This window comes from Bradyrhizobium guangdongense (genome assembly GCF_004114975.1).
GTDB lineage: Bacteria > Pseudomonadota > Alphaproteobacteria > Rhizobiales > Xanthobacteraceae > Bradyrhizobium > Bradyrhizobium guangdongense.
Window position 1 is genome coordinate 6700665 of the sequence record NZ_CP030051.1, and the last position, 55191, is coordinate 6755855.

Annotated in this window: 59 protein-coding genes and 1 tRNA gene (2 of these 60 running past the window's edge); 28 read left to right on the forward strand and 32 right to left on the reverse strand. The window is 64.1% G+C overall.

Annotated features, from left to right (window positions below; genetic code table 11):
- The 3 genes in view from X265_RS32065 to X265_RS32075 are tightly spaced (at most 19 nt apart) and all read left to right on the forward strand, a layout consistent with a single transcriptional unit that may run on beyond the window.
- A protein-coding gene (locus X265_RS32065; RefSeq protein ID WP_128968450.1) for an Ldh family oxidoreductase crosses the window boundary here: on the forward strand, positions 1-133 show its end. Its footprint begins 920 nt before the window's first position; the window shows 133 of its 1053 coding nt (coding positions 921-1053); the start codon falls outside the window, past its left edge; the stop codon is at positions 131-133.
- 19 nt (positions 134-152) lie between these two features.
- Positions 153-1520: an LLM class flavin-dependent oxidoreductase gene (locus tag X265_RS32070; protein WP_128968451.1), complete on the forward strand. Its 1368-nt coding sequence runs from the start codon at positions 153-155 to the stop codon at positions 1518-1520.
- Positions 1521-1535: 15 nt separating this feature from the next.
- Positions 1536-2321 carry a fumarylacetoacetate hydrolase family protein gene (locus tag X265_RS32075; RefSeq protein WP_128968452.1) on the forward strand — a complete coding sequence of 262 codons (786 nt, stop codon included), beginning with the start codon at positions 1536-1538 and terminating at the stop codon, positions 2319-2321.
- 1 nt (position 2322) lies between these two features.
- On the opposite strand, the gene X265_RS32080 is transcribed toward X265_RS32075, so the two are convergent.
- Positions 2323-3243: a LysR substrate-binding domain-containing protein gene (locus tag X265_RS32080; RefSeq protein WP_128968453.1), complete on the reverse strand. Its 921-nt coding sequence runs from the start codon at positions 3241-3243 to the stop codon at positions 2323-2325.
- Between the two features lie 88 nt (positions 3244-3331).
- On the opposite strand from X265_RS32080, the gene X265_RS32085 reads away from it, so the two are divergent.
- Together X265_RS32085 and X265_RS32090 are read left to right on the forward strand one after the other, a co-directional pair.
- On the forward strand, positions 3332-3733 hold the full coding sequence (locus X265_RS32085) for a hypothetical protein (protein WP_128968454.1): 402 nt from the start codon (positions 3332-3334) through the stop codon (positions 3731-3733).
- Positions 3734-3831: 98 nt separating this feature from the next.
- On the forward strand, positions 3832-4287 hold the full coding sequence (locus tag X265_RS32090) for a hypothetical protein (RefSeq protein ID WP_244659343.1): 456 nt from the start codon (positions 3832-3834) through the stop codon (positions 4285-4287).
- A 34-nt stretch (positions 4288-4321) separates the two neighbouring features.
- On the opposite strand, the gene X265_RS32095 is transcribed toward X265_RS32090, so the two are convergent.
- On the reverse strand, positions 4322-4777 hold the full coding sequence (locus tag X265_RS32095; RefSeq protein ID WP_128968456.1) for an Lrp/AsnC family transcriptional regulator: 456 nt from the start codon (positions 4775-4777) through the stop codon (positions 4322-4324).
- A 152-nt stretch (positions 4778-4929) separates the two neighbouring features.
- Here X265_RS32095 and X265_RS32100 point away from each other — a divergent pair, with 152 nt between their 5' ends.
- Entirely contained in the window at positions 4930-8379 is a 3450-nt protein-coding gene (locus tag X265_RS32100; RefSeq protein ID WP_128968457.1) for an indolepyruvate ferredoxin oxidoreductase family protein, read from the forward strand.
- 137 nt (positions 8380-8516) lie between these two features.
- Here the strand turns inward: X265_RS32100 and X265_RS32105 are convergent, their stop codons facing one another.
- A complete protein-coding gene (locus X265_RS32105; protein ID WP_128968458.1) occupies positions 8517-9428 on the reverse strand; it encodes a LysR family transcriptional regulator in 912 nt (303 codons plus the stop codon).
- 142 nt (positions 9429-9570) lie between these two features.
- Between X265_RS32105 and X265_RS32110 the strand changes: the two genes are divergently transcribed.
- From X265_RS32110 to X265_RS32120, 3 genes are all read left to right on the forward strand, one after another.
- Positions 9571-10722, forward strand: coding sequence for an HlyD family secretion protein (locus X265_RS32110; RefSeq protein ID WP_128968459.1), 1152 nt, complete (start codon positions 9571-9573; stop codon positions 10720-10722).
- Between the two features lie 117 nt (positions 10723-10839).
- Positions 10840-12459 (forward strand): MDR family MFS transporter, encoded by a 1620-nt coding sequence (locus X265_RS32115; protein WP_128968460.1) that lies wholly within the window; start codon positions 10840-10842, stop codon positions 12457-12459.
- A gap of 26 nt (positions 12460-12485) precedes the next feature.
- On the forward strand, positions 12486-12947 hold the full coding sequence (locus tag X265_RS32120; protein WP_128968461.1) for a carboxymuconolactone decarboxylase family protein: 462 nt from the start codon (positions 12486-12488) through the stop codon (positions 12945-12947).
- A gap of 148 nt (positions 12948-13095) precedes the next feature.
- Here X265_RS32120 and X265_RS32125 read toward each other — a convergent pair whose 3' ends face one another.
- From X265_RS32125 to X265_RS32150, 6 genes are all read right to left on the reverse strand, one after another.
- Entirely contained in the window at positions 13096-13956 is an 861-nt protein-coding gene (locus X265_RS32125; RefSeq protein ID WP_128968462.1) for a D-amino-acid transaminase, read from the reverse strand.
- A gap of 205 nt (positions 13957-14161) precedes the next feature.
- Positions 14162-14893 (reverse strand): amino acid ABC transporter ATP-binding protein, encoded by a 732-nt coding sequence (locus X265_RS32130; RefSeq protein ID WP_128968463.1) that lies wholly within the window; start codon positions 14891-14893, stop codon positions 14162-14164.
- 12 nt (positions 14894-14905) lie between these two features.
- Positions 14906-15598 (reverse strand): amino acid ABC transporter permease, encoded by a 693-nt coding sequence (locus X265_RS32135; protein ID WP_128968464.1) that lies wholly within the window; start codon positions 15596-15598, stop codon positions 14906-14908.
- A 4-nt stretch (positions 15599-15602) separates the two neighbouring features.
- The gene (locus X265_RS32140) at positions 15603-16334 is read right to left on the reverse strand and encodes an amino acid ABC transporter permease (RefSeq protein ID WP_092288760.1); all 732 of its coding nucleotides are present in this window, start codon (positions 16332-16334) and stop codon (positions 15603-15605) included.
- A 116-nt stretch (positions 16335-16450) separates the two neighbouring features.
- Positions 16451-17362, reverse strand: coding sequence for an amino acid ABC transporter substrate-binding protein (locus tag X265_RS32145; protein WP_128968465.1), 912 nt, complete (start codon positions 17360-17362; stop codon positions 16451-16453).
- A gap of 89 nt (positions 17363-17451) precedes the next feature.
- Complete coding sequence (locus X265_RS32150) at positions 17452-18846, reverse strand: M20 family metallopeptidase (protein ID WP_128968466.1); 1395 nt, start codon at positions 18844-18846, stop codon at positions 17452-17454.
- Between the two features lie 271 nt (positions 18847-19117).
- On the opposite strand from X265_RS32150, the gene X265_RS32155 reads away from it, so the two are divergent.
- A complete protein-coding gene (locus X265_RS32155; RefSeq protein WP_128968467.1) occupies positions 19118-20497 on the forward strand; it encodes an LLM class flavin-dependent oxidoreductase in 1380 nt (459 codons plus the stop codon).
- 118 nt (positions 20498-20615) lie between these two features.
- Here the strand turns inward: X265_RS32155 and X265_RS32160 are convergent, their stop codons facing one another.
- The 4 genes from X265_RS32160 to X265_RS32175 all read right to left on the reverse strand — a co-directional run bounded on the left by X265_RS32160 (position 20616) and on the right by X265_RS32175 (position 25802).
- Entirely contained in the window at positions 20616-22277 is a 1662-nt protein-coding gene (locus X265_RS32160; protein ID WP_128968468.1) for a thiamine pyrophosphate-binding protein, read from the reverse strand.
- A complete protein-coding gene (locus X265_RS32165; RefSeq protein WP_128968469.1) occupies positions 22274-22879 on the reverse strand; it encodes a GFA family protein in 606 nt (201 codons plus the stop codon). The genes X265_RS32160 and X265_RS32165 overlap by 4 nt, the downstream gene beginning before the upstream one ends.
- A 179-nt stretch (positions 22880-23058) precedes the next feature.
- Positions 23059-24186, reverse strand: coding sequence for an alkene reductase (locus tag X265_RS32170; RefSeq protein ID WP_128968470.1), 1128 nt, complete (start codon positions 24184-24186; stop codon positions 23059-23061).
- Between the two features lie 119 nt (positions 24187-24305).
- Positions 24306-25802 carry an aldehyde dehydrogenase family protein gene (locus X265_RS32175; protein WP_128968471.1) on the reverse strand — a complete coding sequence of 499 codons (1497 nt, stop codon included), beginning with the start codon at positions 25800-25802 and terminating at the stop codon, positions 24306-24308.
- 185 nt (positions 25803-25987) lie between these two features.
- Between X265_RS32175 and X265_RS32180 the strand changes: the two genes are divergently transcribed.
- Positions 25988-26833 carry an SDR family NAD(P)-dependent oxidoreductase gene (locus X265_RS32180; RefSeq protein ID WP_128968472.1) on the forward strand — a complete coding sequence of 282 codons (846 nt, stop codon included), beginning with the start codon at positions 25988-25990 and terminating at the stop codon, positions 26831-26833.
- Between the two features lie 8 nt (positions 26834-26841).
- Here the strand turns inward: X265_RS32180 and X265_RS32185 are convergent, their stop codons facing one another.
- From X265_RS32185 to X265_RS32200, 4 genes are all read right to left on the reverse strand, one after another.
- Positions 26842-27048: a hypothetical protein gene (locus X265_RS32185; protein ID WP_092288769.1), complete on the reverse strand. Its 207-nt coding sequence runs from the start codon at positions 27046-27048 to the stop codon at positions 26842-26844.
- Positions 27049-27121: 73 nt separating this feature from the next.
- Positions 27122-27535, reverse strand: coding sequence for a Rieske (2Fe-2S) protein (locus X265_RS32190; protein ID WP_128968473.1), 414 nt, complete (start codon positions 27533-27535; stop codon positions 27122-27124).
- A gap of 5 nt (positions 27536-27540) precedes the next feature.
- A complete protein-coding gene (locus tag X265_RS32195) occupies positions 27541-28653 on the reverse strand; it encodes an amidohydrolase family protein (protein ID WP_164938897.1) in 1113 nt (370 codons plus the stop codon).
- Between the two features lie 14 nt (positions 28654-28667).
- Positions 28668-29732 carry an amidohydrolase family protein gene (locus X265_RS32200; protein ID WP_128968475.1) on the reverse strand — a complete coding sequence of 355 codons (1065 nt, stop codon included), beginning with the start codon at positions 29730-29732 and terminating at the stop codon, positions 28668-28670.
- A 313-nt stretch (positions 29733-30045) separates the two neighbouring features.
- Here X265_RS32200 and hydA point away from each other — a divergent pair, with 313 nt between their 5' ends.
- The 3 genes from hydA to X265_RS40855 all read left to right on the forward strand — a co-directional run bounded on the left by hydA (position 30046) and on the right by X265_RS40855 (position 33238).
- Positions 30046-31500 (forward strand): dihydropyrimidinase, encoded by a 1455-nt coding sequence (gene hydA, locus X265_RS32205; protein ID WP_128968476.1) that lies wholly within the window; start codon positions 30046-30048, stop codon positions 31498-31500.
- 105 nt (positions 31501-31605) lie between these two features.
- Entirely contained in the window at positions 31606-32877 is a 1272-nt protein-coding gene (locus X265_RS32210; RefSeq protein WP_128968477.1) for a DUF892 family protein, read from the forward strand.
- A 103-nt stretch (positions 32878-32980) separates the two neighbouring features.
- Complete coding sequence (locus X265_RS40855) at positions 32981-33238, forward strand: hypothetical protein (RefSeq protein ID WP_164938898.1); 258 nt, start codon at positions 32981-32983, stop codon at positions 33236-33238.
- Here the strand turns inward: X265_RS40855 and X265_RS40860 are convergent.
- Positions 33235-33375 carry a hypothetical protein gene (locus tag X265_RS40860; RefSeq protein WP_164938899.1) on the reverse strand — a complete coding sequence of 47 codons (141 nt, stop codon included), beginning with the start codon at positions 33373-33375 and terminating at the stop codon, positions 33235-33237. The genes X265_RS40855 and X265_RS40860 overlap by 4 nt on opposite strands.
- A gap of 79 nt (positions 33376-33454) precedes the next feature.
- Here X265_RS40860 and X265_RS32220 point away from each other — a divergent pair, with 79 nt between their 5' ends.
- Positions 33455-34024 (forward strand): alpha-ketoglutarate-dependent dioxygenase AlkB, encoded by a 570-nt coding sequence (locus tag X265_RS32220; protein WP_128969488.1) that lies wholly within the window; start codon positions 33455-33457, stop codon positions 34022-34024.
- Between the two features lie 201 nt (positions 34025-34225).
- A complete protein-coding gene (locus tag X265_RS32225; protein WP_128969489.1) occupies positions 34226-35158 on the forward strand; it encodes an alpha/beta hydrolase in 933 nt (310 codons plus the stop codon).
- 234 nt (positions 35159-35392) lie between these two features.
- On the opposite strand, the gene X265_RS32230 is transcribed toward X265_RS32225, so the two are convergent.
- Positions 35393-36955 carry an adenylate/guanylate cyclase domain-containing protein gene (locus X265_RS32230; protein ID WP_128968479.1) on the reverse strand — a complete coding sequence of 521 codons (1563 nt, stop codon included), beginning with the start codon at positions 36953-36955 and terminating at the stop codon, positions 35393-35395.
- Positions 36956-37146: 191 nt separating this feature from the next.
- Between X265_RS32230 and X265_RS32235 the strand changes: the two genes are divergently transcribed.
- Entirely contained in the window at positions 37147-38238 is a 1092-nt protein-coding gene (locus X265_RS32235) for an enolase C-terminal domain-like protein (protein WP_128968480.1), read from the forward strand.
- A 6-nt stretch (positions 38239-38244) separates the two neighbouring features.
- On the opposite strand, the gene ubiV is transcribed toward X265_RS32235, so the two are convergent.
- Genes ubiV through ubiT form a run of 3 tightly spaced genes read right to left on the reverse strand, consistent with a single transcriptional unit; the run spans position 38245 to position 40646 of the window.
- Positions 38245-39135, reverse strand: a complete 891-nt coding sequence (ubiV, locus tag X265_RS32240) for a ubiquinone anaerobic biosynthesis protein UbiV (RefSeq protein ID WP_164938900.1) — start codon at positions 39133-39135, stop codon at positions 38245-38247.
- 30 nt (positions 39136-39165) lie between these two features.
- Positions 39166-40143 (reverse strand): ubiquinone anaerobic biosynthesis protein UbiU, encoded by a 978-nt coding sequence (ubiU, locus tag X265_RS32245; protein ID WP_164939069.1) that lies wholly within the window; start codon positions 40141-40143, stop codon positions 39166-39168.
- On the reverse strand, positions 40143-40646 hold the full coding sequence (gene ubiT, locus X265_RS32250) for a ubiquinone anaerobic biosynthesis accessory factor UbiT (RefSeq protein ID WP_244659341.1): 504 nt from the start codon (positions 40644-40646) through the stop codon (positions 40143-40145). The genes ubiU and ubiT overlap by 1 nt, the downstream gene beginning before the upstream one ends.
- A gap of 141 nt (positions 40647-40787) precedes the next feature.
- On the opposite strand from ubiT, the gene X265_RS32255 reads away from it, so the two are divergent.
- Genes X265_RS32255 through X265_RS32265 form a run of 3 tightly spaced genes read left to right on the forward strand, consistent with a single transcriptional unit; the run spans position 40788 to position 43390 of the window.
- Complete coding sequence (locus X265_RS32255) at positions 40788-42305, forward strand: UbiD family decarboxylase (protein WP_128968484.1); 1518 nt, start codon at positions 40788-40790, stop codon at positions 42303-42305.
- Positions 42302-42886 (forward strand): UbiX family flavin prenyltransferase, encoded by a 585-nt coding sequence (locus X265_RS32260; RefSeq protein WP_128968485.1) that lies wholly within the window; start codon positions 42302-42304, stop codon positions 42884-42886. Before X265_RS32255 ends, X265_RS32260 begins: the two co-directional genes overlap by 4 nt.
- 48 nt (positions 42887-42934) lie before the next feature.
- Positions 42935-43390 (forward strand): NUDIX hydrolase, encoded by a 456-nt coding sequence (locus tag X265_RS32265; RefSeq protein ID WP_128968486.1) that lies wholly within the window; start codon positions 42935-42937, stop codon positions 43388-43390.
- A gap of 8 nt (positions 43391-43398) precedes the next feature.
- On the opposite strand, the gene X265_RS32270 is transcribed toward X265_RS32265, so the two are convergent.
- Entirely contained in the window at positions 43399-43644 is a 246-nt protein-coding gene (locus tag X265_RS32270) for a hypothetical protein (RefSeq protein WP_128968487.1), read from the reverse strand.
- The gene (locus X265_RS32275) at positions 43641-44129 is read right to left on the reverse strand and encodes an L-2-amino-thiazoline-4-carboxylic acid hydrolase (RefSeq protein WP_128968488.1); all 489 of its coding nucleotides are present in this window, start codon (positions 44127-44129) and stop codon (positions 43641-43643) included. The genes X265_RS32270 and X265_RS32275 overlap by 4 nt, the downstream gene beginning before the upstream one ends.
- Before the next feature lie 275 nt (positions 44130-44404).
- Between X265_RS32275 and X265_RS32280 the strand changes: the two genes are divergently transcribed.
- A complete protein-coding gene (locus X265_RS32280; protein WP_128968489.1) occupies positions 44405-45688 on the forward strand; it encodes a heme-binding protein in 1284 nt (427 codons plus the stop codon).
- Between the two features lie 38 nt (positions 45689-45726).
- Here X265_RS32280 and X265_RS32285 read toward each other — a convergent pair whose 3' ends face one another.
- The 3 genes from X265_RS32285 to X265_RS32295 all read right to left on the reverse strand — a co-directional run bounded on the left by X265_RS32285 (position 45727) and on the right by X265_RS32295 (position 47387).
- Positions 45727-46284, reverse strand: coding sequence for a DUF488 domain-containing protein (locus X265_RS32285; RefSeq protein ID WP_128968490.1), 558 nt, complete (start codon positions 46282-46284; stop codon positions 45727-45729).
- Positions 46285-46313: 29 nt separating this feature from the next.
- Positions 46314-46529 (reverse strand): hypervirulence associated TUDOR domain-containing protein, encoded by a 216-nt coding sequence (locus tag X265_RS32290; RefSeq protein WP_128968491.1) that lies wholly within the window; start codon positions 46527-46529, stop codon positions 46314-46316.
- Positions 46530-46649: 120 nt separating this feature from the next.
- A complete protein-coding gene (locus tag X265_RS32295; RefSeq protein ID WP_128968492.1) occupies positions 46650-47387 on the reverse strand; it encodes an SDR family oxidoreductase in 738 nt (245 codons plus the stop codon).
- A gap of 250 nt (positions 47388-47637) precedes the next feature.
- Here X265_RS32295 and X265_RS32300 point away from each other — a divergent pair, with 250 nt between their 5' ends.
- A complete protein-coding gene (locus X265_RS32300) occupies positions 47638-48141 on the forward strand; it encodes a winged helix-turn-helix transcriptional regulator (RefSeq protein ID WP_128968493.1) in 504 nt (167 codons plus the stop codon).
- Between the two features lie 92 nt (positions 48142-48233).
- Here X265_RS32300 and X265_RS32305 read toward each other — a convergent pair.
- Both X265_RS32305 and cpdR read right to left on the reverse strand, forming a co-directional pair.
- A tRNA-Val gene (locus X265_RS32305) sits at positions 48234-48308 on the reverse strand.
- A 75-nt stretch (positions 48309-48383) separates the two neighbouring features.
- On the reverse strand, positions 48384-48743 hold the full coding sequence (cpdR, locus tag X265_RS32310) for a cell cycle two-component system response regulator CpdR (protein ID WP_028179810.1): 360 nt from the start codon (positions 48741-48743) through the stop codon (positions 48384-48386).
- A gap of 354 nt (positions 48744-49097) precedes the next feature.
- On the opposite strand from cpdR, the gene X265_RS32320 reads away from it, so the two are divergent.
- From X265_RS32320 to X265_RS32345, 6 genes are all read left to right on the forward strand, one after another.
- The gene (locus X265_RS32320) at positions 49098-49988 is read left to right on the forward strand and encodes an N-formylglutamate amidohydrolase (RefSeq protein ID WP_128968494.1); all 891 of its coding nucleotides are present in this window, start codon (positions 49098-49100) and stop codon (positions 49986-49988) included.
- Between the two features lie 131 nt (positions 49989-50119).
- Complete coding sequence (locus tag X265_RS32325) at positions 50120-50317, forward strand: hypothetical protein (RefSeq protein ID WP_128968495.1); 198 nt, start codon at positions 50120-50122, stop codon at positions 50315-50317.
- Between the two features lie 219 nt (positions 50318-50536).
- A complete protein-coding gene (gene hisN, locus X265_RS32330; RefSeq protein WP_128968496.1) occupies positions 50537-51319 on the forward strand; it encodes a histidinol-phosphatase in 783 nt (260 codons plus the stop codon).
- Positions 51320-51341: 22 nt separating this feature from the next.
- On the forward strand, positions 51342-52319 hold the full coding sequence (locus X265_RS32335) for a Bug family tripartite tricarboxylate transporter substrate binding protein (RefSeq protein ID WP_128968497.1): 978 nt from the start codon (positions 51342-51344) through the stop codon (positions 52317-52319).
- A gap of 162 nt (positions 52320-52481) precedes the next feature.
- Positions 52482-52718, forward strand: a complete 237-nt coding sequence (locus X265_RS32340) for a DUF3551 domain-containing protein (RefSeq protein ID WP_128968498.1) — start codon at positions 52482-52484, stop codon at positions 52716-52718.
- 58 nt (positions 52719-52776) lie between these two features.
- On the forward strand, positions 52777-53754 hold the full coding sequence (locus X265_RS32345; protein WP_128968499.1) for a patatin-like phospholipase family protein: 978 nt from the start codon (positions 52777-52779) through the stop codon (positions 53752-53754).
- A gap of 29 nt (positions 53755-53783) precedes the next feature.
- Here the strand turns inward: X265_RS32345 and X265_RS32350 are convergent, their stop codons facing one another.
- The 3 genes in view from X265_RS32350 to X265_RS40865 are tightly spaced (at most 58 nt apart) and all read right to left on the reverse strand, a layout consistent with a single transcriptional unit that may run on beyond the window.
- Positions 53784-54644 carry an SIR2 family NAD-dependent protein deacylase gene (locus X265_RS32350; RefSeq protein ID WP_128968500.1) on the reverse strand — a complete coding sequence of 287 codons (861 nt, stop codon included), beginning with the start codon at positions 54642-54644 and terminating at the stop codon, positions 53784-53786.
- 49 nt (positions 54645-54693) lie between these two features.
- Positions 54694-55131 (reverse strand): NUDIX hydrolase, encoded by a 438-nt coding sequence (locus X265_RS32355; RefSeq protein ID WP_128968501.1) that lies wholly within the window; start codon positions 55129-55131, stop codon positions 54694-54696.
- Positions 55132-55189: 58 nt separating this feature from the next.
- Positions 55190-55191: a 2-nt sliver of a hypothetical protein gene (locus X265_RS40865; RefSeq protein ID WP_164938901.1), read on the reverse strand. Its footprint extends 163 nt past the window's final position; only 2 of the gene's 165 nt are visible here; its start codon lies off the right edge, out of view; only part of the stop codon is in view: it crosses the right edge, with 2 bases visible at positions 55190-55191.

Below are 55191 nucleotides of genomic sequence, written 5' to 3' on the forward strand. Positions count from 1 at the left end.
TCCCGGCGAGATCGAGGGCCTGCGCGAGCAGCAGCGGCTGCGCGACGGCATCGAGGTCGAGGATGCGACCTGGGAGAAGCTTCGCGCGCTGGCGCGCGAGTACCGGCTCGACACCGTCCTCGATCTGTCCTGACGAAAATCCGGAGAGCAGCATGAATCGGCAGATGGTCCTGGTCGGCTTTCTTCAGGCGCAAAACTGTACGAACCTGCCGAGCTCCTGGCGGCATCCGGACTCGCGTTCCGATTCGATGTCGGCGGATTACTATCAGGAGATCGCGCGGATCCTCGAAGCCGGCAAGTTCCACATGGCGTTCTTCGACGATCGTCTCGCCATGCCGGACCGCTACGGCAACGACCACGCCCACACCGTCGAATATGGCATCCGCTGCGTGAAAATGGACCCGCTGATCGTGCTGACGACGATGGGCATGGTCACCGAGAGGCTCGGGCTGGGCGCGACCTGCTCGACTACCTATTTCGAGCCGTTCGACGTCGCGCGCCGCTTCGCCACGCTCGATCTGATGTCGGGCGGGCGCGCCGGCTGGAACGTCGTGACCTCACTCAACGACGGCGAAGCGCTCAACATGGGCCGCGACTCCCATCCCGAGCACGATTCCCGCTACGACAAGGCCGACGAGTTCATGGAGGTGGTGCTCGGCCATTGGGATACCTGGGAAGACGGCGCGCTCATCATGGACAAAGAGAGCGGCCGCTTTGCCGATCCCACCAAGGTCAAGCGGCTCGATCACAAGGGGCCGGCCTTCAAGTCGCGCGGGCCGTTCACGGTGCCACGTTCGCAGCAGGGCCATCCCGTCATCATTCAGGCCGGCGCATCGGGCCGCGGCCAGCGCTTTGCCGGCCGGTGGGGCGAGGTGATCTTCACCGCCGCGCGCAATCTCAGTGCTGCCAAGGACGGCTACGCGGCCGTGCGCAACGAGGCCGCGAAGGCCGGGCGCGATCCCGACGAGATGTTCCTCTGCAATCTGACGACGCCCGTCTGTGCCGCGACCAAAGCGGAGGCAGAGGACAAGATGGCGCTGATCAACAAGCTGCCGCTCGAGATCGACGCGCTGTCACTGCTTGCCGAAGCGCTCAATTACGACTTTGCCTCCAAGGATCTCGACGAACCGCTGACGACGGACGAGTTGAAGAGCATGCAGGGCATCCTGGGCATCCGCGACGGCGTGCTGAAGAATTCCGGCAAGAGCAATCCGAGCGCGCGCGACTTCGTCACCTTCTCCGGTCGCGGTCAGGTGCATGACGCCATGGTCGGCGGCCCCAAGGAGATCGCGGACAAGCTGGAGGAAACGTTCGTCGAGCGCGGCTGCGACGGTTTTGTCATCGCCGCGACCTACGTGCCCGGCTCTTACGCCGATTTCGTGCGGCATGTCGTGCCGGAATTGCAGCGGCGCGGCCTGTTTCAGAAGGACTACCGGGGTAAGACGCTGCGGGAGAATCTCGGCTTGAGGCGGCCCGCCGCCGGCGCCTGGAAAGTGCAACCGCGCGATGCCGCGGAATAACCACGAGGATACACGATGCGCTGGCTGAAATTCACCGCCTCCGGCAAGACCTCATGGGGCCTCGTCGAAGGCAACCAGGTCGTCGCAGTCGACGGCGATCCCTTTGGCGAGTGGCACCGCACCTCGCGGATGTTTCCGCTCAGCGACATCAAGATCGAGCTGCCGCTGATCCCACGCACGTTCTACTGCGTCGGCCTGAATTATCTAAAGCACCTCAAGGAAGCCGCCGACAAGCGCGGCGAGGTGCCGGCCGTCCCTGAGAGGCCCGAGATCGGTTATCGCGCCCAGAATGCGCTGATCGCGCATGACGAGGACGTCGTGATCCCGTCCTTCGCGACGGAGAAGATCCACTATGAAGGCGAGCTCGTCGTCGTCATCGGCAAGAAGGTGAAGCACCTCACCGAAGCGAACGCGATGGATTGCGTGCTCGGCTACACCATCGGCAACGACGTCAGCGAGCGCTCCTGGCAGAAGGCCGATCGCAGCCTGTGGCGCTCGAAGAACGCCGACACATTCAAGCCGATGGGCCCGTGGATCGAGACCGAGGCCGATCTCGACAAGATGCAGACGATCGTCCGCGTCAACGGCGAGGAGACCAACCGCTTCCAAACCAACGACATGATCTTCGGCGTGGTGCCGTTCCTGGTCGAGCTGACAAAGTACTTTACGTTATGGCCGGGCGACGTGATCTGGATGGGCACCGATGGCGCCTCGCCTGACATCAAGCACGGCGACGTCGTGGAGATCGAGATCACCGGAATCGGGACGCTGCGGAACAGGTTCGTGCGGGAAGGGCGTTAGCTCAGCTCGCCGCCCGGGAATGATCCTTCACATGATCGATGAAGGCGCGCAGCTTCGGCATGATCTGCCGATGGCCCGGATAATACAGAAACACCCCCGGCGTCATTGGCGCGAACTTCTCCAGCACGGTCACGAGTTTTCCGGTTCCGAGGGCGTCGGTGGCCAGCGGCCCCGGCACTTGCGCAAGACCGACGCCTTCGACGGCGGCCCCTAACATTGTCGGAAAATCGTGGGCGATGAAGGGTCCCGAAACGGCAATCTCGATCGAACGACCACTGTCATTGAGCGACCACGGTGCGAGCGCACCGTTTGATCGTCGCAGTCTCAGACATGCATGCCCGCGCAGATCGTCCGGCCGCCGGGGCCGGCCACGGCGGTCAAGGTAGTCCGGGCTGCCGACGATGACGAGCGGCAACGGCTTGGTGAGGCGCACCGCGACCATGTCGGGAGAGATGAACTGTCCCATCCTAATGCCGGCATCGAAACCTCCAGCGGCAAGGTCGACCAGCTCTTCGCTGGCCGCAAGCTCCACCTCGATCTCCGGATAGGTCTGACAGAACGAGGCGACCAGCGGCTCGAGCAAAATCGGAATGACCGAACGCGGCACGGTCAGGCGCAGCAGCCCGGCCGGCCGCTGACCAAGCTCACGCGCAGCTCCGCTTGCCGCGACGAGCTCCTCAAAGGCCGGCCTCGCCCGCGCAAAAAACCGCTCGCCGGCCTCGGTCAAACCGACGCTACGGGTCGTGCGAATGAAAAGCGCCGCTCCGACGCGCGCTTCCAGCGCGCGGACCGCCTGACTGATCGCCGAGGGTGTGACGCCGAGCTCTGTAGCCGCCCGCCGGAAGCTGCGGTGCTGGGCGACGATGAGGAAAGCCTCGACACCGTCGAGCGCGCCCTGCCTGACTGTGAAGTTCTGCTTCATAGCCCGTCAACATTATCGCGAATAGTTGCCCACGGAAAGACGCCCTAAATCCGGATGACACATCAGCCGCACCGGAGATGCGAAACCGATGAAGGCAATCCGCAACGCCGTCCTGACACTCGCCCTCACACTGACAGGTGTTACCGCCATGACCGAACCAACCGCCGCCCAAGCACAAGCGCCATCACCCGTGACCACCGGGGTCATGGTCATCCTGACCGCCAAAGCAGGGATCACACGCGAGCAGATCATGGCGGTCATGCCCGATGAAATCAGACAAACCGTCCAGCTCTATCTCACCGGCAAGGTTCGTGAATGGTATTCGCGTTCCGATGGGCGAGGCGCCGTCTTCCTGCTGGATGCCAGGGATGCTGCCGAAGCGCATGCGATCATGGATGCCCTGCCGCTCGCCCGGCAGGATCTCATTGACCACGATTACATCGCGGTCGGCCCGCTCATGCCGCTTCGCCTGCTGATGGCAAAACCCTGACCGGCCGCAGGCCTCCCCCATCCAACCAACCATGACCAGGACATCCGAACGTGCCACCAGGATTCAGCCTTCCGTTCGTCCTCAGTGTCGCAGGCGCCTTGCTGACCAGTGCAGTGGTCGCCTCCGTCTACGTGTGGCCGCTTGTCCGTGCAATGCCGCGCCACGATGCCCTGAGGCTTCTCGCAGCCTTCCATGCGTTTCGTTTCCTGGGCATGAACTTCATGGTCGCCGGATTCGTCTCCCCGGAGTTGAACCCGGGCTTCGCCAGCGAAGTCGGATGGGGAGATCTCATCGCCGCCACGCTCGCGCTCATCTCGATGGCGGTGCTCTCCTGGCGGCGGTCCATCGCCATTCCGATGGTCTGGATCTTCAACATCTGGGGCACGTTCGATCTTCTCAATGCGTATTACGTCGGCGCGACGAAGATTCGGAATCCCGGGCTGTTCGGCGCCGGCATTTATATCCCGGCGCTTTACGTGCCTCTGCTGCTGGTTGGGCACGCCCTCATCTTCATGCTTCTGCTGAAGCCCGCATCGGAAACCCGGAAATCCTGACTGCACTAGGCGGACCAGAGCTGTCAACGCATCCTCAAAACGGCAGCGCTACGCCCGTCTTGATCTCCTTCAGCACCACATTGCTGCGGACATACCGGATGCCGGGGATGCGAAACATGAATTCGTCGAGGAAGCGGTTATAGGCAGCCATGTCCTCCACGACGACGCGCAGGTGATAATCCGCATCCCCCGTGGTCGCAAAACACTCCAGCACCTCGCGGCGCGTGGTCACGCGCGAGACGAACTCGTCGACAAATTTGGCATCGTGCCGCTCCAGGGAGACATGGAGGATGGCCGACATTGCAAACCCCGCCTGTTCGCGCGCGACCAATGCCGCATAACCCCGGATGACGCCTGCCTCCTCGAGCGCGCGCACACGGCGCCAGCAGGCCGAGGTGGACATGCCGACCTCATCGGCAAGCTGCTGGTTGGTGGCGCGGCCGTCCTTCTGAAGGTGCGCGAGAATCCGCGTATCCTGGTCTTCGATCATCGACAGCCTCCAAATCGGTCAAATCTACCATATTTGATATACTAGAGCAAAATCCTGCCGGCTTTCGCATCCTGCACGGGATAAGTAGGTAAGACCTACCAGCCCTCCGGGCCTATCCTTCGCCTATCGGCAGGATGCCGCGCGAGGTCCGCATGGACGCCATTCCGTCACTCGACGCTTACGAACTCTCCGACCGCTATGACCGTGAAGAGGGCCGCGTCTTCCTCACGGGCACGCAGGCAATCGTCCGCATCGCGCTCGACCAGGCGAAGCGCGATCGCGCGCTCGGGCTCAACACCGCCGGCTTCATCTCCGGCTATCGCGGCTCGCCGCTCGGCGGCATCGACCTCGAGCTCTGGCGTATCCAGGAGCGATTGAAGCGAGACCGCATCGAATTCCTGCCCGCCGTGAACGAGGACCTCGCGGCAACCGCAGTGCTCGGCTCGCAACAGGTCGAGACGCAAGGAGACCGCGAGGTCGATGGCGTGTTCGGGTTGTGGTACGGCAAGGGCCCCGGCGTCGACCGCTCCGGCGATGCGCTCAAGCACGGCAACGCCTATGGCTCATCGCCGCATGGCGGCGTGCTGGTGGTCGCCGGCGACGACCATGGCTGCGTATCCTCGTCGATGCCGCACCAATCCGACGTCGCCTTCATGAGCTGGTTCATGCCGACGCTGCATCCCGCCAGCGTCGACGAATATCTCGCATTCGGCGAGTATGGCTACGCACTCAGCCGCTTCTCCGGCATGTGGGTCGGCTTCAAGGCCATCTCGGAGATCGTCGAGTCAGGCGCATCCGTCACGCTGCGTCCACCACGCCTCTTCCGCGCGCCCGATTTCACGCCGCCACCAGGCGGACTGCACTATCGCTGGCCCGATCTGCCGGGACCGCAGATCGAGGAGCGGCTGGAGGCGAAGAAGCATGCGGTCTACGCCTTCGCCAAAGCCAATCCGATTGATCGGCATATCTACGACATCCCCAGCGCCACGTACGGCATCGTGACCACGGGTAAAGCGCATCTCGACCTGATGGAAGCGCTGCGGCTCATGGGTCTCGATGAGACCGCCTGTCGCCGCATCGGCATCGACATCTACAAGGTCGGCATGGTTTGGCCGCTGGCGCTGCACGACGCCATGGACTTCGTGAAGGGCAAGCGCGAGATCCTCGTGGTCGAGGAAAAACGCGGCATCATCGAGAGCCAGTTCAAGGAATATTTTTACGACTACCCCGGCGCCAAGCCCGAGCGCATGGTCGGCAAGCACGACGAGCAAGGGACACGGCTGATCTCCTGGATCGGCGAATTATCGCCGCGCATGCTCGCAGGTGTTCTGGCCCGCCGGCTCGATCCGATGTTCCCCGGACTCAATCTCGCCGCGCGCGCGGCCGTTCTGTTGCCGGAAGCCGAGCGCACCATCAACGTCGCGGGCGCGACGCGGACGCCGTATTTCTGCTCGGGGTGCCCGCACAACACCTCGACGAAAGTGCCGGAGGGATCGAAGGCCTTGGCCGGCATCGGCTGCCACTTCATGGCGAGCTGGATGGACCGAGAGACCTCGTCGTTGATCCAGATGGGCGGCGAAGGCGTGAACTGGGCCGCGTCGTCGCGATTTACCGGCCACAAGCACGTATTCCAGAATCTCGGCGAAGGCACTTACTACCATTCCGGCTCGATGGCGATCCGGCAGGCGATCGCCGCCAAAGCCAACATCACCTACAAGATCCTGTTCAACGACGCCGTCGCCATGACCGGCGGCCAACCGGTCGACGGTCCCGTCAGCGTGCACGCCATCGCCCACAGCGTCCGTGCCGAGGGCGTGGCCCGCATCGCGCTGGTGTCGGACGAGCCCGGGCAGTTCCAGCCGGCGGATCTGCCTGGTGGCGTCACCATCCATCCGCGCGAGGAGATGGATGCCGTGCAGCGCGAGCTGCGAGAGGTCCCCGGCGTCTCGGTGCTGATCTATCAGCAGACCTGTGCCACCGAAAAACGGCGCCGGCGCAAGCACGGACAGATGGCCGATCCCAAGCGCTTCGCCTATATCAACGACCTGGTCTGTGAAGGCTGCGGCGACTGCTCGGTCGAGTCCAATTGCCTCAGCGTCGAGCCCAGGGAGACGCCGTTCGGTCGCAAGCGCCAGATCAACCTGTCTGCCTGCAACAAGGATTTTTCCTGCCTCAACGGCTTCTGTCCGAGCTTTGTCACCATCGAAGGCGCCACCCGCCGGAAGAAAAGGGCGAGCCAGATTGACGCGATCGGCCATGCGGCCACGCTGCCGCTGCCCGCTTCCGTGCCGCTCGACCGTCCCTTCGATTTGCTCGTGACCGGGGTCGGCGGCACCGGCGTGATCACCGTCGGCGCGCTGGTCGGCATGGCCGCGCATCTCGAACGACGCGGGGTCTCGGTGCTGGACTTCACCGGCTTCGCGCAGAAGTTCGGTCCGGTGCTGAGCTATATTCGCCTGGCAGCGAGCCCTGAGGCGTTGCACCAGGTCCGCGTCGACCAGGGCGCGGCTGACGCGGTGATCGGCTGCGACCTTGTCGTCAGCTCCTCGCCGAAGGCCTCAGGCACTTATCGCCACGGCACGCGCGCCGCTGTTAACACCGCGGAAATGCCGACCGGTGACGTCGTGCGTTTCCGCGACGCCGACCTCGCCTCCCCCGCCCGCCTGCGCGCGATCGGCCGCGTGATTGGCAGTGACAATCTTGATACGATCGACGCCAATACGCTCGCCGAGCGACTGCTCGGCGATGCCGTCTATGCCAACATCATCATGCTGGGTTTCGCCTGGCAGCGTGGACTGGTTCCGGTCTCGCTTTCGGCGTTGCTGCGCGCCATCGAGCTCAACGGCGTCGCCGTCGAGCGCAACAAGCAGGCCTTTGCCTGGGGCCGGATCGCCGCTTCCGCTCCTGACTTCCTGCCAAAGACGGAAGACGCGCCAAAAGCCGAGACGCTCGACCAGCTCATCATCCGACGTGCGGATTTCCTCACCGGCTATCAGGACGAAGCCTATGCCGCACGCTATCGGGCAGTTGTGGCAAAAGTCCGCCATGCCGAATCCGCCGTCGGCAGCGAGGCGCTGACGGAGGCCGTGGCCCGTAGCCTGTTCAAGCTGATGGCCTACAAGGACGAATATGAAGTGGCGCGTCTTCACATGCAGAGCGGCTTCCTCGACGAGTTGAAGCGGGAATTCGAGGATGGCTTCCGCGTCCGATATCACCTCGCTCCGCCGTTGCTGCCGTCGCAGCGCGATGCGCGCGGTCGTCCGCGCAAGCGCGCCTTCGGCCCGTGGATCCAGCTGCCGCTGGCCCTGCTTGCGCGTTTGAAGCGGCTGCGCGGAACCTGGTTCGATCCGTTCGGTTACACGGCGGAACGACGCGCGGAGCGCGAGCTCATCGCCTGGTATGAAGGCTTGATCGAAATCATGCTCGACCGGCTCGATGCGCCGAATCTGGCCGGACTCGTTGCGATCGCCAAGGCTCCAATGGAGATCCGCGGGTATGGGCCGGTGAAGGACGCCGCGATCGCGAAGGTGAAGCCGGAGGTCGAGCGGCTGCTCGCTACTCTCGTCCCATCTTCGCCGGCGGAGATGCGTGCCACCGGTTGACCCTACGGCACTGCCGACGCCGCGTTTACGCTCTCGTAGGGCAAAGCGAAAGCGTGCCGACCACCTCTATCAATTGGAAAAGATCGTGGCACGGCGCGTTGCGCCTTTGCCCACCTTACGACACCGATGTCTTGGCTTCATGAATACGGATTGATCAGCTTCTGCTGTTCGGCACTGTGCTGCGCGAGCAGGTCGATGAAGGTTCTGACTTTCGCCGACAGATGGTGCCGGTGCGGATAGACCGCGTTCATCGACAGCTCGACGGTGCGGTATTCCGGCAGCAGACGCACCAGCCGACCCGTTTCGAGATCGTCGTGGATGAGAAAGCCTGCCATCAGGCACACGGCCGCGCCCTCCAGCGCCACCTTCCGCAACGCTTCCCCGCTGTTGGTGACGAAGCTGCCTGAGATGCGCACCGACGCCGGCGTGCCCTTGCGATCGAGAAAGCGCCACTCGTCGCCGAACGGATAGTTGAGATGGCGGCCGCAATTGTGCTCGGCAAGCTCTTCCAGCTTCTGCACGCGCCCGTGCTGGTCGAGATAATCATGCGAGCAGCACAGCACGTGACGCCAGGTGGCGAGGCTGCGGACGATCAGGCTCGAATCCGGCGGCGGGATCATGCGCAGCGCCACATCGTAGCCTTCCTCGATGAGGTCGACATCGGCTTCGCCCATGCGCAGATCGACCTTGAGCTCGGAATAGCTGGACAGGAGCTTTGCCACCACGGGCGCGACGAACGGCACCATATGCGTGGCAACATGGACGCGCAGCGTCCCGCGCGGGACCGACTGCAATTCGCTGGCGATGTCGTCGGCCTGTTCGAGATCTGAGAGGATCTGCGTGGCACGATCGTAGTAGGATTGACCGATCTCGGTGAGACTCACCTTGCGCGTGGTGCGGTTCAGCAGCCGCACCCCCAGCCGATCCTCCAGCGCCTGAACATGGTTGCTCACCATGGTCGTCGACATTTTGAGCCGGCGGGCGGCGGCCGAGAATCCTCCGTTTTCGACCACCCGGACGAAGGCGGTGAGACTGGTGAAGCGGTCCATGGCTCCGGGCTCCGATTATCCGCTTTGGCTGGATAATGCTTCCGGCAATTTAGGGATTATCGCAAGGGCGGGGATAACGCATTTTACCGTCGTAAACAGCGCCTGCTTCAGGCCAGGGCTGTCGGAATGTTGCGAGGATACCATGTCGGATGCTGCTTATGCCGTTGAAACCAATGATAAAATCAGCCTTCGCCCGTCCCGCCGGGCGATCCGGCGGGCGGCCATCGGACTGGCGCTGGCGCTCGGCATCGCGGTCACCGGCGATTACGGCTACGACTACCTGAAGACGGGTCGCTATCTCGAATCGACCGACGACGCCTATGTGAAGGCCGACTCCACCATCATCGCGCCGAAGGTCTCCGGCACCATCGCCAAGGTGCTGGTCGGCGACAACGAGAAGGTCAGGGCCGGCCAGGTGCTGGCCAGGATTGACGACCGCGATTTCAGGGCAGCGTTGGACCAGGCCCGCGCGGACGTTGCCGCGGCCGAAGCTTCGGTCCGCAACCTCGATGCCCAGCTCGAACTGCAGCAGCCGGTGATCGAGCAGAGCACGGCCGATGTTGCCGCTGCGGACGCCAATCTGAAATTCGCGCAGGAAGAGCGCGCCCGCTACGACGACCTCATGAAGTCCGGCTCCGGCACGATCCAGCGCGCACAGCAGACTGATGCGGCGCTCCGCGCCAGCAACGCGCAATTGCAGCACGCCAAGTCGGGACTCGTGGCCGCCCAGCGCAAGGTCGACGTGCTGACCACCCAGCGTGCGCAGGCCGCGGCGCAGCTCGACCGCGCCCGCGCCGTCGCGGACCAAGCCGAGCTGAACCTGTCCTATACCGAGATCACCGCGCCCGTCGGCGGCACGGTCGGCGCCCGCAGCTTGCGCGTCGGCCAGTACGTGCAGGCCGGCACGCAATTGATGGCAGTTGTTCCGCTCGACGCTGTTTATGTGGTCGCAAATTTCAAGGAGACCCAGCTCACGCATGTGCGGCCCGGCCAGCCGGTCGAGCTGCACGTCGACAGCTTCCGGAACCAGACCTTGCACGGCCATGTCGACAGCCTTTCGCCGGCCAGCGGACTCGAATTCGCGCTGCTGCCGCCCGACAATGCGACCGGCAACTTCACCAAGATCGTGCAGCGCGTGCCGGTGAAGATCGTGCTCGACGATCACAGCCTGACCGGCCTGCTGCGGCCCGGCATGTCGGCGGTGCCGACGGTCGACACCAAGGCAACCGTGTTGGCCGAGCGCGCGACGACCAAGCGCGTCGCCGACAATGCGCCCCGCGCTGACGGCAGCTGACACAGGAAACCTCCGGCCGGATCATCAAATCCTGCCGGATGATCCTTCCCGGATTTCCGCTGTTATCGAAACCATCCGCCCAACGCATCCTGTCTCGGCATCAGAGACGAGGCTTCCATGAGCACGCTTCAACCAGCCCTTACCGCCGCTTCCGTCGCCAGCATTCCCGCCCCGACCGCAGCGCCGGCGATTCCCGCCGTCTCCGCCAAAACTTGGATCGCCGTGATCGGTGCCACGCTCGGTGCGTTCATGGCGGTGCTGAACATTCAGATCGTCAACGCCTCGCTGGCGGACATCCAGGGCGCGATCGGCGCCGGCATCGATGACGGCGGCTGGATCTCGACGTCCTATCTGATCGCCGAGATCGTGGTGATCCCGCTGTCGGGCTGGCTCGCACAGGTGTTCTCGATCCGGATCTACCTCCTCACCAACGCGATCCTGTTCCTGGGCCTGTCCGCGGCCTGCGCGCTGGCGCAGGACCTCCCGCAGATGATCGTGCTGCGCGCCGTGCAGGGCTTCACCGGCGGCGTGCTGATCCCGATGGCGTTCACGCTGATCATCACGCTGCTTCCACGCGGAAAGCAGCCGGTGGGCCTTGCGCTGTTCGCGCTGTCGGCGACGTTCGCCCCGGCGATCGGGCCGACCATCGGCGGCTATCTGACCGAGAATCTCGGCTGGCAGTACATTTTCTACGTCAACCTCGTGCCCGGCGCGATCATGGTCGGCATGCTCTGGTATGCGCTCGAGCCCAGGCCGATGAAGCTGGCGCTGCTCCGCGACGGCGACTGGGCCGGCATCATCACCATGGCGATCGGCCTCTCTGCCCTGCAGACCGTGCTGGAGGAAGGCAACAAGGACGACTGGTTCGGCTCGCCCTTCATCGTCAAGCTCAGCGTGATCGCGGCCGTGGCGCTGACTGTTTTCCTGATCATCGAGCTCACGGTGAAGAAGCCACTGCTGAACCTGCGCCTGCTAATCCGCCGCAATTTCGGCTTCGGCATGCTCGCCAACTTCCTGCTCGGCATCGCGCTGTACGGTTCGGTGTTCATCCTGCCGCAATATCTGTCGCGCATCCAGGGCTACAATGCCGAGCAGATCGGCACGGTGCTGGCCTGGACCGGATTGCCGCAGCTCGTGCTGATTCCGCTGGTGCCGCGCTTGATGCAGAAATTCGACGCGCGGATCATCATCGGCACCGGTTTCGTGCTGTTCGCGGGCTCGAACTTCATGAACATCTTCATGACCAACGACTATGCCGCCGACCAGCTATTGTGGCCGAACGTCGTCCGCGCCGTCGGACAGGCGCTGGTGCTGGCACCGTTGTCGGCGGTCGCAACCTCCGGGATCGAACCTGAGAACGCCGGCTCGGCCTCCGGCCTATTCAACATGATGCGCAATCTCGGCGGCGCCGTCGGCATCGCGCTGCTGCAGACCGTCCTGACCAAGCGCGAGCAGTATCACTCCAACGTGCTGATGCAGTCGGTCTCGGTGTTCGAGCAGGCCACCCGCATGCGGCTGGAACAGCTCACGCAATATTTCGTCAATCACGGCGTGCTCGACCGTGCGGATGCCGCGCATCGTGCCTATGTCGCGATCGGCCGTACCGTGCAGAAGCAAGCCTATATCCTCGCCTTCGGCGACACGTTCTATCTGCTCGGCATGGCGCTGGTCGTCGCCCTGATCGCCGTGTTCTTCCTGAAGAAACCCGGCCGGACATCGGCCGGCGGAGCCCACTGACCAAACTTGAAGCAAGGAGAACGAGCATGAAGCCCCGCATGAATTTCTACCAGGCCGCTCCCGAAACGATGAAGGCCCTGATGGCACTGGAAGAGCAGATCCAGTCGACGGGATTGGAGAAATCGTTGATCGAGCTCGTCAAGATCCGGGCTTCGCAGATCAACGGCTGCGCCTTCTGCATCAACATGCACACTGAGGACGCCCGCAAACGCGGCGAGACCGAGCAGCGCATCTACCTGCTCAACGCCTGGCGCGAATCCCCGCTCTACACGGAGCGCGAGCGTGCCGCGCTGGCCTGGACGGAAGCGGTGACGCTGATCGCAGAGACGCATGCGCCCGACGATGTCTATGAAGAGATCCGCGGGCAGTTCTCCGATGCAGAGACGGTGAACCTGACCATGCTGATCGGCGCCATCAATGCCTGGAACAGGCTTGCGATCGCATTCCGCGCGGTGCATCCGGTGAAGGTGAAGGCGTCGGTGGCGTGAGCCACGGCGCGTCATCCGAAGGAGGTCTCGTAGGGTGGGCAAAGCGAAAGCGTGCCCACGTCCTCTGCGAATTCACGGGAAGATGGTGGCACGGCGCAAGTGCGCCTTTGCCCACCCTACAGCAACTGCCGCAGCGAAGCGCGCGGCATTAAACCGCCGTCGCTTTCGCGAACTCCACATAGATCTCGCGCAGCCGCGTCGCCACCGGGCCGGGCTTGCCATCGCCGATGGCCTTGCCGTCGATCGCGACCACCGGCTGCACGAACGAAGAAGCCGACGTGATGAAAGCTTCCTTTGCCGCCAGCGCCTCGGCCACCGTGAAGGAACGCTCCTCGACACGGAGCTGACGCTCTTCGGCAAGGGCGACGACCGCCTTGCGGGTGCAGCCCGGCAGGATCGCGTTGGAGTTCTTGCGGGTGACGATGACGTCGTCCTTGGTGAGGATGAAGGCCGATGATGAGCCGCCTTCGGTGACGTAGCCGTCTTCCAGCATCCAGGCCTCGCCGGCGCCGGCTTCGGCCGCAGCTTGCTTCGCCAGCACCTGCGCCAGCAGCGCCACGCTCTTGATGTCGCGGCGTTCCCAGCGGATGTCGGGCACCGTGATGACGTTGATGCCGGTCTTGGCCGCTGCCGCGTTGATGATGTCCTTCTCGGAAGTGAACATCACCAGGCTCGGCTTGACGTCGGCCTTGGGGAATGGAAAGTCGCGGCCCTTGTCGGCGCCGCGCGTGACCTGGAGGTAGACGAGGCCGTTCGCGAGCTTGTTGCGCGCGATCAGCTCTTTCTGGAGCTCGGTGATGCGCTCGACCGTCTCGGGCAGCTTGAGCTTGATCTCGCCGACCGAACGCTCCAGCCGCGCCAGATGCGAGGCGTTGTCGACCAGCTTGCCGTCGAGCACGGCCGAGACCTCGTAGATGCCGTCGGCGAACAGAAAGCCGCGGTCGAGCACCGAGATCTTGGCGTCCGAGAGCGGAACGAATGAGCCGTTGACGTAGGCGATCGAGTCCAAGGCAGGTCTCCTGAGGAGGAATGGGATTTGGCGTGCTTATACGCGAAATGGTGGCGCCGAGCACCCCTATTCGTCGTTCCGGGCGTCGCGAAGCGACGAGCTACGATGCGCACTTGCGCATCCGAGGATCCATTTCTCGCCGAGTACCGCCGCCCAATGGATTCCGGGCCAGGCCCTTGGGGCCATCCCGGAATGACAGAGCAGGTTAATGCGACAGAATCTTCGACAAGAACTTTTGCGCGCGGTCGCTGCGCGGCTTGCCGAAGAAATCGTCCTTCGGTGCGTCCTCGACGATCTCACCGCGATCCATGAAGATCACGCGGTTGGCGACCTTACGGGCAAAGCCCATTTCGTGGGTGACGACCATCATGGTCATGCCTTCGCGGGCGAGGTCGACCATGACGTCGAGCACTTCGCTGACCATCTCCGGATCGAGCGCCGAGGTCGGCTCGTCGAACAGCATCACGATCGGATCCATCGCGAGCGCGCGCGCGATGGCGACGCGCTGCTGCTGACCGCCGGAGAGCTGCGCGGGGAATTTCTGCGCCTGCTCCTTCAAGCCCACGCGCTCCAGCAGCTGCATGCCTTTCGTCACCGCCTTGTCGTGCGAGCGGCCGAGCACCTTCTCCTGCGAGAGACAGAGATTGTCGATGATCTTCAGATGCGGGAACAGCTCGAAATGCTGGAACACCATGCCGACGCGCGAACGCAGTTTCGGCAGATTGGTCTTGGGATCGTTGACCTTGGTGCCGTCGACCGAGATGTCGCCGCTCTGGAACGGCTCCAGCGCGTTGACGCATTTGATCAGGGTCGACTTGCCCGAGCCCGAAGGGCCGCAGACCACGACGACCTCACCCTTGGTGACGCTGGTGGTGCAATCCGTCAGGACCTGAAAGCTCGGGGTGTACCATTTGTTGACGTGGCTGATTTCGATCATGACCGACCTGCCCTAGCGGATGATGGCGATGCGCGACTGGAGGCGGCGGACGCCGTAGGACGCGATACAGGAAATGGTGAAATAGACGACTGCGGCAAACAGATACATCTCGACCAGACGGCCGTCGCGCTGCGCGACCTTGCTGGCGGCGCCGAGGAAGTCCGTGATCGACAGCACGTAGACGAGCGAGGTGTCCTGGAACAACACGATGGTCTGCGTGATCAGCACCGGCAACATGTTGCGGAAGGCCTGCGGCAGCACGACATAGCGCATGGTCTGCGCGTAGGTCAGGCCGAGCGCGCTGGCGGCGGCCGGCTGCCCGCGCGAGATCGACTGGATACCGGCGCGCATGATCTCGGAGAAATAGGCGGCCTCGAACATGATGAAGGTGATGAGCGAGGACGCGAACGCGCCGACGCTGATCGGCCGCGCGGCGCCGGTCAACCATTGCCCGATATAGGGCACCAGGAAGTAGAACCAGAAGATCACCAGCACCAGCGGCAGCGAGCGCATGAAGTCGACATAGAGGCCGGCGATTTGCCCGAGCACCTTGAAGCCGGAGAGCCGCATCAAGGCGATCGCCGTGCCGAAGACCAGGCCGCCGAGAGCGGACAGCGCCGTCAGCATCACCGTGAAGCTCATGCCCTCGTAGAACAGATAGGGCAGTGCACGGATGATGACGTCGAAATCGAAATTGCTGAACATGGCGCTATTTCCCCGTGATGTAGCCGGGGATCGCGACGTAGCGCTCGAGGAAGCGCATCGCGGTCACGACGACGGCGTTGACGAGGAGATAGAGCAGTGTCGCGGCGGTGAAGGCCTCGAACACTTGGAACGAGAATTCCTGCATCGAGCGCGCCTCTCCGGTCAGCTCGAGCAGGCCGATGGTGATGGCGACCGCCGTGTTCTTGATGGTGTTGAGGAACTCGGAGGTCAGTGGCGGCAGGATGATGCGGAACGCCATCGGCAGCAGCACGTAGCGATAGCCCTGCACCGTCGTCAGCCCGAGCGCCGTCGCCGCCATTCTCTGCCCCCTCGGCAGCGACGTAATTCCCGCCTGCAATTGCACGGCAACGCGGGCCGACATGAACAGGCCGATGCCGATCGCAGCCGTCCAGAACGGCGCATTCGGCAATTGCTTCAGCCACAGGCCAGCCGATTTCGGCAGTAGTTCCGGCAGCACGAAGAACCACAGGAAGAGCTGCACCAGGAGCGGCATGTTGCGGAAGAATTCGACATAGGCGAAGCCGAACCAGTTGGCGCCCTTCGACGGCAACGTGCGCATCACGCCGACGACCGATCCGGTGATCAGAGCGATGATCCAGGCCAGCACTCCGGTTTCGAGAGTCAGCGCCAGTCCCGACAGCAACAGGTCGAGATAGGTGCCGGTCCCCATCGGGTTCGGCTGGAAGAAGATTCCCCAGTTCCAATGGTAGTTCACGTGTCCCCCGCGCGAACGCGCCAGTCAGAGATGTCCCGCCGCCTATGCAAATGTCCGGCCACTCTGGTGTCAAGAGTGGCCGGACATGATCCCGATCGAAAGATCGAGGTTTTATCTTACTTGTAGTCGTCCGGGTTCGGCGAGTCCGAAGGCTTGGCGAACTCATGCTTCAGCTCTTCCGAGATCGGCGTATTGAGGTTCAGGCCCTTCGGCGGGATCTTCTGCATGAACCACTTGTCGTAGATCTTCTGGCCTTCACCGGAGGTGTAGAGCGCGGCGGTTGCGGCGTCGACCACCTTCTTGAAGGCGGCGTCGTCCTTACGCAGCATGATGCCGTAGGGCTCCGGCTTGGAGAACGCGTCCTTGGAGATCACGTAATCGGACGGATTCTTTGAGCCGGCGACGAGGCTGGCGAGCAGGATGTCGTCCATCACGAAGGCGACGGCGCGATCGGTCTCGACCATCAGGAAGGCTTCGGCGTGGTCCTTGGCCGGGATGATGTTGGCGCCGAGCTTCTTCTCGACGTTGGCTTCGGTCAGCTGCTTGATGTTGGTGGTGCCGGCGGTGGAGACCACCGTCTTGCCCTTGAGATCATCGATCGACTTCAGCCCGCTCGACTTCTTGAAGACGTAGCGGCTGGCGGTCAGGAAGTGGGTGTTGGTGAACCACACCTGCTTCTGGCGCTCGGCATTGTTGGTGGTCGATCCGCATTCGAGGTCGATGGTGCCGTTCGCCATCAGCGGGATACGCGTCGCCGAGGTGACGGGATTGAGCTTCACTTCGAGCTTGTCGAGCTTGAGCTCCTTCTTCACGGCGTCGACGATCTTGTAGCAGATGTCCATCGCGAACCCGACGGGCTTCTGGTTGTCGTCGAGATAGGAGAACGGGATCGAGGAGTCGCGGAAGCCCAAGGTGATGGCGCCGGTGTCCTTGATGTTCTTCAGCGTGCCGGTCAGCTCCTCGGCCCCAGCCTGACTGACAGCGAAGGTCGCGGCGAGCGCGAGCCCGATGCTACGGAAATGTTTCACTTTTTCTCCCCTTTCAGGATGATGCGGCCGGATGCAAGCACAAATCGGCCCGGATTAGAATGTGACTTTCGGCGGGATCGCAGCTCAGGTTAACGCGCCGAGGTCAGTGACTTCGGCAATTCCCCGAGATCCCAGAACAGCCCCGCCATGACCGTCAAGGCCTCTTCGGTCAAGGGCAGCAGAATGTGCTCATTGGGCGCATGCTGGGAGCAGCCGGGATAGGAGTGCGGGACCCAGATCGTCGGCAGGCCGAGAATCTCGGAAAACACGTCATTCGGCAGCGAGCCGCCGAAATTCGGCAGCACGGCCGGCGCCTTGCCGGTGGTCGCCCGCACTGAATCGGCCGCCCATCTGATCCAGGGGCTGTCGAAATCGGTACGCGAGGCGGCAAAGCTCTGGGCTGCCCGCACCTCGACCATCGGAAAGCCCTTCGCAACCAGATGGGCCCTGACAGCATCGATCAGGCCATCCACCTTGGTGCCAACCACGAAGCGCAGTTGCAGCACGGCGCTGGCGTGGCCGGGAATGGCATTGGCGGGCTTTTCGATATTGCCCGACGAGATCGCCAGGACTTCCAGCGTATTCCAGGCATAGAGCCGCTCGGCCGGCGACAGCCCGTCCTCGCCCCAGTTCTCCGCGAGCGCGGGCTCGTCCGCGGTCGGGACCACCTCCACGTCGGCGAGATAGCTGCGGATCTGGTTGGTGAGCCGCGGCGGCTTCAGCGCCTCGAGCTGAAGCCGGCCGCGTCCATCGACCAGCGTCGAGATTGCGTTGACCAGGATGGTCGCGGGGTTGGCGAGCACGCCGCCCCAATTGCCGGAATGATGGCCTCCGTCGCGCAAGTTCACATCGAGATGAATGCGGATGCCGCCGCGGCAGCCCAGGAACAGGGTCGGCCGATCCGCCGACAGCCGCGGCCCGTCGGAGGCCATGAACAGATCGGCCTTGAGCGCGTCACGGTTGAGGTCGCAGACCTTGCCGAGATCGGGCGAGCCGATCTCCTCGCCCATCTCGACGATGAATTTTGCATTGAAGCCGAGCTTGCCGCCGCGGGCTTCGCGCACGGCCCGAAGCGCGGCCATGTTGATGCTGTGCTGGCCCTTGTTGTCGGCAGTGCCGCGACCGTAGAGGCGAATACCCGCCGTCGTGGTGCGCCAGGGATCGCGGCCATCGCGCCACTCTCCCTCCATGCCGTCGACGACGTCGCCATGGCCGTAGATCAAGACGGTCGGAGCGGAATGGCTCTCGTGATGTTCGGCGAACAGGAACGGCGCCTTGCCGCTGGGGGATTCGACCAGCCGGCTCGTGAAGTCGAGCGCAGCAAAGGAGGGGATCATCTCCTGTTCCAGATAGGCCCGCAGCTCGTGGCCGCGCGACGGATTCTGGCTCTCGGTCTTGTAGGCGACGCGGCGGTCGAGCTCGGCAAGGAAGGCGCCGGATTTGAAATCGTCACGGGCGCGGGCGATGGCGTCGGCTCTGGTCATTGCTTTCGTTTTCAAGGTTTCAAGGCCGCGGAGCGTAGCTGGCTACGCCGGTCCTCGAAAGTGGCTGGGCTTGGATCGTTCTTGGAATTTCGTAATTGCTCTCTTGAGATTGGCTTGCCAAGGGCCGGAGATCGCCGATTTTGACCTTGCCAAGCGCCAGCCTTTCTCCTTTGGCCCTTGCTAAGGGCCAGTTATATGCAAGAACGTCGCCAAGTTGGGGCGCACGTCTATCATTCGAAGAGCGCTCAGTACAGGGCGCCAGGGGACCAGCATGGCCAAACAGATCAGGCTCAACGCCTTTGCGATGAATTGCGTCGCACACCAGTCACCGGGCTTGTGGACCCATCCGCGCGACCGCACCGCCGAATATAACCGCCTGCCATACTGGATCGATCTCGCCAAGACGCTCGAGCGCGGCCGTTTCGACGGGCTGTTCCTGGCCGACGTGCTCGGCGTTTACGACGTCTATGGCAACAGCCCTGACGCAGCCTTGCGCAATGCAGCACAGACGCCGTCCAACGAGCCGCTGCTGCTGCTCTCGGCGATGGCCGCCGTGACGAAAAATCTCGGATTCGGCGTCACCAGCAATCTCTCCTTCGAGCCGCCCTACCCGTTCGCACGGCGGATGTCGACGCTGGACCATCTCACCGAGGGGCGGATCGGCTGGAACGTCGTCACCGGTTATCTCGACAGCGCCGCGCGCGGCGCCGGCAAGGACAAGCAGACCGGACACGACGACCGCTACGACATCGCCGACGAATATATGGAGGTGGTCTACAAGCTCTGGGAAGGCAGCTGGGAGGACGACGCCGTGCTGCGGGATCGCAAACGCGGCATCTTCACCGATCCGAGCAAGGTCCATCGCATCAATCATGAGAGCGCGAATTACCGCATCAACAACACCATTCATCTCAGCGAGCCGTCGCCGCAACGGACGCCCGTGCTGTATCAGGCCGGCACCTCGCCGCGCGGCCGGCAGTTCGCGGCAAAGCACGCCGAATGCGTGTTCATGTCTGGCCCCTCGGCCAAGATCATCGCGCCGCGCGTCGCCGCGATCCGCCAGGAAGCCGCAGCGCTCGGCCGCGACCCGGCCGAGATCCTGATGTTCAACATGATGACGATCATCCTCGGCAATACCGAGGCGGAAGCGGCGGCGAAATATGCCGACTACCGCTCGCACATCAATCCGGAAGGCGCGCTGGCGCTGATGTCGGGATGGACCGGTATCGATTTCTCCGGCTACGAGCTCGACCAGCAGGTCCGCCATGTCCAGAACGATGCCGGCCGCAGCGCGCTCGACAACGTCACCCGCGGCGACCCCGACCGCATCTGGACCGTGCGCGACGTCATCGAACATGTCGGCATCGGCGGCGCCGGCCCGGTGGTGGTCGGCACGCCCGAAAGCGTCGCGGACAAGATCGAGGATTGGTTCGAGAAGACCGACGTTGACGGCCTCAACGTGGCGTTTGCGATCTCGCCCGGGGATTTCGAGGATATTGCGGACATGCTGGTGCCGGAGCTGACCAAGCGCGGACGGTACAAGAGCGAATATGCGAAAGGCACGCTGCGGGAGAAACTGTTCGGCGAAGGGCGTGCGCGGCTGGATGCGCCGCATCCGGCGGCGGGGTATCGGGTGGGGAAGAAGGGGTAACCCGGCCTCTTCGTCATTGCGAGCGCGCGAAGCAATCCAGAATCCCTCGGTGGAAGCAGTCTGGATTGCTTCGTCGCTACGCTCCTCGCAATGACGGTGGTGAGAGAGCGGCCGCCCCCTACACCTTCCCGTCCACCATCACCTCGATCAGTTTCGTCCCCGGCCGATTGAACGCCGACGTCAGCGTCGCCTTCAGCTCGCGCAGATCGCTCAGCTTGATCGCCTCGCAGCCCAGCGCCTTAGCAACGCCGGCAAAATCCACGGGCGGATCGACGAAATCCATGCCGACGTAATTGTCGTCGCCATGGAATGCGAGCAGGCGCTGCTTGATGATGCGGTAGCCGCCGTTGTTGGCGATGACGACGTTGAGCGGCAGCTTGTGATGCGCGGCGGTCCACAGCGACTGGATCGAATACATCGCGCTGCCATCGCCCGAGAAGCACACGACGGGTCGATCCGGATTGGCGATGCTGGCGCCGACCGAGGCGGGCAGGCCCCAGCCGATGCCGCCGGAAGCAAGGCCGTGATAGCCGTAGCGGTCGCGATGCGGACGCAGCGCGGTGATCTGGCGGCTCGAGGTGAGACCCTCGTCGACCAGGATGGCGTTGTCGGGCATGGCCTCGACCATTTGCAGAACGAGATAATCCGGATCGATCGGCGTGCAGTCCGCACTCTTGCCGATCTGCTCGACCAAAGCGGCGCGCCGGGCGGTCCAGTTCCTCGGCGCCAGATCGGCAAGACGCTGCCTCGCGCGCTCCGCGAGGGCTGCGCCGCCCATCTCCTTCACGATCGGAATCAGCGCGCGCAGCGTTTCCTTCACATCTGCTTTCAGGGCGATCTCGGCGCCATAATTCTTGGCTATCTCCCAGTCGACGAGGCCGATCTGCAGAATGCCGAGTCCGTCCGGCAGCGCGTCGACCTCGCTATGGACCGACATCCGCAGGGGATCGCCACCGAGCGCGACCAGGAGATCATAGGGCGCGAGCGTATCGCGCGCGACCTTCTGCACGCGCGCGAGCGTGCCGACGAAGCTCTGGCTCTGCGAGAGGAAGTGCGCGCCATAGGGCGTCGAGGACTGATATGCGGCAGCGCCAAGCAGCTCGGCGAGTTCGGCCGCCTCCTTCAGCGCATCGCTCTTCACCACCTCGTCCATGGTGACGATCACGGGGCGTTCGGCCTTGAGCAGGCGCGCGGAGAACGCCCTGAGCGCACCATCCGATGGCCTTGCGCGCGCGTCGATGCGGGTGGAGCGGCCGAGATCAATGCCGGCTTCGCTGTTGAGGATATCGCCCGGCAACGAGATGAACACGGGCCCGGTCGGCGGCGTGGTCGCGACCTTGGCGGCACGGCGAACGATGCGCGGCAAATCCTCCAGCCGCGTCACCTCGACCGCCCATTTCACCAACGGCTCGGCCATCCGCACCAACGGGCCATAGAGCACCGGCTCCATCAACCCGTGGCCCTGCTCCTGCTGGCCGGCGGTCAATATCATCGGCGTGCCCGTGAACTGGGCATTGTAGAGCGAGCCCATCGCATTGCCGAGGCCGGGCGCGACATGGACGTTGCAGGCGACGAGCTTTCCCGAGGCGCGGCTGTAGCCGTCGGCGATCGCCACCACCAGGCTCTCCTGCATCGCCATCACGTAGGTCAGATCAGGGTGATCCTTCAGCGCATGCATGATCGGCAGCTCGGTGGTGCCGGGGTTGCCGAACAGATGCGTGATGCCCTCGTCCTTGAGCAGGGCGAGAAAGGCGGAGCGGCCGGTGATCTTGTTCTTCATGTTTCCTCCGGAAGCGGACGTTGCCGCAAGCACGGAGGCATGATGGCCGAAGTCCTGGGAGGCGCGCAAGGAAGCGCGGTCATGGCTGCGTTGCGTGGGCGAGCCGCGCTACATCTCCTCCCGCCCCAGTTCGAACGGATCTTCGCCACCCGCTCTTTCCAGCGCTGCCAGACCACACCGGGAAAGCCTTTTAGCGGCACCAGCGGCTCGCCGGTATAGGTCCATTCCTGCAGCTCCTCGATCGCGATGTGATAGAGCGGCTGGCGGCCGGTGCGTTCCTTGAACAACGCACGCGGGATGTTGACCATGTGCGGGCCGCCCGGACGCTCATAAGTGATCGGCGTGCCGCAATGCGAGCAGAAGCTGCGCGCGGTCTTGGTCCCCTTGTCCTCGTAGCGTATCAGCGCGGTCTTGCCCGATGTGATGCGGAAGCGCTTCTTCCAGCTGCCGACATAGGTCGCGTAAGCCGCGCCGTGGGCGCGGCGGCTCGACGCCGAGTGATCGTGCCAGGCCCAGCGCGCGGGGACGTCGATCTCGAAGCTGACCTTGCCGCAGAGGCATTGACCGGTGGCGATCCCTGCGGCGGCTGCGGCTTTGGCCATGAAGTTCTCTCCGTCGTCATTGCGAGCGCAGCGAAGCAATCCAGACTGCCTCCGCGGAAATATCCTGGATTGCCTCGCTGCGCTCGCAATGACGGAAATTGTGGTGACGATCGCGCCACAAAGCAAGCTCGTCATTCCGGGGCGCGACGTGGTCGCGAACCCCGAATGACGGGAGAGACTTACGCCGGCGCCAGCTCGTCATAGACAGGGTAATCCGTATACCCCTTCTCCTCGCCGCCGTAGAAGGTCGCGCGGTTGTACGGCGTGATCGGATAGCCGTGCTCGAGGCGCCGCGGCAGATCGGGATTGGAGATGAAGATGCGGCCGAAGGCGACGATGTCGGCGTGTCTATCGGCGATCGCCGCATTCGCGGTCTCGCCGGTGAAGCCGCCCGCGGTCATCAGCACACCGCTGTAGTGCGGGCGGAACAGCACCATGGCCGAGGGCACGTTCTCCCAGTGGACATCGGCCCGGCCGGCGCCGCTGGAGCGCGGCTCGATCAAGTGCAGATAGGCCAGACCAAGCTTGTCGAGCGCCTTCACCACGTGAGTGTAGAGCGGCATCGGATCGGGCTCGACCGAATCATTGGCGATGCCGTGCGGCGACAGCCGCACGCCGACGCGGTTCGCGCCCCAGACGTCGATCGCGGCCTGCGTCACTTCGAGCAGCAGGCGCGCCCGGTTCTCGATCGAGCCGCCATATTGATCGGTGCGCTGGTTGCTGCGCGACTGCAGGAACTGTTCGAGCAGATAGCCATTGGCGCCGTGGATCTCGACACCGTCGAAACCTGCGGCGAGCGCGTTCTTCGCGGCCTGCCTGAAGGCCTCGACGATGCCCTTGACCTCCTCGGTCTCCAGCGCGCGCGGCGTCTCGTAATCGGCGAGCTTGCCGTCCGCGGTCATCGCCTTCATGCCGTCGGCCCTGATCGGGATCGCCGACGCCGAGACCGGCAGCGCCCCGCCGTGGAAGGAGGAATGCGAGACACGACCGACATGCCACAGCTGGAGGAAGATGATGCCGCCCTTGGCGTGCACGGCATCGACCACCTTGCGCCAGCCGGAAATCTGCGCCTCCGAATAGATGCCGGGCGTTGCCGGGTTGCCACGGCCTTGCGCAAGCACCGGCGAAGCCTCCGCGATGATCAGGCCGCCTTTGGTCGCGCGCTGGCCGTAATATTCGGCGTTGAGCGGGCGCGGAGCAAAACTGTCGCGCTCGGCGCGCATGCGCGTCAGCGGCGCCATCGCAACGCGGTGCGCGAGCTTGTACGGACCGAGTTGCAACGGTCTAAACAACGCCGGAAATTTCATGTGGGCCCCGAATGACGATGGAAGGATGGGAAGCATATAGCGAGGGGCGGCACCCGGCAAAGGTGCCGCCCTGCAAAAGTGGATATTCTTCGCCGTGGAATGTAGCGGGAGAACAGGCCTTACGCCGTCTTGATCCAGACGGCCTTCACGTTGAGATATTCCTCGACGTGCTGCTTGCCGGACTCGCGGCCATAGCCGCTCATCTTGTAGCCGCCGAACGGCACGGCCGGGTCCATGGCCTGGTAGCAATTGACCCACACCGAACCGGCACGCAGGCGCTTTGCAACCGCATGGGCCTTGGTAACGTCACGCGTCCACAGGCCCGAGCCGAGGCCGAAGGTGGTGTTGTTGGCACGCTTGACGAGTTCGTCCATGTCCTTGAACGCAATGGCGGAGATGACCGGGCCGAAAATCTCCTCCTGCGCGATGCGCATGTTGTCCTGCACGCCCGCGAACACTGTCGGCGAGACGAAGAAGCCCTTCGAAAGCGGGCCTTCGGTGACGCGGCCGCCGCCGGCCAGCGCACGCGCCCCCTCCTTCTGGCCGATGTCGAGATAGCCGGTGACGCGCTCGAGCTGCTGCTCGGACACCAGAGGGCCGATCTGCACGTTGGGATCGAGGCCGTTGCCGACCTGCAGCTTCTTGCCGAACTCGGCGACGCGGCCGACGAACTCCTCATAGATCGCCTGCTCGACGAACAGCCGGGTGCCCGCGCTGCAGATCTGACCCGAATTGGCGAACACCGCCATCGCCGCGCCCGGCACGGCCGCATCGAGATCGGCGTCCGCGAACACGATGTCCGGCGACTTGCCGCCGAGCTCGAGCGAGACACGCTTGAGGTTGCCGGCGGAAGCGCGGATGATCGACTGGCCCGTGACATGTGAGCCGGTGAAGGCGACCTTGTCGACGTCATGATGCGACGCCAGCGCGGCGCCGGCGGTTTCGCCATAGCCGGGCACGACATTGACGACGCCCGGCGGAATGCCGGCTTCCAGCGCAAGCTCGGCGATGCGCAGCGAAGTCAGCGGCGCCTCTTCGGCGGGCTTGAGCACCACGGTGCAACCGGTCGCGATGGCGGGGCCGATCTTCCAAATCGTCGCAGTCAGTGGACCGTTCCAGGGGATGATGGCGCCGACCACGCCGATCGGCTCTTTCAGAGTATAGGAGAAGATCTCGCCGGGCAGCGAGTTCTCGATGGTCTCGCCGTGGATCGCGGTGGCCTGGCCGGCGTAATAGCGCAGCATGCCGACGGCGCGCAGGCGATAGGCCCGGGTGCGGCTGAGCGGCGCGCCCATGTCGAGTGTGTCGAGCTGGGACAATTCGTCGAAATTCTTTTCGACGAGATCGGCGAGCTTCAGGAGCAGGTTCTGCCGCTCGAACGGCTTGACCGTGCTCCAGGGTCCTTCGAAGGCACGGCGGGCAGCGGCGACCGCACGGTCGATGTCTTCCTTGTCTCCTTCGGCGACGGTTGCAAGCAGCTCGCCGGTGGCGGGGTTATGAGTCTCGAAGCGCTTGCCGGAAGCGGCATCCACCCACTTGCCGTCGATCAGCATCTGCTTGTAGGACCCGTTGGCGAACGGATGGCGCGTGATCGGAATAGCCTGCGACACAGCCATGGCTGCACTCCCTGTCAATTCATTGATTGGGCTCGACCTCGGCGGGATCGTTAGGTCGAGCAGGATACAGCGGGGCCGAAAAGGCGTAAAGTCGGCGTGGAACGAAGCCCTGCCATGCCGACTTGTGCGGGGTCGTGCGAGCGCCATGTGATAGCTCGAGCAAGAGCAAGTTCCGGAGAACAGCCATGCCGCATCCTGTCATCGCCAAAGGCAATGTCGCCGTGATCACCGGCGGCGCATCCGGCATCGGTCTCGCCGCGGCCACGGCGTTCGCGCGCTCCGGAATGAAGGTGTGTATCGTCGATGTCGACGAGAACAGGCTGGCGGAAGCTGCAACAAAACTGTCATCGATCGCGGGCTCGGCGAATGTGATGATATCCGCAGCCGATGTCAGCCGGATCGATGGCGTGATGGAACTGGAACGCGCCGTTGGAGCGCGGTTCGGCGGTACCGACCTGCTGATGAACAATGCGGGCATCCAGCCGGGCAGCTCGTTGTTCGGCGAGCCGGACAACTGGCAGCGCATCATCGACGTCAATATGTGGGGCATCATCAATGGCGCGCGCATCTTCGCGCCCAACATGATCGCACGCGGCACGCGCGGCCTGATCATCAACACCGGCTCGAAGCAGGGCATTACCACCCCGCCCGGCGATCCCGCCTACAACGTCTCCAAGGCCGGCGTGAAGGCGTTTACGGAAGCGCTGCAGCACGAGTTGCGCAACACCAAAGACTGCCATATCACCGCGCATCTGCTGATCCCGGGCTTCGTGTTCACGGGCCTCACCGCCAAGGGCCGCACCGAAAAGCCTGATGGCGCCTGGACGCCGGAGCAGACCGTGGACTTCATGCTGGCGCGGCTCGAGGCCGGCGATTTCTACATCCTCTGCCCTGACAACGACGTGCCGCGCGCGCTCGACGAGAAGCGCATGCTCTGGGCCGCCGGCGATATCGTCGAGAACCGCCCGCCGCTGTCGCGCTGGCATCCGGACTACGCGGATGCGTTCAAGAAGTTTGTGGAGGGGAGTTAAGCGAACGCCTACAGCGTCTCTTGCTTGTGCCCACAATTCTTGCAGGCGAACTTGACGCGGCTCTGGCCTTTTTCCGCCTGAACCCGGTTTGGCGCGCCGCACTTGCCGCACACCGCTTCGATGCGGGTAGTGCCCTGCTTGACGACGATGGTCTTCTTTTCCAAGGATTCGCGGATCAGGCGCTCGGCCTCTTCGCGCAGGGATTGTTTCGACAAAGCTCGTCTCCGCCTCTGGAAAGCGCGAGAGCCATATCTCACTTGCGTTGGAATCTCAATCGGCAATGCCGGCTTAGACTTCGACAATCACATAAGAGTCTTCGACATGCACCGGAAACGTCTCGGCAACATACGGGCCCTTCTGGAGCTCGTCGCCGCGTTCGACCGCCACCGGATATGACCTGACCTTGACGCGTTTCGGATCGAACCAGGACTGGCCGTTGCGCATGTCGAACTCCCAGCCGTGCCAGGGACAGCGCAGCATCTCGCCGACGCGCGAACGCTCATAGACACCCGGCTCCGGCGAGGTCAGCCGCGCCACGCAGGCTGCCTTCTCCAGCGGCGCGCCCTCATGCGGGCAGCGGTTCAGCAGCGCAAAGAACTCGCCATTGACGTGGAACACGACGATGTCGCGGCCGGCGATATCGACGACCTTGTTGCTACCGGGCGGGATCTCTGACGTGGACGCGACGATATGACGGGCCATGGCACTTAGAACTTGTAGACCGCGCGGGCATTGGTGCTGAAGATCTTCTTCCGCTCGACTTCCGTCAGCGGCGTCTTGAAGGCGAAGCGCGGATCGTCAAAGTCCCAGTGCGGATAGTCCGACGAGAACAGCAGACGGTCGATGCCGACCCATTCGATCAGCGCACGCAGATGCCGCGCCTCGTCCGGCTCGTCGATCGGCTGGGTCGTGAACCAGAAATTCTCACGGACATATTCCGACGGCTTGCGCTTGAGGTGCGGCACCTCGCTGCGGAAGCGCTCGAAATGCTGATCCATCCGCCACACCGCCGACGGGATCCAGCCGAAGCCGCCCTCGATGAAGACGATCTTCAGCTTCGGAAACCGTTCGGGCACGCCCTCGATGACGAGGCTGGCAAGCTGTGCCGCGATGGTGTGGGCATTCGACTGGTGCTCCTCGACATAATAAGACGGCCAGCCGCCGCCGGTCGGCGGATGCCCGCCATAGCCGCCGACATGAATGCCGAGCGGCAGATCCAGCGCCTGCGCGCGCTCGTAGATCGGCCAGTAGCGGCGGCGGCCGAGCGGCTCGTTGGCGCGCGGCGAGACGTTGATCTGGATGTATTCGCCGATCTTTGCGCAGCGCTCGATCTCGGCGATGGCCAGATCCGTGCCGTCCTGCCCGACCAGGATCGAGGCCTTCAGGCGCGGATCCCGGTGCGACCAGAACGCCAGCTGCCAGTCGTTGATGGCGCGCTGGATCGCGGCGCCGAATTCGAGGTTCTGCTGCGAGAAGATGAACAAATCGAGCACCTGCAGGATTCCGAACTCGACGTCGAGCGGATCGAGATGCTGCTTCTGCATGAAGGTGAGATCCGAGCCCGGCGGCCCGCCCGTCGGCGGCCAGGCATCGCGCCGCGCGATCAGCGGCGAAGAGCGCGGATAAGGCGTCGTGAACAGATAGGGCGTGCGCAGATGGCTGCCATATTCCTTCAGGTGCTGTTGCCAGCGTTTCGGCAGGAACTCGTTGAGATCGTCCGTCGATCTCAGGCTCGGATGCACGTCGCAATCGACGATACGCAGCCGTGATGCGGCGGGCTTCTCGTCGTCGCGCAGCGGACGGTCGATGACTTCACTCATGCGAACCTCCTGAATTAGTTGACCAGCGACAATCGCGGAAACGTCTCCAGCGGATTGTCGACGCACATTTTTTCGATGATGCTCTTCGGCAGATGCGGCGGGATGGGATCATCGCCGTCGAACTGCCAGTGCGGATAGTCGGATGCGAACAGGAACATCTTGTCCGAGCCGATCTGGTCGATGACCTCCGCGACGCTTGTCGCGTCCGCAGGTGCATCGAACGGCTGCATGGTCACGCGGAAATTGTCACGGATGATCGATGCCGGCTCACGCTCGACCCAGGGCACCTCGACGCGGACGCCGCGCCAGGTCTTGTTGGCGCGCCACATGAAGGCTGGCAGCCAGCTCACGCCCGACTCCATCAGCACGACCTTGAGGTCCGGAAATTTGCCGAACACGCCTTCGTAGATCAGGCTCAGGATCTGCGCCTGAAACGCCTGCGCTTCGACGAAATAGTATTCGTAGCGATGCGACGGCCAGCCGGCCGAGCTCGGCGCCTGGCGATATTGCGAGCCGGCATGGATCGCCAGCGGCAGCTTGTACTTCTCCGCGACCTGATAGACCGGCCAGAAATGCCGGCGGCCGAGCAGCGTCTCGCCTTGTGCCAGCACCAGAATGGAGACGAACCTGCTGTCGCCGGCACGACGCTCGATCTCCTCGATCGCCAGATCCGGCGCCTGCATCGGCACGACGATCGACGCGCGCAGACGCGGATCACGCGACAGCCATTCGGCGGCGATCCAGTCGTTGATGGCCTTGCAGAAGTCGGCCGCCATGTACGGATCGAACACGGCCTGCGCGCCGTAGAGCACGTTGAGGATGGCGTGGCTGGCACCGAGTTGGTCGAACGCCCCCTTCTGCACCATGGCAAGGTCCGAGCCCGGCCTGGCGCCACTGGCTGGCCGCCAGTCGGCGCGGCCGGTGAGCGGCATGCTTGGCGGATAGGAGGTGAGATCGAGACCGTCGATGGCGCGGCTCACCACCTGCTCTTTCCAGTGATCACTGAGATAGGGCAGCAGCGTCGTGCGCGCGCCGCCAACGGCCGGGTGGATGTCGCAGTCGATCCGCGTCACCGCCATGGATGCTTCCTCGCCAAGTCTTTGTAGCACGTCTTTGTTGGCGACGTTCCTTGCGCCGCGAACTCAGACTGCGCCGGCCCGTGCCGACGCGCAAGGGCGCGGACATGTGTGATCCGTCATGGCTCGGTTGCATTTCGCAGGCGCGATATGAGGTGAGGCCGACATCGCGCGAGGCGCGGCATCGTCCGTCATGATGAGATGCGGCGGGCGGCGCAGCAGCCGAGCGGGGGTTGACTAAAATTTCGCCTGTCGCATCGCGATCGGCCCGCATAGCCTCGCCGCGTTCTGCTCTCTCCCTTTCCCCGGAGTTCCCATGTCCCTCCTCATCCGCGGCGGCACTGTCGTCAATCATGATCATTCGCGCCGTGCGGACGTGCTGATCGAGGGCGGCAGCATCGTCGCGATCGGCGCATCGATCGCAGCGCCCACAGGCGCGGAGATCATCGACGCCGGCGGCGCCTATGTCATTCCGGGCGGCATCGATCCGCACACGCATCTCGAAATGCCGTTCATGGGCACCGTCACTGCCGACGACTTCGAATCGGGCACCAAGGCGGCCCTGACCGGCGGCACTACTATGGTGGTGGATTTCTGCCTGCCCGATCCCGGCCAGTCGATGCTCGCGGCTTATCAGGAGTGGCGCCACAAGTCCGAGAAGGCTGCCGCCGACTACGGGTTCCATATGGCGGTGACGTCGTGGTCGAAGCAGATTTATGACGAGATGGAGACGGTGGTCAAAACCTACGGCATCAACACCTTCAAGCATTTCATGGCCTACAAGGGCGCGCTGATGGTGAACGACGACGAGCTCTACAATTCATTCGCGCGTTGCGCTCACCTCGGTGCCATGCCGGTGGTGCACGCGGAGAACGGCGACGTCGTTGCGCTGATGCAGGAGGCGCTGATCGCGCGCGGCATCACCGGCCCCGAAGGCCACGCCTATTCACGGCCGCCGGAAGTTGAAGGCGAAGCCACCAACCGCGCCATCATGATCGCGGATATGACAGGCACCCCTGTTTATATCGTGCACACCAGCTGCCGCGAGGCACATGAAGCGATTGCGCGCGCACGCGCCGCGGGAAAGCGCGTCTATGGCGAGCCGCTGATCCAGCACCTGCTGCTCGATGCCGGCGAATATCAGAACAACGACTGGGATCATTCCGCGCAGCGGGTGATGTCACCGCCGTTCCGCGACAAGTCGCATCAAGACAGCCTATGGGCCGGCCTGCAAGCCGGCTCGCTGCAAGTGGTTGCGACCGATCACTGCGCCTTCACGACCGAGCAGAAGCGCTTTGGTCGCGGCGACTTCAGGAAAATCCCGAACGGCACCGGCGGCCTCGAAGATCGCCTGGCGCTGCTGTGGACCGCCGGCGTCGCGACGGGGCGGCTGACCAAGGAAGAATTCGTTGCGGTCACCTCGGCGAACATAGCCCGCATCCTCAACATCTATCCACGCAAGGGTGCGGTCGCAGTCGGATCGGATGCCGATCTCGTGGTGTGGGATCCGAAGGCGACGAAGACCATCAGCGCGAAGCGGCAGATGAGCCGGATCGACTACAATGTGTTCGAAGGCTTCGCCTGCACCGGCGGGCCTGCTGCGACAATCTCGCGCGGTCGCATCGTGTGGAAAGATGGCGATCTCCGCGCCGAGGCGGGCGATGGGCATTATGTGGAGCGGCCGGCTTTCTCGCCGGTGCACGTCGCCAACTCGACGTGGAAGGAATTGACTGCGCCACACGCCGTCAGCCGGGGAGCAGTGACGCCATAAGCGTTCGGCCGCTACGCACCTCGATATGTCTGGAGATGACTTAGGAACGATCGTTCCCAACGGTGGTTGTCGCGCATTGTTTCCCTCAGAACGCGAGCCGCCCCCATGTATCACCATGTCAAGAAGCTGATGTTCACCGTGCGCGTCGACGAACCCGATCCCCGCTTCGGCAATATGCTGCTCGAGCAGTTCGGCGGCGCGAACGGGGAACTCGCAGCCGCCATGCAATATTCGATTCAAGGGCTGAATTGCGAAGATCCCGACCGCAAGGACCTTTTGATGGATATCGGCACCGAAGAGCTCAGCCATCTCGAGGTCGTCGGATGCCTGGCGCGGATGCATCTTGCGCCGTCGCGAAACGACCGTCAGGCGGCCGAAGCCGATCCGCTCATCGCCATTGCCGGCGGTGGGGGCGTCAACCTGTTCAACTCGCAAGGGAACCCCTGGACCGCCGACTATCTCAAGATCACCGGCGAGCTCGATGTCGATCTCCGCAGCAACATCGCCGCCGAGGCGCGTGCGAAGATCGTCTACGAACGGCTGATCAATTTCTGCGACGACGCCGGCAGCAAGGATGCATTGCAATTCCTGATGACGCGGGAAATCACGCATATGAAGGCTTTCTCGCGCGCGCTGGAAAGCCTGTCGAAGCCCGCCTTCAGCATCGGCAGGATCGCGCCGACGCCCGGCCTCGTGAACCAGTACTTCAACGATTCCACCGGCAGCGGCGATCACGGCGAAATCGACACCCGCGGTCCCTGGAACGAGGGAGAAGACTGGGTGTTCACGGAATCGCCTGCACTTCAGTCTTCCGATCCCGGCGCCGCCACGCCGATCGTCGCGGAGAGTTCGCCGCCGGTCGACGAGGCCGGTCTGACCGATCTTCTTCTCCACGAGCTGCGTGACATTCTTCATGCGGAGAAGCAGCTGACCAAGGCGCTGCCGAAGATGGCGCAATCGGCACGGTTCGACCAATTGCGGGAACTGTTCGAGCAGCATCTGGCCGAAACCGAAAACCAGATCGAACGCATCAACGAATGCTTCGAGCTGCTCGGCGAAAATGCACGTGCCAAGCCCTGCAAGGGCATGATGGGCCTGATCGAGGAAGGCCAGGAGGTCATGAGCGAAGGCGAAGAGAAGGAGGACGCCGCCGCCGACCTTGCGCTGATCGGGGCCGCCCAACGCGTCGAACATTACGAGATGGCCGGCTACACCACGGCACGCAACCTCGCGCAGCAGCTCCGGCACAGCGCGGTCGTCGCGCTGCTCTCCAAATCCCTTGCCGAAGAGGAGAACGCCGATCTTCTGCTCAATCAGGTGGCGCGGTCGCTGATGTCGGTGGCGAAGATGCCCGCCGCACTGGAGCAGGCCGAATAGGAAGCGCCCCGGACGCGGACGCAATCAACCCGGCCGTCTCGTGCCACTGCACGGGCCGGCCTTCGTCGATCGCCGGTATGCGAAACGCTAGTTTCGACCGGCGATGCTGACAGCCTGCGAGGCCGCTCGCGCCTGCTCGATCGGAAAGCCCCTCGCCAACCGTGCCGCACTCGCCCGCAGCATGGAGGCAGCGGGGGCGCCAGATGCCCTGGAGGGCCGCGATCTCGGCACGCAGGGCATCGATCGTCCGCCCGCGGATGTTGTGCCGGGTGACGTAGAGATGGCGAGCCATGGCGGCTCGATCCAGCTCAAGCCCTCTGACGAGGGCGTAGTCTTCGAGCTCCAATTCCCTGTCGCCTAGATCGCGAACACCCAGGCGGCAACGATGGTGCCGATGGTGACCAGACCCGCAATGGTCCAGCCGGCGGCATATTCCAGTTCAGGATGACCGGTCGCCCGCATGATCTCTACCGGATCGGCGGAATGCTTCTCTGCCATGACAGCCTCGCACATCACTCTCCGCGTCATAGATAAGTCGCACCAGACGCCATCAGGTTCCATCACGGAAATGCGAGGAATGACACAGCTTGGCTTGTTCAGCGAACCGCAGGCGGGGCCGGCGGGCTTGCGCTATACGGACAATTTCATCGACGCCGCTGTCGAGCAGGAGCTGATCGGCCGCATCGCAGCATTGCCGCTGCAGCGCTTTCAGTTCGGCGCGTTCGAGGGCAACCGCCGGGTGGCGTGGTTCGGCTACCAATACGATTATTCGCAGCAGCGGCTGACCGAGGCCGAGCCGATCCCGGACTGGGTGCGGCCGGTCGCGCGTCGAGCCGAGGCATGGGCGGGCCTCGCCGACGGCAGCGTGCGGCAGGTGCTGTGCACCGAGTACGACGTCGGCGTCGGGATCGGCTGGCACCGCGACAAACCGCACTTCAAGGAGATCCTCGGCCTCTCGCTGGGCTCTCCCTGCAAATTCCGCTTCCGCCGCCGCAATGACGAGATATGGCAGCGCCACACGCTCGTGGCCCTGCCCCGCTCGCTCTACATGATGGAAGGCGAGGCGCGCTCGCAATGGGAGCACAGCATCCCGCCGGTGGAGGCACGGCGCTACTCGGTCACGTTCCGGACGATGAAGCAGGCCTGACGGACCAAAAACGCGAAAACAACCCCATGCACAGTAGAACGGCCGCCGCGCGCCACGGCGCGGATTGTGCATTCCAGCCGGAACTGAACGGAAGCAAAGGACGAAGCGAGCGTGCCGTGAAATCGCCGCAAGATCAACCAACAACACGAACTCGTAAGGCGAGCGCCCCAATAGGGAGCGCACAAGTCCGGCACCGCCATGATCAAGATTTGCCTCGCATTTTTCCTTGTTCTGACCTTAACGGCGGCCTCGGCACACGGCCCGCTACCGGCGCGTCCGGCCATTCCTTCCGATCTTGTCCTGACGGGCCTCACCGATAGCGACACCACCGCCGGCGGCGTCGCGCGGCTGTGCGAGCAGGTCACCTTCTCGCGGGGCCTGCGCTATGGCGACAGCGAGGCCAATGTGCTCGACGTCGCGACCAGCGATGTCACCAAGGCGGACACGCCGCGACCGGTGCTGCTGTTCGTGACGGGCGACACGTTTACCGGCGACCGCGGCGCGCCGGAACTGTCCCGCGACATCCAGGACGCGGCGATGTGCTTTGCCGCACGCAATGGCATGATCGGGGTGCGCGTGAACTATCGCCTCGCGCCGGCGGCCACCTGGCCGAAAGGCGCGGCCGACGTGGCGGCGGCATTGTCCTGGGTCCACGGCAATATCGACCTGTTCAACGGCGATGCCCGCGAGATCGTCGCGGTCGGCTACGGCGCCGGCGCTTTCCACGTCGCGAGCCTGCTGGCGCATCCCGAGCTGCAGGCCGACCGCGCTGATGCCGCCGCCGTGGTGCTGGTCTCAGGCATCTATCGCGTCGGCAAGGACGCCAGCGACAGCGAGAAGGCCTATTTCGGCACCGACACCAGCCTGTACGACAAGCGGTCGGTGTTTCCCGGCATCCTCAATGTCGAAGAGCCGATCCTGCTGGCCTGGGCCGCCAATGATCCGGCGAAGCTGATCGCGCAAGGCGAGACCCTGCAGAAGACGCTCTGCGGCGCCGGCCACTGCCCGCGCAGCACGATCCTGCGCAGCCACGACGGCATCGCGGCGGCCTTTGGGCTCGACGGCTCCGGCGACAGCCTCGCCGAGCCGACGCTGCTATTGGTGCATCAGCTGGAGGCAAGGGGGCTGCCGTAGCGGGGCGGCGCGGGCGCTCACTCGCACCGTTTGCTGGGCCACCCCTCTCCCCCGCCCTCCCCCACAAGGGGGGAGGGAGCGCAGTGATGCTCGGGGCTCTGATTTGGGCTCATCTCTTGCCCGCGATCAAATCAAAGTCAGTCACCACACGAAAGGTGCATTCCCTCCCCCCTTGTGGGGGAGGGTTAGGGAGAGGGGTACCACAAAGGGACTCTCAACCGAACGCCGCACCCCTCACGCCGGCTTCAGCGAAGCCAGCGCGCTCTCCAGCAGCGAGCGGACCCGCGCCGCATCACCCGATTTCACCACGGCCGGATCGAGATAGAGCTCGAGCCCCGGCGCGCGCTCGGTGATGACGCCGCTCTGCTCCGACGCAGCGTCGCTCAGCGCATCGACCGAATAGGGAATGATCTCGCGGCTGATGCCCTTCATGGTGATCGCGGGCAGCGCGTGCGCGCGGACGATGTCGCTGACGAGGGCAAAGGTCTCGTAGCTCAGCACGATCCCGCCGGGCTCGGCGATCGATTGCAGCCGTGCGGCGAGGTTCGCTTCCGCGCCGATGATGGTGTAATCCATGCGGTCGCTGCTGCCGAAATTGCCGACGTTGCAATAGCCTGAATTGATGCCCATGCGCGAGCGGAACGGCTGCTCGATGCCGGAGGCCCGCCATTTCGCATTGAGCTCGGTGAGACGCTGCTGCATGCGCCAGGCCATCCGCAGGCAGGCCTCTGCGTCCGCCCGGTCGCCCTTGGTCTCGGGGTCGCCGAAGAAGATCAGCATGGCATCGCCGATGAACTTGTCGACGGTGCCGCCGTGCTCATGCGCAATCGCCGACATCTCGGTGAAATATTCGTTGAGCAGCTGGGTCAGCAACTCCGGCTGCAGCCGCTCGGTGGTCGCGGTGAAGTTCTGGATATCGGAGAAGAAGATCGTGAGCTTCTTGCGCTCGGTGTGGATGGTGACGTCCTTCTGGCCGGAGAAGATGCTCTTGTAGACCTGCGGCGGGATGTAGCGCGAGATCTTCATCGAGAGCGAGGCCAGGAAGTCGTTGGCGGATTCGAGCTCCTTGTTCATGCCCTTGATGCGGCTGGCCTGGCGGCGCTGCAGCGAGAGGAACGACAGGCCGCAGCCGGCGGCGATCAGGAAATAGGCCAGCAGGAACTTGAAGGAGAAGATGTTGGCGGCGATCGGCTGGGCGATGATGACCTCCTGGATGCCTCTGATATCCCCGACCTTCCAGTCCTTCTTCGGGCTTTCGGGGTGGCTGTTGTGGCAGCTGACGCAGGCCGGCCCCATCGTCACAGGGGCGACCAGGCGGACCTTGTCGGAGAACAGCGAAGTCTCGGTGTCCACGATCTTCTGCTCGGGATCGGCGCGCAGCGCTGCCAGCGCCTCCTTCTCGAACTTGTCGAGCTGGTGCGGAGCGCGGTTCTGGAACGGGAAGTCCGAGACGAAGCGGTAGGTGATGTTCTCCTGCTGGGCGCCGATCACCCGGCCGAGCTCCAGCGACAGCGTCGCGGGAATCGGGACCGCGCCGGGAACGGCTTCGTAATTGTGCACGACCTTGGTCGTGCCGCCGGGGTTGGCAAGGATGCGCCCGACCACGTTGGAGGCATAATAGCTTCGCACGCTGGTGATGACGGAATTGAGATCGATGGCCTGCCGGCGCAGCGCCGTCTTGCTCAGCTCGGTCAAGTCAAGCCAGACGGCGAGCGGCAACGCGAGCAGGAGGAAGGCGATCACCGCGCCGGTCAGGATGCCGCGCTTGCGCTGCTCCTCGGCGATCTCTTGTTTCACTTGACGACTCCGTTCTGTGCGTTTTGTCGTAAATCCGGGGAATTCTGCGGCACGGTATGCGCCCGGCACAGAGCCAATAAACGCGCGCCCGCGCAACCCCCTTTTATGGTGGTCGCGGCAAGCCGCTTTTGGTTTGATGACCAATGTTCAAGATCGCCATCAACCAGCATTGATAATCCGGACCGAGAGCCATGACCGAGACCATCCGCATCCGGCGCTTCAACGCCCGCCCCGTGATCGTGCCGCTGAACCTGCCGCTTCTGACCTCGACCGGGGCGGTCGCCAAGGCGCCGCTGGTGCTGATCGACTGCGAGACCGACCAGGGCGCGGTCGGCCACGCCTATCTGTTCTCGATCACGCCGTCGGCCCTGAGGCCGCTTAGCGCCATGGTCACGGAGATGTCGGACCTGGTCGCCGGCGACGAACTGCTGCCGTTCGAGGTCGAGCGCAAGCTGACCCGGCACTTCACGCTGCTCGGGCTTGCCGGCCTTCAGCGCATGGCGCAATCGGGCATCGACATGGCGGCCTGGGACGCGCTGGCCCGCAGTCGGGGTTTGCCGCTGGCGCGCCTGCTCGGCGGCGCGCCGAAGCCGGTCAAGGCCTACAATTCAAAGGGGCTCGGCATCATGCCGGCGGGCGCGGCTGTCGATGAGGCGCACAAGCTGCTGGCCGAAGGTTTTCACGCCGCCAAGATCCGCCTCGGGCGGCCCGACGCAAGGGAGGACCTCGCGGTGGTCCGGGCGGTGCGCAAGGCCGTCGGCGACGAGGTGACGCTGATGTGCGACTACAACCAGGCACTGACGGTGACCGAGGCGATCCACCGCGGCGAGATGCTCGACGATGAAGGCCTGAGCTGGATCGAGGAACCGATCCGCCACGACGACTATGCCGGCTGCGCCCGGATCGCGGATGCGCTGCGGACGCCGGTCCAGATCGGCGAGAATTTTGACAGCGCGTTTTCGATGCAGGCCGCGCTGTCAGCCGAGGCCTGCGACTACGTGATGCCCGACGTGCAGCGCATCGGCGGCGTCACGGGGTGGCTGCGGGCCGCTGCGCTCGCCCACGCCGCCGGCATCGAGATGTCGACGCATCTGTTCTCGGAAGTGAGCACGCAGCTGCTCTGCGTGACGCCATCGGCGCATTGGCTGGAATATGTCGACTGGGCCGACGCGGTGCTGGCGAGCCGGCTGAAGATCAAGGACGGCTTTGCGCTGCCGGGCGAGGAGCCCGGCAACGGCCTCGCTTGGGACGAGGCGGCGGTGAAGAAATATCTCGTGAGCTAGGTGCGGCTAGGCTGGCGCGAAGGAAAAGCCGGCCTGACCGCGGAGGAAGCCATTGGCAAAGGCGACTCCGGGATAGAGCTCGGCCAGGCGGCCGCGGGCATCTTCGGCTGATCGCTGCCCGTCGAGCACGTCGCGAAAGGTCCTGGCGACTGCGACCATGTCGCAATCCTGCGGCGACAGGCGCAGCGAGCCGATGCCTGCCTCGCGCAAGTCTTCGATGTCGCCGATGAGATTGGTGCAGGCATGCGACAGGGTCTGGACGCCGTTGATCGTCAGGAAATCCTGCTGGTCGAGCGTCTTCAGCGCGAGCCCGTCCGGGTCCTTTTCGCAGACGAAGCGGCAATTGTCCTTGGAGAGCTTGTGCAGCCGCGCGTGATAGCAGCGCCCCGCGATCGCCAGCGGCACCCGACCGAAAGCGAACACCTCGATCAAAGCCTCGGGGATCGCCGTGGCGATCACCGCCGCCGACGAGAGCGGCAGCTCGGGCGGCAGACAGATGCGCCTCGCGCCCTGGTGGACGTGAAAGGCGGCGCTGGTCTCGTTGTAGATGTTGACGTAAGGGCCGATCGCATGCGGCCGCCCCTTGATCGACCGAAGACAGGTCAGGTCGTTCACCTCGACCAATGCGCCGTCAGTTGCACAGAGCTCCTCGGTCTGGCGCCGCTCGCGCCGCAGCGACACCAGGATCAGCGAACCCAGCAGGACCTGCTTGCCGGCCTGCTGCAGACGCTCGATCACATCGGGAAGGTGCTCCGCGAAGAACGGCGCCCGTTTCGAGCACACGACCTCGCCCACCGACACGACGTCGATCGGCGCCTCGTCGGCGATCCGGAAATAGAAGTCGCGCCAGCGTTCCGGCGCCCAATTGTAGAGGACCGGCCCGAGACTAAGCTGCATCGGGTTTCTCCCATTCGAACCCGGCATCGGTCACCGCCATGTCTTGCGATAGGCGCCGAGCGTGGAGGCCTGGCCTTCGGTGAATGGCTTCAGGCTGACGATATCGGCTTCGCTGCCATCCTCCAGCGTATCGAGCGCGCGGCGGAAATGGCGGACCACGCTCTCGATATAGGCGCGTCCGCGCTGGCGCCCCTCGATCTTCAGCGCGGCGACGCCGGCGCTTTGCAGACCGCGAAGCAGCGTCGTCGCGTCGAGACTGACCGGATCCTCGAAGATGTAGCCATCGCCGAGGGCGGTGGAGAAGCGGCCCTTGCACAGGGTCGGATAGCCGGCCGCTTCTCGCCGGGCGAAGCGGTTGATGGTGAAGCCGCCGAGCCTCGATGTCGTCCCCTTCGCGGTTTCCTCATAGGCGACGTGGCTCGCCGGCGAGCAGACGCCCTGCATGTTCGGCGATTTTCCGGTGGCATAGGACGACAGCGAGCAGCGCCCTTCCGCCATGACACAGAGGCCGCCGAAAACGAAGACCTCGGTCTCGCAAGCAGTCTCGCGGGTGATCTCGGCGATCTCCGCGACACTGAGCACGCGCGGCAGCACGACGCGGCGCGCACCGAAGGTTTCGACATAGAAGGCGATGGCATCGGGGTTGGCGGCCGCCGCCTGCACCGAGACATGGAGCCGCTGGTTCGGATGACGTCGTGCGACATAGTCCATCAGCCCGATGTCGGCGACGATCAGCGCGTCCGCCCCGGCTTCGACGGCATCATCGACGGCACGTCGCCAGAGCGCGGTAGCCGAGGCGCGCGGAAACGTATTGATGGCGACGAGGGTGCGCGCGCCGCGGTCGTGGGCGAACGCGATGCCCTTGCGCAGCTCGTCGCGGCTGAAGTTCAGCCCGGGAAAATTGCGCGCATTGGTCTCGTCGTTGAAGCCGCAATAGACGGCATCCGCGCCGGCCTCGATCGCGCTCCGCAGTGCAGCCGGCGTGCCGGCGGGACAGATCAGCTCCATCACCTTTGCACCCCGGGCGAGCCGGTCAGCCTGTCCCGCGCGAGCTCGAACGAGCGCCGCGCCGGCTCACCCAGCGGACCGAACAGGGAGGCCAATTCTCCGGCGAGATCGAGCCCGGCATCGTCGATCGCATTGCGCAGGGCGAGCACCGCCTCCATGTCGCCTTCGATTCCGAGCTGACGCGAGAACATCAGCGCATCGCCATCCACCCGGCCCTCGACCAGGGCAAGCAGATTCGCAAGCGAGGCGGAGATGCGAGCGTCGAGACTTTGCGGCAGCTCGCGCACCACCAGAAGCCGCGGTGGGGCGGCCTCGACGACGAACGCAAACGGCAGGTCCACCGGCTTGATCCCGAACCGCGCGCGCCGATGTTCGCCGAGCCTGTCGAGCAGGCCGGGGTGGCGCCTGAGAATCCTCTGCAGGAAGCCGCTGAGAGCAAGTTGCAGCGGCAACAGCGGCAAAGGACGGATCGCGAGGGCGAGAAGCGGCGGGATGGTCGGCAAGGGGCGGGACGCGACGGACGAATGACTGGACGAATGACTCATGGGATCATCTGAGCCGATTGCGCGCCGATGTATTTGACCGGGAACAATGAAGAGCAAAATCACGCCGGCTAGCTTTCGTCCTTTCGGGAGAGTTTCCGCTTGCAACGTGATGTTCCGCGCCTTCGCGATCTGTCCGACTTCGTGCGTTTCCTTGAAGGCAAGGGCCAGTTGCGACGCATTCGCGAGCCCGTCTCCGTGGTTCACGAGATCACGGAGATTCACCGCCGTGTCATCGGCGAGAACGGCCCTGCACTATTGTTCGAGCGGCCGGTCAAGGCCGACGGCCTACCATCCGGCATGCCGCTGCTGACCAATCTGTTCGGCACGGTTGAGCGGACCGCATGGGGCATGGGCATCACGCCCGACAGGCTCGGCGAACTCGGTACGATGATGGCCGAGCTGCGTGCGCCGCGTCCCCCGCACGGCATTCGCGACGCCTGGCACAAGCTGCCGCTGGCGCGCGCCGCGCTCGCGACCCGGCCACGATCGCGTGCCGCCGCGCCGGTGCAGGATCGCGCCGTGATGGGCGAGGACATCGATCTTGCAAGACTGCCGGCGCAGATCTGCTGGCCGGGCGAGCCCGCGCCGCTGATCACTTGGCCGCTGGTGATCACCACCCCTCCTGACACGGCGGCATCGGACCAGGAGGAGAATGTCGGCGTCTATCGCATGCAGATCCTCGGCCGCGACCGCGCCATCATCCGCTGGCTCGCGCATCGCGGCGGCGCGCGGCATCATCAGCAATGGAAGGCGCGTGGACGCGACATGCCGGTTGCAATCGTGATCGGCGCCGACCCCGCGACCATCCTCGCCGCCGTGCTGCCGCTGCCCGAGACCATCTCGGAGCTGCGCTTCGCCGGCATCCTCCGCGGCGAGCGGCCCGAGCTGACGCCATGTCTCACCTTGCCGCTCGAAGTCCCCGCGACGGCCGAGATCGTCATTGAAGGTTTTGTGTCGGCCACCGAAACCGCTGCGGAGGGGCCCTACGGCGACCACACCGGCTACTACAATTCGGTCGAGGAGTTTCCGGTGCTCAAGGTCACCGCGATCACCTCGCGGCAGCAGCCGATCTATCTGTCGACCTTCACGGGCCGGGCGCCCGACGAGCCGTCGCGGATCGGCGAAGCCCTGAATGAATTGTTCGTGCCACTGATCAAGCAGCAATTCCCCGAGGTGACCGATTGCTGGCTGCCGCCGGAGACATGCTCCTACCGGGTCGCCATCGCATCCATCAAGAAGCGCTATCCCGGCCAGGCACGGCGCCTGATGCTGGGCCTGTGGTCCATGCTGCCGCAGTTCAACTATACAAAGTTCCTGATCGTGGTCGACGACGATATCGACGTCCGCGACTGGCGCGAGGTGATGTGGGCCGTCGCGACGCGGAGCGACAGCTCGCGCGATCTCGTCACGCTCACTGACACGCCGATCGACTATCTCGACTTCGCCTCGCCGAAATCCGGGCTCGGCGGCAAGCTCGGGATCGATGCCACCACGAAGATGCCGCCCGAGACGGAGCGGGCCTGGGGCGCGCCGCTGGCGATGGATCCGGCCGTGATCGCCAGGGTCGATGCGATGTGGCCTGTGCTTGGACTGAGCGGACTGCGGGAACCGGCATGAGCGCGCGGCACGACGTGATCATCGGCATCAGCGGCGCCTCAGGCGCTGCGATCGGCATGCGCATCGTCGAGCGGCTCGCGGAGCATCCGGCTTGCGCGGTGCATCTGGTGATCTCGCCGGCCGGCGAGCGAACACTCACCGAGGAGATCGGGGCCGATGCACTACCGCGGCTGCGCGGCATCGCCTTTCGCGATCACGCGCCATCGGACATCGGCGCCTGCATCGCCAGCGGCTCGTTTCCGATCGACGGCATGATCGTCGCGCCGTGCTCGATCCGCACGCTGTCGGCGATCGCCTGGGGGCAGCTCGACAATCTCTTGGTGCGCGCCGCCGACGTACAGCTCAAGGAGCGCCGGCGCCTGGTGCTTTTGGTGCGCGAGAGCCCACTGCATCTCGGGCACTTACGCACGATGGTGCAGGCGACCGAGATCGGCGCGATCATCGCTCCGCCGCTGCCTGCGTTCTATTTGAAGCCGCAATCGCTGAACGAGGTCATCGACCAGATCGCCTGCCGTGCCATCAATCTCCTGGGCCTGCCTGATGTCTCCGCACCGGCCTTGCAATGGCACGGCGAGACCTGAGCCGAGGCGGCGATTGCGACGGGGCCCAAAGACGTCTAACCATGCGCCATGACCACATGGCGCCCTCATTCCCATATCCGGGTCGTCGCGATCGGCCTGCACTGGCGCGCCGGGCGTCTGCTCGCGGCCGAGGTGCGCGACGATGCGGGGCGGATCAAGGGCGTTCGCCCCCTCGGCGGCGAAATCGAGTTCGGCGAGAGCTGGCAGGCCGCGCTCGCACGCGAGTTCAATGAAGAGCTGGGCATTGATGTCACCATTATCGGCGCGCCGCTGATGATGGAGAACATCTTCGTCCACGAGGGGGCGACCGGACACGAAGTGATGTTCATCGCCGAAATCGCGTTTCCACGACACGCCTTCAGCGGCCAGGACCGCATCGACTTCCGCGAGGACAACGGAGAGGAGATCGTCGCCCGCTGGTTCGATCTCGCCGATCTCGACATCGAAGGCGGCCCGCGCCTCTATCCGACCGGGTTGAAGGACTTGTTGCTCAGGCGCAATTGACAGCCCTGCTACCACCGCTCCGCGCCCGGGATTTTCTTGCGCACGGCCATGCGCTGGATCCAGATGCAGCGACGGACGGATCGATTGGAGCGCCCCACCGCGGATATCCCCTCGCCGGCCTGAAGCAGCGGCGCCACGGTCTCGCGCAGCGCGCGGCAGCGCTGAAGCTCGGCCTGCCAGTCGATGATGGCGGCCTCCGCGCCTGATGCCATCAGCGCCATGACTGTCAGGGCAACACAGGTCGTTCGCGTCATTCATGCTCTCTTTCGTTTGATCCATCCGGAAGGCGCCGGTAGCGGAAGTCGCAATGATCGGCGCCTTGCATGATGGTCTGCGTGCGCGTGAGGCTGATATCCGGGCCGAACCCTTGCGCGGTGGCGAAATCGGCGGTGCAGATCAGGAGAAAGCCAAGCTCCGGTTCGCCTAGCGCCTTGTAGAACTCGGCATAGGCGCAGCGCTTCACGTCGAACGCGAAAACGTCCTGGTTCTGATCGATCACGTCATAGGCGAGTGCATCATCGCGGGCATAGGTCTTGAATGCCGACGACACCGCCGCGGCGAGATTGGTCTCGCTCTTGGCGTGCCAGAATTCCTCACCGAAGCGGCGATAGAGATCGCCGAGCGTCCTGCGCACCAGCGCGTTTGCACGCGCCTCGCCGAGTTCGGCGTGCAGCGCCTTGACCAGCGGCACCAGGACCTGCGCCTGGATCTTTGCCTGTTCGATGACAGATATGCTCATGGGCGGCCCGCCTGTGAAATGGAACACACTCGAAGCTTCGCTCAGGTTGTATCATGATCAAGATGTAACCAAGGCGAACGGGGCGCACGCCCCCTATTTCTCGATTATCTCATTCTCGAACACTGAGTTGGAGTCCCCGCGCAGGGGGAGGCGAACCATCCCTGCGACGGACATGCCCCTGGAGATCGCGATCAATTTCGAAAAATTCCGACGTCCTGCCGAGTTCGGCGGTGCGACGGCAGCCTCGCGCCTGCAGCCATCGAGAGGAACGCCCCATGGACGAACCCAAGCCGCTCACCAGCGCTTTCAACAAGCATGCGAATTTTGCCATTCACCAGGTCGACAGCGTGTTCAGGGCAGCCGCGCACGCCGCCGCGCCCGCCGCCGGACCTGTTACTCTGCCGCCCACGCTCGGGCCGCTGTCGGCCTTTACCGGCACATTCACGGGGCAGGGATTCAACACGATCTTCCGGCCGGACAGCGCGACGACACCGACCCAGATGCCGGGGCCGATCAACACCACCGACCCGCCCGACAATGTGCTGGAGTTGAACCTCACGGACGAGACGATGTCGTTCTCGAACAGTCTCGGCTCGATTCCCAATCGCGGCTCGGGGCCGCAGACCGATGCTTTCCTGAACGGCGTGCCGTATCTCCAGACCATCAACGACGTGACCACGGGAACACCGGTCGGCATTCATTTCGAGCCCGGCATCTGGCTCGCGGTGCCGCCCACCACCAATCCGCACGAGCCGTTCACCGTTGCGCGCATGGCCTCGATCCCGCACGGCACGACGATCACCGCGCAAGGCACCGCGCTCCCGGCCGTCGCCGGCAAGCCGACCATCGCAGCAATCGACATCACGCCGTTCCTTGGCGGCAATCCCGCCAACAAGATCACGTTCCAGAACCAGACCGCGGCCGACCAGACGACACGCAGGCTGCCGCAGGATCTCACCACGCTGATCGCCGCCGGCAAGCTCACCCAGGCCATGATCACCGATCCGAACACCGTGCTGCGCAACCAGATCGCGCATCAAACCATCAGCCAGACCATCGTCATCGAGACCTCGACCAGACCCGGCTCGCCGCTATCGGGCGGCCCCTTGCCGGCCGTCGCTTCGGCGGGACCGCATCCGCAGGCGCCAAACTTCGCCGGCGGCACCGCGAACATCGCATTCCTCCAGGGCGTGCCGGTGCCGCCACCGGGCGGCAACGGTGCCAACGCCAACGCCTTCCAGATGGACGCGGTGTTCTGGATCGAGACCGTGATCTACGACATCGACGTGCCGCGCATCGCGTCGGGCGAGCCGCCGATCATCCTCCAGCCCTTGCAAAAGGGCACGGTGCCGCTGGTGCCGAGCTTCGTCGTCACACTTCCGTTCGTGCCGAACAAGGCCTTTGCCGGCGGCCGCGTGCGGGTGGCGACGACGCAGATCCAATACTCGCAAAAGGTGATGCTGGATTTCAACGGCCTGAGCTGGCCGCACGTTTCCGTCGCCTCGCTGGTGCCTGCCGCGCCGGTGCCGATCCCGGAGCATCTGCTGCCGCTGACGTGAGCGTGGATAAGTGAGCGCAAGGCGCGGCCCGCATCCGGTCAGGCGCCGCTCGCGGTTGATGGCGCCTGCGCGGGGTAATCAAGCCGGCCGTCGGGCAGGATGTGCGCGGCCGGGTTGATTTTGGCCTCGTTCACCTGTCCCGGCCCGAGAATGTGAAACACGGTCTCACCGGCCGCGAGCAGATAATCGGTGATGATCCGCCGGTGACATCGCCACCACAAGGTCTCCGCGCACATGATGGCGCAGCGTTGCGCCTGTCCGAGGTCGCGCAAATGCGCGAGGCCGTCGTGAAACGCCGCGCCCATGGCGTGGTCGGCGTAATTGTGGAAGCTGTCGTTCTGCCAGAAGGCGTTGGTCTCGCGCGGCACCTCTCGCTTGCGGCTGCGCAGCCCGCCGAGCGAAGCGAGGTGCTCATAGCCGATCGCAACGGACGCAAGCGATCGCGGCAAGGTCTCGCGATTATACTGCGGGTTGGTGCGCGAGCGGGGCACGGTGCGAACATCGGCCACGAAGGTGACCGAGCTGCCTCGCAACAGCTCGACGAATTCGTCGATCGAGCGTGTCGCGTGGCCGATCGTGAAAAAGGGATGAGCCATGGGGCGCCTCGTCAGCTCGCTTGCGCCGCTCAGCTCTTGAGCCGCCGCAACGCCCTGCCCTTGTGCAGGGCGACGTGATCGGTCTTGTCGCTCTTGATCTCGTATTGAGGATCGTCCGGCGAGGCGTGGTGCGTGTAGCCCTTGTAGTCGACGTCTTTGGTGTGGACGCGCAGGATATGGCCGCGCACGCGCCCGGCCTCGGAATTCCAGCTGACGTGATCGCCGCGTTTGAAGGATTTCGGCATGGAGGAACAATGCCGGAGCGCCAGGGTGTGTTCCAGGGGACCGGAGCCGGACGGGTTTCTACGCCTCGCACCCCGCCGCGAATGCAGCGTCCTCGCTGGAAAGATTGAGCTCCGTCACCGCTACCACTTCTCGCCGAAGGGGCGGATCTCCAGCTCGAAGGTCCAGGCGCTGCGCGGCTGCTGGTAGAGCTGCCAATAGGATTCCGCGACGGAGGACGGCGGCATCAGCAGGTCGGGATTGTCGAGCGCGTTCGGACCGAGAGCTTCGAGGCGCCGCTGGCGCACCCACTCGGTGTCGACGCCGGAATCGATGATGAGATGCGCCACGTGAATGTTCTTCGGACCCAGCTCGCGCGCCATAGCCTGAGCGACAGCGCGAAGGCCGAACTTGGCACTGGCGAAGGCGGCATAACCGCTCCCGCCGCGCAAGGACGCGGTCGCACCGGTGAAGAAGATGTTGCCCTTGCCGCGCGGCAGCATCAGCCGCGCCGCTTCGCGCCCGGCCAGAAAGCCGGAATAACAGGCCATCTCCCAGACCTTGCGGAAAACGCGCTCGGTCGTATCGAGGATCGGAAAGTTGACGTTGGCGCCGACGTTGAAGATGCAGATTTCGAGCGGCGCGTGCCTGTCGGCCTCATTGAGGAAAGAGATGACCTCCTCCTCCTTGCGCGCATCGAGCGAGCGGGCGTGGATCTCACCTCCCGCCGCCTCGATCTCCTCGACGAGCGGCGCCAGCTTGTCGCCATTGCGCCGGCCGGCGAACACCGTGAAGCCCTCCGCGGCAAACTTCTTGGCGATCTCGGCGCCGATATAGTCGCCGGCTCCGATCACTGCGACGGTTGCGTTTCTCTTTTGCACGGGTCGTCTCCCGGTTGAGGTCGGTTCGATCTTCTAAAGCTGCATTGCGGGGACCGGCGTTGCGGCGCCAGCGTTGGCACCAAGCTTATAGTTCTAAAATAGAACTGTCAATTTATGGCCGACTTTGCGTAGTTATGAGAGCTCGAGGCACCTATTGTTTGGAAGTCAGTATCTATTTAGAATGAACCCAAGGGCCGCTCTGGCTTCGCGGTCGAATCGAGGCGCGCATGCGGGGCGCCGGAGTGCGTGAATGAAGTGGAAAGAACTCGAGGAAGAGCCTTGTTCGATGGCCCGGACCATCGCCGTGATCGGCGATCGCTGGACGCTTCTGATCTTGCGTGAGTGCTTCCTGCGTACCCGCCGGTTCGAGGGCTTCCAGTCGGCACTCGGAATCACCCGCCACCTGCTGGCCGAACGGCTGAAGAAGCTGGTGCGGCAGGGAATCTTGCGGCGGATTCCCTACCAGGACTCGCCCAGGCGCCACGAATACATCCTGACCCAAAAGGGGCTGGATCTATATCCGATCATGATGGCGATCGTGCATTGGGGCGATATCCACATGGGCGACGAGCGCGGCAGGCCGCTGCTGCACCAGCATCGCAAATGCGGCAAGGACTTCGATCCGGTGATGGTGTGCTCGGAGTGCGGCGAGCCGCTGTCGGCCAAGGAGGTTCACACGCATCCGGGCCCGGGCGCCCGCGGCACTCAGGCGCACGCGGCCTCAAAGACCAAGGCACGCTCTCGCGCCGCTTGAGGATTGGGTTGGCGCAGCTTCAGCTCGCCTGGAAGTCTCGTGGAAACCACCCTCGGGCCGCAGGCGCGAGGCGCCCAAGTCGTTGAAGAAGGTGGTGGGCACGACAGGGATCGAACCTGTGACCCCTACCATGTCAAGGTAGTGCTCTCCCGCTGAGCTACGTGCCCTAAAAGTCCACTTGCGTCGGGTGGGGTCCCTATAACGGCTCAAGGGAGCGTGCGCAAGGACGGAACAAGGCCGATTTAGGCCGCCAGCATCTTGTTCACTTCGCTCACCAATTCGCGCAGGTGAACGGGCTTCGACAGCACCTTGGCGTTCTTGGGGGCGTCCGAATCCGAATTCAGGGCGACCGCGGCGAAGCCGGTGATGAACATGATCTTGATATCAGGATCGAGTTCCGAGGCCCGGCGGGCGAGCTCGATGCCGTCCATCTCCGGCATCACGATGTCGGTCAGCAGCATCTCGAACGGCTCTTCCCGGAGGCGCTGATAGGCGGCCATGCCGTTGTCATGGGACGAGACCTGAAAACCGGCGTTTTCCAGCGCCTTGACCAGGAAACGGCGCATGTCGTTGTCGTCTTCGGCGAGCAGGATTTTTGCCATGGCAGGAACGTCGAATCCCCAGAGGATATGCAGAGGCCACTAAGCCCGACAGAGGGTAAATTTGGGGTGAAAATCTTAACCCTCGGGCTCGTGCTGCGAGGGGTGTTGTGAACCGGAATGAGCCGTGAATCAATTCCGCCGCAGCGGCCGATCCCCGCCTGCCTGCCCGCACAGTTAAGACATGTTCCAGCGCCCATCACATCTTTTCGCTTGGCAGAATGGTTGCGATTCCGGACAATGACGACACATAAGAGCCGCTCGATCGGCCGAATCAGTTCGATCCGGAGCTTTGCCGGATCAGAGCTTGCGGCGTGAAGGGACGAAGCCTGAGAACAAGGGACAAAGCCTGAGAAGATGACCCGGTTTGACGGCGAGGTGTCGCCAGCCTTCGAGATCGTGGAGCCCGCCGAGTGGCGCGCGCCTGTTATCTTCAACTCGCCCCATTCCGGCTCGACCTATCCGGACGAATTCCTCGCGGCATCGCGGATCGACCTGCCGCAACTCCGGCGCTCCGAAGATTCCTTCATGGACGAGCTGATCGGCCATCTCAGCGCGCGCGGCTTTCCAACCGTGCGGGTCAACTTTCCCCGCTCCTTTGTCGACGTCAACCGCGAACCGTATGAGCTCGACCCCCGGATGTTCACCGGACGCCTGCCGAGCTTCGCCAACACCCGCTCGATGCGGGTCGCGGGGGGATTAGGCACCATTCCGCGCGTGGTCGGCGACGGCCAGGAGATCTATCGCGACCGCCTCCTGGTCGACGAAGCGCTGGCGCGGATCGAGACGCTGTACAAGCCCTATCATCGCGCGCTGCGCCGGCTGATCAACAAGGTGCATCAGATGTTCGGCACCGTGGTGCTGGTCGACTGCCATTCGATGCCGTCGGTCGGCGTCAGCAGGGATGAGCCGCGCCGGCCCGACATCGTGATCGGCGATCGTTACGGCACGAGCTGCACACCGCTGCTGCCCGACCGGGTCGAGGAAACCATGACCGGGCTCGGCTATTCGATCGGCCGCAACAAGCCCTATGCCGGCGGCTTCATCACCGAGCATTACGGCAACCCGGCGAGCGGGCTGCACGCCGTGCAGCTTGAACTCAACCGCGCCATCTACATGGACGAACGGCGGCGCGAGCGCGGCCCGCGCTTTGCGCAAGTGGCGAGCGACTTCGGCATCCTTGCCGATGTGCTGGCGACCACGATCCCGTTCGGCGATCTCGGCCCGTTCCAGGCCGCGGCGGAATAGACGAACTTCTTTCAACTGGTCGGGGCCGCATCCGGCGCGGGCGCGCTTTCGCTTTCCGTAGACATGAGCGCGAAACCGAAACAGAGCCCCCAAGAAAAAACAGAGACCCCAAGAAAAAAGGGCCGCTTCTGATGAAGAAGCGGCCCAAGTCTAGGGAGGAAACGCCCAAGGAGGGCAGCGGTAACGCCAAGCGCTACCGCACCGCAACAATATGCGGCCGCGCCGCACAAAGTGCAAGGGCTTTTGAGCCGATTCCCATGCAAAAAGACATGGCTCAATTGCTTCCAGCGAAATCCAGATTCAGCTTCTTTGATAAGGAAATTCAATAGCTTGATAGTCATTTGCATACGAACAAGGCATATAGGGAACTAAGTTCTCAACACCGTGATCGATATTTGGCCAGCATATGGCTCGCATGGAGTGCGGTCGGGGCAATCGGTCTCCGCATCCAAAATACCAGGGTGCAAATCAAGACAGCGCTGCCCGCGAGAGCCGAATTGAGCTAGCTAGATGCGAGCTTCACCCGACTTTCGTTTTGAGGATGCGCCGTGACGGTGATCGACTTCTCAGCCTTCATCGGACGGCTTGCGACCGCCTCCGGCGAAACCATCCTGCCGTTCTTCCGCACCTCCCTGTCCATCGACGACAAGAGCAAGACCAAGGATTTCGATCCGGTCACGGAGGCCGACCGGGCCGCCGAGGCGGTGATGCGGCGGCTGATCAAGGCCAGTTTCCCTCAGCACGGCATCGTCGGCGAGGAATTCGGCAATGAGCGCGAGGACGCCGACTACGTCTGGGTGCTCGACCCCATCGACGGCACAAAGTCGTTCATCGGCGGCTTTCCGATCTGGGGCACGCTGATCGCGCTCCTGCACAAGGGCACGCCGGTCTACGGCATGATGCACCAGCCCTTCATCGGCGAACGCTTTTCCGGCGACAACGGGTCGGCCACCTACAAAGGCCCGACCAGTGAGCGCCGGCTTCAGGTCCGCCGCTGCGCCTCGCTGTCGGAGGCGACGACCTACACCACCTCGCCGCTGCTGATGAACGAGCACGATCGCGCCGTTTTCGGCCGCATCGAGCAGGGCGCACGATTGTCGCGCTATGGCGGCGATTGCTATTCCTATTGCATGCTGGCGGCCGGCCACGTCGACCTCGTGGTCGAGACCGAGCTGAAGCCCTATGATATCGCGGCGCTGATCCCGATCGTGACCGGTGCCGGCGGCATCGTCACCACCTGGGAAGGCAAGCCGGCGCAGGGCGGCGGCCGCATCGTCGCCGCCGGCGACGCCAGGGTTCATGAAGAAGCACTGAAGCTGCTGAACCAATAGCGAAGGCGAGCGGGAGGCTTGCATGATCTTCTCACGCAGGCTGCTCGCTACATCGTTCCTGGGATTGTTGCTGCTGCTGCCGTGCGTGGCATCAGCCCAGAATTTTCCGGCAAAGCCGATCAAGCTGATCGTGCCGTTCCCGGCCGGCGGTCCCAACGACATCATCGCCCGCGTCATCGGCCAGCGCATGTCGGAACTGGCGGGGCAGCCGGTGCTGATCGACAATCGCGGTGGCCAGGGCGGCGTGCTCGGAACCGATGCGGTCGCAAAGAGCGCGCCAGACGGCTACACCATCGCCATCTCTTCGGCCGGGGCGCTCGCAATCAGCCCGAGCATGGAGAAGGTCGCCTACGACACTCTTGCCGACCTCGCGCCGGTGACGCTGGTCGCAACCGTGCCGGAAATGCTCGTCGTGGCGACCAACGTGCCGGCCAAGGACATCGGCGAATTGATTGCGCTCGCCGAGGCGCAACCCGGAAAGCTCAACTTCGCCTCTTCAGGGCCCGGCAGCCTGCCGCACTTGGCGGGTGAGTTGTTCAAGCTGACGGCCAAGATCGACATCGTGCACGTGCCCTATCGCGGCGCCGCTCCCGCCGTGAACGATCTGTTGGGCCAGCAGGTGCAGATGACGTTCCTCGATCTCCCGGTGCTGCTGCCGCAAGTCAAGGCCGGCGCCTTGAGGCCGATCGCGGTGGGATCGGTGGAGCGCGCCCCCACCGCACCCGATGTGCCGACCACGAAGGAAGCGGGCTTTCCCGATCTGCGCATCGAGAACTGGTACGGCATGGTCGCCCCCAAGGGCACACCGAAGGAGATCGTCACCGCGCTGCATGACCTCGCGACCAAGGCCATGGCGGATCCCGCGGTGAAGGAGAAGCTCGCCCAGCAAGGCGCAACGCTGGTTGGCGACGGACCCGAGCATTTTCGCTCATTCATTGCGGACGAGACCGCCAAATGGGCGAAGGTGATCAAGGACGCCGGGGTCGAGACGGCGAACTAGCGGTCGAGGCCGAGGAAGGCGAGGCTGCGAAGCTTCAGCAACATCCCCACCGCGGCTTCACACAGGGTAAGGCCTTGCTTCAAATCCGAGCATGCGTGCTGTGCCGGGCACTTTGGAACGCCGGTGCATGCGCGACGTTCAATCTTGAAATTGGAGATTTGCATGAAACTCAGATTGCTCACGGCAGCCGCGGCCCTCACCATCCTGGCAAGCTTCGGCGCCTCGACTTCCGCCGTCGCCCAAGACCGCTATTGCCTTCAAGGCCGCATCTGGGGCTATCCCGGCAACTGCCAATTCGCCAGTTACGCGCAATGCATGGCGAGCGCATCGGGCACGCAAGCCTATTGCGGCATCAATCCGCGCTACGCCTTTGCACGCCGCTATCGCGGATATCGGTGAGCGAGGGCGAGGGGTCGGCTTATCCTGATTGAACTACCCCGCCGAGCCGAGCCGCGCCATGGCCCCGGACCAACCGCTCACCGCAATCGTCTTCGCCGGCGGCCTCGGGCTTGGCGCCTACCACGGCGGAGCCTTCGAAGCGTTCGCCGGCCTCTCGCTGCCGCTCGACTGGGTCACCGGCTCATCGGCGGGCGCGATCACGGCGGCACTGATCGCCGGAAGCCCCGGTGCCGATCGACTGCAGAATTTGCGCAGCTATTGGCATGCCGCAAACGGACCGTCGCAAGCGCCGAATGTCAGCCGACATCCGTACGCGTGGCTCAACGCGATCAATACCCGCCTGTTCGGCCAGGCCGGTTTCTTTCATCCCCGCCTGCCGATGCCGACATCTCACTTCGGCGGCCTCTACGATCTCGGCCCGACGCGCGAACGCCTGATGCGCTTGATCGATTTTGGGCGCCTCAACAGCGGCGATCCCCGCATCACCATCTGCGCCACCGATCTCGAGAGCGGCGACCCTGTCCTGTTCGACTCCACTTCAGTGCAGATCGAGATGGATCACATTCTGGCCAGTTGCGGCTTCCTGCCCGAATTCGCACCGGTAGAGATTGCCGGCAGATGGCTCAGCGATGGCGGATTCTCCCTGAACGCGCCATTCGATCCCATCCTGGAGACCCCGGGCCCGTTGCGCCTCTATGTCATCGACCTGTTTGCCCGTGACGGGAAAGTCCCTGACGGCCTCGAAGCCGCGGCGGAGCGGAAGAGCGATCTGACGTTCGGCAACCAGACCTTTCAGCGGCTCCGCCTTGCCTTGGAAGCCCGCAAGCTACGCGCCGAGTTGCAAGAGCTGGAGCGCGACGACCTCGCCTATCTCCTGAGCTACCGTCCAGGCCCCGAGGAAGCGGGGCCTGAAAAATCCTTCGACCTCTCGGCAACGGCGATGGCCCAGCGATGGCGAGCCGGCCTTCTAGACATGCGGCATGCGGCGACGACGGCCCCGATCCGAAACGAAATCTGCAGCGTCCGCCGGCGATGAATTTCGCCGGGGGCGCCAAGCAACCCGGTTCATGATCCGCGGTCCAGACGTTCGCGGATGTCCAGCAGAAACTGGTTGAGACCGTCGTCGGCGGCCATGCCGTCGGGGGGCGCAATCGTGGTGATGCCCCAGTTCGCCAGCACGGCTTCCTGCACCGGATTGCGTTGCGCGACGAATACAAAGGATCGCGGCCGGTCCTGACGGTGCCCGGACTCGTCCCATGTCTGCCAGATCCGGTGCAGCAGCAGCCGTATGTTCGGATCCGACATGCTGTATCCGATGAACAGCAGCGTGCTTCCCAGCGCGTCGGCACGAAACCGGATATCGAGCGGGGAGTCGAACGCAAGGCGATTGAGGAAGTCGGTCTCGGTCAAGACGAGCGAAGCATCGTCATCGAAGTCGCCGTGAAACTTGATGATGTGAGTGACGCCGGTCGCAGCGCTCGCGATCTCTTTCGCGTTGCTGATCTTCGCGTAGGGCTTCTTAAGAACGTCGAAGGCCGTCTCCAGATTGCGGTCGTAGTTCGTCGTGTAGATGACCGGAAAGTCGAGCTCGACGATCGCCCGGTGGAGCTCCGAGGCCGCGATCCTGTCCGGATCGACGCGCCAGTTGCGGTCGAGCCAGCTGCGGAGCGGGCCGATGCCGCCGCGCTTCAGCCGGTAATACTCTGCAAGCATCTGATATCCACCATGCATTCCCTCGATGACGTCGCCGTCAAGGCCGAGATCATCCAGGAGATGCTCGATCAGCGACTGCCACGACGGCAATCCCACCGCCATCGAGATGCCGGCGCCGACGAACAGGACCGCGCGACGCCGCTTGATCGCGGCAGCCAGCACCTCATGCGGCGACTGCTCCTCAGCGATGAGTCCTATCAGCGGCTTGTTCATCCAAATTGAATGAATGGGCAGGCAGCGCGTTCCTATGGGAGGGGGTCGCTCACCCCGTCAGCAGGGTGGAGGCACTTCTTCCCGTCCGCGCTGCGAAGCGGCTGATCAATCGCCGGAGCTGCGCCTTGTGCACCAGACGCGCGGCCGTTTCCGCCGAGACCCAGATCGCCTCCCGCTCGCCCTTTTCAGGCCACCAGCGCTCCTGGCCATGCACCTTCATGGGAAAGACCGCGACGTTCATGGTCCGCTTGCGCTCACCTTTTCGCTTGCGATGCTTGAAGCTGCCGAGGGCGCGCTTTGCCACGACACCGATCAGGCCCGCCTCTTCGTACGCTTCCAGCTCCGCCGTATGATGCGGCTGCTTATCGCGCATCGGCGATCCCTTTGGAACACTCCACCGCCGCTTCCGCCTCGTCGTGATCAGCATCACGTGCAGCTCGGAATTATCCAGACGAAACGGTAAAGCGGCGAATTGTTTCTTGCCCATCGAGCGCCTCCAGTGAAGTGATAAGCAACCGCCGCATCCATGGTTCCTTTTGCGCCGGTC

Coding starts and splice junctions, on each gene's coding strand:
- X265_RS32070 (WP_128968451.1), top strand. CDS start 153: ATGAATCGGCAGATGGTCCTGGTCGGCTTTCTTCAGGCGCAAAACTGT.
- X265_RS32075 (WP_128968452.1), top strand. CDS start 1,536: ATGCGCTGGCTGAAATTCACCGCCTCCGGCAAGACCTCATGGGGCCTC.
- X265_RS32080 (WP_128968453.1), bottom strand. CDS start 3,243: ATGAAGCAGAACTTCACAGTCAGGCAGGGCGCGCTCGACGGTGTCGAG.
- X265_RS32085 (WP_128968454.1), top strand. CDS start 3,332: ATGAAGGCAATCCGCAACGCCGTCCTGACACTCGCCCTCACACTGACA.
- X265_RS32095 (WP_128968456.1), bottom strand. CDS start 4,777: ATGATCGAAGACCAGGATACGCGGATTCTCGCGCACCTTCAGAAGGAC.
- X265_RS32100 (WP_128968457.1), top strand. CDS start 4,930: ATGGACGCCATTCCGTCACTCGACGCTTACGAACTCTCCGACCGCTAT.
- X265_RS32105 (WP_128968458.1), bottom strand. CDS start 9,428: ATGGACCGCTTCACCAGTCTCACCGCCTTCGTCCGGGTGGTCGAAAAC.
- X265_RS32110 (WP_128968459.1), top strand. CDS start 9,571: ATGTCGGATGCTGCTTATGCCGTTGAAACCAATGATAAAATCAGCCTT.
- X265_RS32115 (WP_128968460.1), top strand. CDS start 10,840: ATGAGCACGCTTCAACCAGCCCTTACCGCCGCTTCCGTCGCCAGCATT.
- X265_RS32120 (WP_128968461.1), top strand. CDS start 12,486: ATGAAGCCCCGCATGAATTTCTACCAGGCCGCTCCCGAAACGATGAAG.
- X265_RS32130 (WP_128968463.1), bottom strand. CDS start 14,893: ATGATCGAAATCAGCCACGTCAACAAATGGTACACCCCGAGCTTTCAG.
- X265_RS32135 (WP_128968464.1), bottom strand. CDS start 15,598: ATGTTCAGCAATTTCGATTTCGACGTCATCATCCGTGCACTGCCCTAT.
- X265_RS32150 (WP_128968466.1), bottom strand. CDS start 18,846: ATGACCAGAGCCGACGCCATCGCCCGCGCCCGTGACGATTTCAAATCC.
- X265_RS32155 (WP_128968467.1), top strand. CDS start 19,118: ATGGCCAAACAGATCAGGCTCAACGCCTTTGCGATGAATTGCGTCGCA.
- X265_RS32160 (WP_128968468.1), bottom strand. CDS start 22,277: ATGAAGAACAAGATCACCGGCCGCTCCGCCTTTCTCGCCCTGCTCAAG.
- X265_RS32165 (WP_128968469.1), bottom strand. CDS start 22,879: ATGGCCAAAGCCGCAGCCGCCGCAGGGATCGCCACCGGTCAATGCCTC.
- X265_RS32170 (WP_128968470.1), bottom strand. CDS start 24,186: ATGAAATTTCCGGCGTTGTTTAGACCGTTGCAACTCGGTCCGTACAAG.
- X265_RS32175 (WP_128968471.1), bottom strand. CDS start 25,802: ATGGCTGTGTCGCAGGCTATTCCGATCACGCGCCATCCGTTCGCCAAC.
- X265_RS32180 (WP_128968472.1), top strand. CDS start 25,988: ATGCCGCATCCTGTCATCGCCAAAGGCAATGTCGCCGTGATCACCGGC.
- X265_RS32190 (WP_128968473.1), bottom strand. CDS start 27,535: ATGGCCCGTCATATCGTCGCGTCCACGTCAGAGATCCCGCCCGGTAGC.
- X265_RS32195 (WP_164938897.1), bottom strand. CDS start 28,653: ATGAGTGAAGTCATCGACCGTCCGCTGCGCGACGACGAGAAGCCCGCC.
- X265_RS32200 (WP_128968475.1), bottom strand. CDS start 29,732: ATGGCGGTGACGCGGATCGACTGCGACATCCACCCGGCCGTTGGCGGC.
- hydA (WP_128968476.1), top strand. CDS start 30,046: ATGTCCCTCCTCATCCGCGGCGGCACTGTCGTCAATCATGATCATTCG.
- X265_RS32210 (WP_128968477.1), top strand. CDS start 31,606: ATGTATCACCATGTCAAGAAGCTGATGTTCACCGTGCGCGTCGACGAA.
- X265_RS40855 (WP_164938898.1), top strand. CDS start 32,981: ATGCTGACAGCCTGCGAGGCCGCTCGCGCCTGCTCGATCGGAAAGCCC.
- X265_RS40860 (WP_164938899.1), bottom strand. CDS start 33,375: ATGGCAGAGAAGCATTCCGCCGATCCGGTAGAGATCATGCGGGCGACC.
- X265_RS32220 (WP_128969488.1), top strand. CDS start 33,455: ATGACACAGCTTGGCTTGTTCAGCGAACCGCAGGCGGGGCCGGCGGGC.
- X265_RS32235 (WP_128968480.1), top strand. CDS start 37,147: ATGACCGAGACCATCCGCATCCGGCGCTTCAACGCCCGCCCCGTGATC.
- ubiV (WP_164938900.1), bottom strand. CDS start 39,135: ATGCAGCTTAGTCTCGGGCCGGTCCTCTACAATTGGGCGCCGGAACGC.
- ubiU (WP_164939069.1), bottom strand. CDS start 40,143: ATGGAGCTGATCTGTCCCGCCGGCACGCCGGCTGCACTGCGGAGCGCG.
- X265_RS32260 (WP_128968485.1), top strand. CDS start 42,302: ATGAGCGCGCGGCACGACGTGATCATCGGCATCAGCGGCGCCTCAGGC.
- X265_RS32265 (WP_128968486.1), top strand. CDS start 42,935: ATGACCACATGGCGCCCTCATTCCCATATCCGGGTCGTCGCGATCGGC.
- X265_RS32270 (WP_128968487.1), bottom strand. CDS start 43,644: ATGACGCGAACGACCTGTGTTGCCCTGACAGTCATGGCGCTGATGGCA.
- X265_RS32275 (WP_128968488.1), bottom strand. CDS start 44,129: ATGAGCATATCTGTCATCGAACAGGCAAAGATCCAGGCGCAGGTCCTG.
- X265_RS32280 (WP_128968489.1), top strand. CDS start 44,405: ATGGACGAACCCAAGCCGCTCACCAGCGCTTTCAACAAGCATGCGAAT.
- X265_RS32285 (WP_128968490.1), bottom strand. CDS start 46,284: ATGGCTCATCCCTTTTTCACGATCGGCCACGCGACACGCTCGATCGAC.
- X265_RS32290 (WP_128968491.1), bottom strand. CDS start 46,529: ATGCCGAAATCCTTCAAACGCGGCGATCACGTCAGCTGGAATTCCGAG.
- X265_RS32300 (WP_128968493.1), top strand. CDS start 47,638: ATGAAGTGGAAAGAACTCGAGGAAGAGCCTTGTTCGATGGCCCGGACC.
- cpdR (WP_028179810.1), bottom strand. CDS start 48,743: ATGGCAAAAATCCTGCTCGCCGAAGACGACAACGACATGCGCCGTTTC.
- X265_RS32320 (WP_128968494.1), top strand. CDS start 49,098: ATGACCCGGTTTGACGGCGAGGTGTCGCCAGCCTTCGAGATCGTGGAG.
- X265_RS32325 (WP_128968495.1), top strand. CDS start 50,120: ATGAAGAAGCGGCCCAAGTCTAGGGAGGAAACGCCCAAGGAGGGCAGC.
- X265_RS32335 (WP_128968497.1), top strand. CDS start 51,342: ATGATCTTCTCACGCAGGCTGCTCGCTACATCGTTCCTGGGATTGTTG.
- X265_RS32340 (WP_128968498.1), top strand. CDS start 52,482: ATGAAACTCAGATTGCTCACGGCAGCCGCGGCCCTCACCATCCTGGCA.
- X265_RS32345 (WP_128968499.1), top strand. CDS start 52,777: ATGGCCCCGGACCAACCGCTCACCGCAATCGTCTTCGCCGGCGGCCTC.
- X265_RS32350 (WP_128968500.1), bottom strand. CDS start 54,644: ATGAACAAGCCGCTGATAGGACTCATCGCTGAGGAGCAGTCGCCGCAT.
- X265_RS32355 (WP_128968501.1), bottom strand. CDS start 55,131: ATGGGCAAGAAACAATTCGCCGCTTTACCGTTTCGTCTGGATAATTCC.